This is a genomic window from Salmonella sp. SJTUF15591, assembly GCF_043356435.1.
GTDB lineage: Bacteria > Pseudomonadota > Gammaproteobacteria > Enterobacterales > Enterobacteriaceae > Salmonella > Salmonella enterica.
In genome coordinates this window covers 461,372-519,026 of record NZ_JBEUJO010000004.1, presented here as the reverse complement: position 1 = coordinate 519,026, position 57,655 = coordinate 461,372, and the positions used below count along the sequence as shown (strand labels likewise).

At 52.6% G+C, this 57,655-nt stretch carries 52 protein-coding genes, 5 tRNA genes and 1 pseudogene (1 of these 58 only partly in view); 18 read left to right on the top strand and 40 right to left on the bottom strand.

Annotation, left to right across the window (positions count from 1 at the left end):
- The 3 genes and pseudogenes from ABVM99_RS12600 to ABVM99_RS12590 all read right to left on the bottom strand — a co-directional run.
- Positions 1–619, bottom strand: a pseudogene (locus tag ABVM99_RS12600) (oxaloacetate decarboxylase); the annotation flags it as partial.
- Positions 620–634: 15 nt separating this feature from the next.
- A complete protein-coding gene (locus ABVM99_RS12595; RefSeq protein WP_001089087.1) occupies positions 635–883 on the bottom strand; it encodes an oxaloacetate decarboxylase subunit gamma in 249 nt (82 codons plus the stop codon).
- 49 nt (positions 884–932) lie between these two features.
- A complete protein-coding gene (locus tag ABVM99_RS12590; RefSeq protein ID WP_023195908.1) occupies positions 933–2,201 on the bottom strand; it encodes an SLC13 family permease in 1,269 nt (422 codons plus the stop codon).
- A 221-nt stretch (positions 2,202–2,422) separates the two neighbouring features.
- Between ABVM99_RS12590 and ABVM99_RS12585 the strand changes: the two genes are divergently transcribed.
- On the top strand, positions 2,423–3,406 hold the full coding sequence (locus ABVM99_RS12585; RefSeq protein WP_000282119.1) for a LysR family transcriptional regulator: 984 nt from the start codon (positions 2,423–2,425) through the stop codon (positions 3,404–3,406).
- Here ABVM99_RS12585 and ABVM99_RS12580 read toward each other — a convergent pair whose 3' ends face one another.
- On the bottom strand, positions 3,407–4,297 hold the full coding sequence (locus ABVM99_RS12580; protein WP_000405927.1) for a LysR family transcriptional regulator: 891 nt from the start codon (positions 4,295–4,297) through the stop codon (positions 3,407–3,409). It abuts the gene before it with no gap.
- A gap of 129 nt (positions 4,298–4,426) precedes the next feature.
- Between ABVM99_RS12580 and ABVM99_RS12575 the strand changes: the two genes are divergently transcribed.
- Both ABVM99_RS12575 and ABVM99_RS12570 read left to right on the top strand, forming a co-directional pair.
- Positions 4,427–5,272 (top strand): fumarate hydratase, encoded by an 846-nt coding sequence (locus ABVM99_RS12575; protein WP_000086831.1) that lies wholly within the window; start codon positions 4,427–4,429, stop codon positions 5,270–5,272.
- 14 nt (positions 5,273–5,286) lie between these two features.
- A complete protein-coding gene (locus ABVM99_RS12570) occupies positions 5,287–5,832 on the top strand; it encodes a FumA C-terminus/TtdB family hydratase beta subunit (protein WP_000970374.1) in 546 nt (181 codons plus the stop codon).
- A 93-nt stretch (positions 5,833–5,925) separates the two neighbouring features.
- On the opposite strand, the gene aroG is transcribed toward ABVM99_RS12570, so the two are convergent.
- Positions 5,926–6,978, bottom strand: coding sequence for a 3-deoxy-7-phosphoheptulonate synthase AroG (aroG, locus tag ABVM99_RS12565; protein ID WP_023195909.1), 1,053 nt, complete (start codon positions 6,976–6,978; stop codon positions 5,926–5,928).
- 319 nt (positions 6,979–7,297) lie between these two features.
- Here aroG and ABVM99_RS12560 point away from each other — a divergent pair, with 319 nt between their 5' ends.
- Both ABVM99_RS12560 and zitB read left to right on the top strand, forming a co-directional pair.
- Positions 7,298–7,684 (top strand): YbgS-like family protein, encoded by a 387-nt coding sequence (locus tag ABVM99_RS12560; RefSeq protein ID WP_000784380.1) that lies wholly within the window; start codon positions 7,298–7,300, stop codon positions 7,682–7,684.
- Between the two features lie 110 nt (positions 7,685–7,794).
- Positions 7,795–8,733: a CDF family zinc transporter ZitB gene (zitB, locus tag ABVM99_RS12555; protein ID WP_000951251.1), complete on the top strand. Its 939-nt coding sequence runs from the start codon at positions 7,795–7,797 to the stop codon at positions 8,731–8,733.
- Here zitB and pnuC read toward each other — a convergent pair.
- The 27 genes from pnuC to ABVM99_RS12420 form a co-directional block, all read right to left on the bottom strand.
- Complete coding sequence (pnuC, locus tag ABVM99_RS12550) at positions 8,730–9,449, bottom strand: nicotinamide riboside transporter PnuC (protein ID WP_000345367.1); 720 nt, start codon at positions 9,447–9,449, stop codon at positions 8,730–8,732. The two genes, zitB and pnuC, sit on opposite strands and share 4 nt — an antisense overlap.
- 24 nt (positions 9,450–9,473) lie before the next feature.
- A complete protein-coding gene (nadA, locus tag ABVM99_RS12545; RefSeq protein WP_017442253.1) occupies positions 9,474–10,517 on the bottom strand; it encodes a quinolinate synthase NadA in 1,044 nt (347 codons plus the stop codon).
- A gap of 620 nt (positions 10,518–11,137) precedes the next feature.
- Positions 11,138–11,213, bottom strand: a tRNA-Lys gene (locus ABVM99_RS12540).
- A gap of 134 nt (positions 11,214–11,347) precedes the next feature.
- A tRNA-Lys gene (locus tag ABVM99_RS12535) sits at positions 11,348–11,423 on the bottom strand.
- Between the two features lie 142 nt (positions 11,424–11,565).
- A tRNA-Lys gene (locus ABVM99_RS12530) sits at positions 11,566–11,641 on the bottom strand.
- A gap of 3 nt (positions 11,642–11,644) precedes the next feature.
- A tRNA-Val gene (locus ABVM99_RS12525) sits at positions 11,645–11,720 on the bottom strand.
- 136 nt (positions 11,721–11,856) lie between these two features.
- Positions 11,857–11,932 (bottom strand) — tRNA-Lys (locus tag ABVM99_RS12520).
- 164 nt (positions 11,933–12,096) lie between these two features.
- Positions 12,097–12,885, bottom strand: a complete 789-nt coding sequence (gene cpoB, locus ABVM99_RS12515) for a cell division protein CpoB (protein ID WP_000097552.1) — start codon at positions 12,883–12,885, stop codon at positions 12,097–12,099.
- 9 nt (positions 12,886–12,894) lie between these two features.
- Positions 12,895–13,419 carry a peptidoglycan-associated lipoprotein Pal gene (pal, locus tag ABVM99_RS12510; RefSeq protein ID WP_001176621.1) on the bottom strand — a complete coding sequence of 175 codons (525 nt, stop codon included), beginning with the start codon at positions 13,417–13,419 and terminating at the stop codon, positions 12,895–12,897.
- A gap of 34 nt (positions 13,420–13,453) precedes the next feature.
- Positions 13,454–14,746: a Tol-Pal system beta propeller repeat protein TolB gene (gene tolB / locus ABVM99_RS12505; RefSeq protein WP_001562341.1), complete on the bottom strand. Its 1,293-nt coding sequence runs from the start codon at positions 14,744–14,746 to the stop codon at positions 13,454–13,456.
- A gap of 123 nt (positions 14,747–14,869) precedes the next feature.
- Positions 14,870–16,048 carry a cell envelope integrity protein TolA gene (gene tolA / locus ABVM99_RS12500; RefSeq protein WP_052938244.1) on the bottom strand — a complete coding sequence of 393 codons (1,179 nt, stop codon included), beginning with the start codon at positions 16,046–16,048 and terminating at the stop codon, positions 14,870–14,872.
- Between the two features lie 64 nt (positions 16,049–16,112).
- A complete protein-coding gene (gene tolR / locus ABVM99_RS12495) occupies positions 16,113–16,541 on the bottom strand; it encodes a colicin uptake protein TolR (protein ID WP_000124676.1) in 429 nt (142 codons plus the stop codon).
- Between the two features lie 3 nt (positions 16,542–16,544).
- On the bottom strand, positions 16,545–17,237 hold the full coding sequence (gene tolQ / locus ABVM99_RS12490) for a Tol-Pal system protein TolQ (protein ID WP_000131318.1): 693 nt from the start codon (positions 17,235–17,237) through the stop codon (positions 16,545–16,547).
- A complete protein-coding gene (gene ybgC, locus ABVM99_RS12485) occupies positions 17,234–17,638 on the bottom strand; it encodes a tol-pal system-associated acyl-CoA thioesterase (RefSeq protein ID WP_001046240.1) in 405 nt (134 codons plus the stop codon). The genes tolQ and ybgC overlap by 4 nt, the downstream gene beginning before the upstream one ends.
- 228 nt (positions 17,639–17,866) lie before the next feature.
- Positions 17,867–18,160, bottom strand: a complete 294-nt coding sequence (gene ybgE, locus ABVM99_RS12480; RefSeq protein ID WP_000148790.1) for a cyd operon protein YbgE — start codon at positions 18,158–18,160, stop codon at positions 17,867–17,869.
- Positions 18,160–18,273: a cytochrome bd-I oxidase subunit CydX gene (cydX, locus tag ABVM99_RS12475; protein WP_000270278.1), complete on the bottom strand. Its 114-nt coding sequence runs from the start codon at positions 18,271–18,273 to the stop codon at positions 18,160–18,162. Before cydX ends, ybgE begins: the two co-directional genes overlap by 1 nt.
- A 14-nt stretch (positions 18,274–18,287) precedes the next feature.
- Positions 18,288–19,427, bottom strand: coding sequence for a cytochrome d ubiquinol oxidase subunit II (cydB, locus tag ABVM99_RS12470; RefSeq protein WP_000568258.1), 1,140 nt, complete (start codon positions 19,425–19,427; stop codon positions 18,288–18,290).
- Between the two features lie 15 nt (positions 19,428–19,442).
- A complete protein-coding gene (gene cydA, locus ABVM99_RS12465; RefSeq protein WP_000884369.1) occupies positions 19,443–21,011 on the bottom strand; it encodes a cytochrome ubiquinol oxidase subunit I in 1,569 nt (522 codons plus the stop codon).
- 1,582 nt (positions 21,012–22,593) lie between these two features.
- A complete protein-coding gene (gene sucD / locus ABVM99_RS12460) occupies positions 22,594–23,463 on the bottom strand; it encodes a succinate--CoA ligase subunit alpha (protein ID WP_000114631.1) in 870 nt (289 codons plus the stop codon).
- Positions 23,463–24,629 (bottom strand): ADP-forming succinate--CoA ligase subunit beta, encoded by a 1,167-nt coding sequence (gene sucC, locus ABVM99_RS12455; RefSeq protein ID WP_001048590.1) that lies wholly within the window; start codon positions 24,627–24,629, stop codon positions 23,463–23,465. The genes sucD and sucC overlap by 1 nt, the downstream gene beginning before the upstream one ends.
- Before the next feature lie 141 nt (positions 24,630–24,770).
- A complete protein-coding gene (gene odhB, locus ABVM99_RS12450; protein WP_023194753.1) occupies positions 24,771–25,979 on the bottom strand; it encodes a 2-oxoglutarate dehydrogenase complex dihydrolipoyllysine-residue succinyltransferase in 1,209 nt (402 codons plus the stop codon).
- Positions 25,980–25,993: 14 nt separating this feature from the next.
- Positions 25,994–28,795 (bottom strand): 2-oxoglutarate dehydrogenase E1 component, encoded by a 2,802-nt coding sequence (sucA, locus tag ABVM99_RS12445; protein WP_023194754.1) that lies wholly within the window; start codon positions 28,793–28,795, stop codon positions 25,994–25,996.
- Between the two features lie 523 nt (positions 28,796–29,318).
- Positions 29,319–30,035 carry a succinate dehydrogenase iron-sulfur subunit SdhB gene (gene sdhB / locus ABVM99_RS12440; protein ID WP_001537859.1) on the bottom strand — a complete coding sequence of 239 codons (717 nt, stop codon included), beginning with the start codon at positions 30,033–30,035 and terminating at the stop codon, positions 29,319–29,321.
- A 16-nt stretch (positions 30,036–30,051) separates the two neighbouring features.
- Complete coding sequence (gene sdhA, locus ABVM99_RS12435; protein ID WP_000775561.1) at positions 30,052–31,818, bottom strand: succinate dehydrogenase flavoprotein subunit; 1,767 nt, start codon at positions 31,816–31,818, stop codon at positions 30,052–30,054.
- Entirely contained in the window at positions 31,818–32,165 is a 348-nt protein-coding gene (sdhD, locus tag ABVM99_RS12430; protein ID WP_000254356.1) for a succinate dehydrogenase membrane anchor subunit, read from the bottom strand. Before sdhD ends, sdhA begins: the two co-directional genes overlap by 1 nt.
- Positions 32,159–32,563: a succinate dehydrogenase cytochrome b556 subunit gene (gene sdhC / locus ABVM99_RS12425; protein ID WP_024145431.1), complete on the bottom strand. Its 405-nt coding sequence runs from the start codon at positions 32,561–32,563 to the stop codon at positions 32,159–32,161. Before sdhC ends, sdhD begins: the two co-directional genes overlap by 7 nt.
- Positions 32,564–32,956: 393 nt before the next feature.
- On the bottom strand, positions 32,957–33,202 hold the full coding sequence (locus ABVM99_RS12420) for a hypothetical protein (RefSeq protein ID WP_001539488.1): 246 nt from the start codon (positions 33,200–33,202) through the stop codon (positions 32,957–32,959).
- A 100-nt stretch (positions 33,203–33,302) separates the two neighbouring features.
- Here ABVM99_RS12420 and ABVM99_RS12415 point away from each other — a divergent pair, with 100 nt between their 5' ends.
- A complete protein-coding gene (locus ABVM99_RS12415) occupies positions 33,303–34,586 on the top strand; it encodes a citrate synthase (protein WP_000785811.1) in 1,284 nt (427 codons plus the stop codon).
- A gap of 136 nt (positions 34,587–34,722) precedes the next feature.
- Positions 34,723–35,769, top strand: coding sequence for an AbrB family transcriptional regulator (locus ABVM99_RS12410; RefSeq protein ID WP_023194756.1), 1,047 nt, complete (start codon positions 34,723–34,725; stop codon positions 35,767–35,769).
- 54 nt (positions 35,770–35,823) lie between these two features.
- On the opposite strand, the gene nei is transcribed toward ABVM99_RS12410, so the two are convergent.
- The 5 genes from nei to ybgI all read right to left on the bottom strand — a co-directional run bounded on the left by nei (position 35,824) and on the right by ybgI (position 39,802).
- On the bottom strand, positions 35,824–36,615 hold the full coding sequence (gene nei / locus ABVM99_RS12405) for an endonuclease VIII (protein ID WP_023194757.1): 792 nt from the start codon (positions 36,613–36,615) through the stop codon (positions 35,824–35,826).
- A gap of 121 nt (positions 36,616–36,736) precedes the next feature.
- Positions 36,737–37,471: a 5-oxoprolinase subunit PxpA gene (gene pxpA, locus ABVM99_RS12400; RefSeq protein WP_017441681.1), complete on the bottom strand. Its 735-nt coding sequence runs from the start codon at positions 37,469–37,471 to the stop codon at positions 36,737–36,739.
- Entirely contained in the window at positions 37,461–38,393 is a 933-nt protein-coding gene (gene pxpC / locus ABVM99_RS12395; RefSeq protein ID WP_000932044.1) for a 5-oxoprolinase subunit PxpC, read from the bottom strand. Before pxpC ends, pxpA begins: the two co-directional genes overlap by 11 nt.
- The gene (gene pxpB / locus ABVM99_RS12390; protein WP_001188371.1) at positions 38,387–39,043 is read right to left on the bottom strand and encodes a 5-oxoprolinase subunit PxpB; all 657 of its coding nucleotides are present in this window, start codon (positions 39,041–39,043) and stop codon (positions 38,387–38,389) included. Before pxpB ends, pxpC begins: the two co-directional genes overlap by 7 nt.
- A 15-nt stretch (positions 39,044–39,058) precedes the next feature.
- Positions 39,059–39,802 (bottom strand): radiation resistance protein YbgI, encoded by a 744-nt coding sequence (gene ybgI / locus ABVM99_RS12385; RefSeq protein ID WP_023195680.1) that lies wholly within the window; start codon positions 39,800–39,802, stop codon positions 39,059–39,061.
- 328 nt (positions 39,803–40,130) lie between these two features.
- Between ybgI and ABVM99_RS12380 the strand changes: the two genes are divergently transcribed.
- On the top strand, positions 40,131–41,612 hold the full coding sequence (locus ABVM99_RS12380; protein WP_001041123.1) for an MFS transporter: 1,482 nt from the start codon (positions 40,131–40,133) through the stop codon (positions 41,610–41,612).
- Between the two features lie 38 nt (positions 41,613–41,650).
- On the opposite strand, the gene phrB is transcribed toward ABVM99_RS12380, so the two are convergent.
- The gene (gene phrB / locus ABVM99_RS12375) at positions 41,651–43,072 is read right to left on the bottom strand and encodes a deoxyribodipyrimidine photo-lyase (protein ID WP_052938243.1); all 1,422 of its coding nucleotides are present in this window, start codon (positions 43,070–43,072) and stop codon (positions 41,651–41,653) included.
- A gap of 110 nt (positions 43,073–43,182) precedes the next feature.
- Entirely contained in the window at positions 43,183–43,389 is a 207-nt protein-coding gene (locus ABVM99_RS12370) for a YbfA family protein (RefSeq protein ID WP_000401433.1), read from the bottom strand.
- A 336-nt stretch (positions 43,390–43,725) separates the two neighbouring features.
- Here ABVM99_RS12370 and kdpF point away from each other — a divergent pair, with 336 nt between their 5' ends.
- From kdpF to ABVM99_RS12320, 10 genes are all read left to right on the top strand, one after another.
- The gene (kdpF, locus tag ABVM99_RS12365; protein ID WP_001670793.1) at positions 43,726–43,815 is read left to right on the top strand and encodes a K(+)-transporting ATPase subunit F; all 90 of its coding nucleotides are present in this window, start codon (positions 43,726–43,728) and stop codon (positions 43,813–43,815) included.
- Positions 43,815–45,494, top strand: a complete 1,680-nt coding sequence (gene kdpA, locus ABVM99_RS12360) for a potassium-transporting ATPase subunit KdpA (RefSeq protein WP_023194911.1) — start codon at positions 43,815–43,817, stop codon at positions 45,492–45,494. The genes kdpF and kdpA overlap by 1 nt, the downstream gene beginning before the upstream one ends.
- 20 nt (positions 45,495–45,514) lie before the next feature.
- The gene (gene kdpB / locus ABVM99_RS12355) at positions 45,515–47,563 is read left to right on the top strand and encodes a potassium-transporting ATPase subunit KdpB (protein WP_000088034.1); all 2,049 of its coding nucleotides are present in this window, start codon (positions 45,515–45,517) and stop codon (positions 47,561–47,563) included.
- Between the two features lie 8 nt (positions 47,564–47,571).
- Positions 47,572–48,156, top strand: coding sequence for a potassium-transporting ATPase subunit KdpC (kdpC, locus tag ABVM99_RS12350; RefSeq protein ID WP_000579804.1), 585 nt, complete (start codon positions 47,572–47,574; stop codon positions 48,154–48,156).
- Positions 48,153–50,837: a two-component system sensor histidine kinase KdpD gene (gene kdpD, locus ABVM99_RS12345; RefSeq protein WP_052938242.1), complete on the top strand. Its 2,685-nt coding sequence runs from the start codon at positions 48,153–48,155 to the stop codon at positions 50,835–50,837. Before kdpC ends, kdpD begins: the two co-directional genes overlap by 4 nt.
- Positions 50,834–51,511, top strand: coding sequence for a two-component system response regulator KdpE (gene kdpE / locus ABVM99_RS12340; RefSeq protein WP_000186053.1), 678 nt, complete (start codon positions 50,834–50,836; stop codon positions 51,509–51,511). The genes kdpD and kdpE overlap by 4 nt, the downstream gene beginning before the upstream one ends.
- A 277-nt stretch (positions 51,512–51,788) precedes the next feature.
- A complete protein-coding gene (gene speFL / locus ABVM99_RS12335; RefSeq protein WP_015632840.1) occupies positions 51,789–51,893 on the top strand; it encodes a leader peptide SpeFL in 105 nt (34 codons plus the stop codon).
- A 379-nt stretch (positions 51,894–52,272) separates the two neighbouring features.
- Entirely contained in the window at positions 52,273–54,471 is a 2,199-nt protein-coding gene (gene speF, locus ABVM99_RS12330) for an ornithine decarboxylase SpeF (RefSeq protein ID WP_023194547.1), read from the top strand.
- Positions 54,468–55,787 carry a putrescine-ornithine antiporter gene (gene potE, locus ABVM99_RS12325; protein ID WP_000042658.1) on the top strand — a complete coding sequence of 440 codons (1,320 nt, stop codon included), beginning with the start codon at positions 54,468–54,470 and terminating at the stop codon, positions 55,785–55,787. The genes speF and potE overlap by 4 nt, the downstream gene beginning before the upstream one ends.
- 64 nt (positions 55,788–55,851) lie before the next feature.
- A complete protein-coding gene (locus ABVM99_RS12320) occupies positions 55,852–56,337 on the top strand; it encodes a pyridoxamine 5'-phosphate oxidase family protein (RefSeq protein ID WP_000070056.1) in 486 nt (161 codons plus the stop codon).
- Between the two features lie 114 nt (positions 56,338–56,451).
- On the opposite strand, the gene pgm is transcribed toward ABVM99_RS12320, so the two are convergent.
- On the bottom strand, positions 56,452–57,655 hold the 3' portion of the coding sequence (gene pgm, locus ABVM99_RS12315; RefSeq protein WP_000974385.1) for a phosphoglucomutase (alpha-D-glucose-1,6-bisphosphate-dependent). It continues 437 nt past the right edge of the window; 1,204 of the gene's 1,641 nt are visible here — the last part of the coding sequence; the start codon falls outside the window, past its right edge; the stop codon is at positions 56,452–56,454.

The following is a 57,655-nucleotide window of genomic DNA, read 5'->3' as shown; positions in this document are numbered from 1 at the left end:
TGGTGGCGTGACAGTGCAGGTGCAGGCGCACCTCAAAACGTTTTTTGATTTCGCTCACCAGCTCATACGCCGCCATCGGAGTGAGAATGCCGGACATATCCTTGATGGCAATCGAGTCGACGCCGGTCTCTAACAGCTGTTCGGTTAAGTCCAGCCAGGTCTGCAGCGTGTGCGCCGGGCTGGTGGTGTAACTCAGGGTCCCCTGGGCGTGCGCGCCGTGGCTGCGCACCGCCTGCAGGGCGGCTTTCATATTGCGCGGGTCGTTCATGGCATCGAAGACGCGGAACACGTCCATGCCGTTTTTCACCGCGCGTTCGACGAAGCGTTCCACCACGTCGTCGGCGTAATGGCGGTAGCCGAGCAGGTTCTGGCCGCGCAGCAGCATCTGCAGCGGGGTTTTGGGCATGGCTTTTTTGAGTTCGCGCAGGCGCAGCCACGGGTCCTCGCCGAGGAAACGGATGCAGGCGTCAAAGGTGGCGCCGCCCCAGCATTCGAGGGAGCCGTAGCCCACGTCGTCGAGCTGAGCGGCAATCGGCAGCATGTCGTCAAGGCGCAGGCGGGTGGCGAACAGGGACTGGTGGGCGTCACGCAGGACGACGTCGGTAATGGCAATGGTCATGGATTCCTCCGTAAATTAAGGGTTAAGGCGGCGATGGTGGTGGATAGCGGCGGCAATCACCGGCTTGAGGCGGGCAAAGTCGTCAGCGGGCGCGGCGGCGGCAGGTGCCGCCTTCGGTACCGGGACCGGTTCAGGAAAGAAACGGTTGACGGCGGCGGACATGCCGCGGATGGCGAAAATCAGCAGGAACAGAAACGCCAGCACGAACCCCATGCCGAGGAACATCAGAGTGAAGCCTTCACCTAATAGCACCGAACTATTCATAATAAAGTCTCAAATTTAATAATCTAAAATAGAAAAGTAATATCAGGCATTAATAGAAGGGATAAAATACCGGTAGTAAAATCATACTAACGATAAAACAAACCAAACTAATCGCCAATCCGGGTTTTAAGAAATCTTTAAATTTAACATTCCCCGGGCCAATAATCATTGAGTTTGCTGGAATAGCCATTGGGGTACAAACAGCAACACTACTCGCAATAAAAACAGCAATAACAACTGCACGAGGGTCTGCGCCAATAGACTGTGCGATAGTCCACCCTACCGGGCATAACAACGTACATGCTGCAGTGTTACTCATAACTTGAGTCAAAGCCCATGTAAGTATCCACAATGATGCCATAATAATCATAACGCCAGAATCTCCGGTTACTGAAATAACGGCATTGGCAATCATTTCTCCAGCACCAGTAGAATTAAGCGCGGCTCCTAAAGGCATCATAAACGCAAGCATGAAAACAGTTAGCGTTTCAAAAGAATTAAAAGTTTCCTTTTGTGTCAAAACGCCAGCAAATACAAGAACAATAGCCGCACAACACGCAATAATATGCATTGGAGGCAGAAACTTAATATAATCAGTTGCCACCATTCCAGCGATAGCCAGGATAAAAACGGCTAAAGTTAAATTTCTATGCCAAGCCGGAATTTGGCTATAATCCATTTGAGAATCAGATTGTGTATTTCCCTCACGATCTGCGATGAGTTTTGAACCGAAGAAATAGAGAAATATAGAGCATGCAATCAGCAAAGGAATACCAATTTTAGCGTATTCGAAAAATGGCACCGACAGACTTCCCTTACTAAAAGTTTCAATAGTATTTTTAGCAATCAGATTTCCTGGCGAACCGATAATAGAAATATCAGCACCGATTGTTGCCCCAAAAACCAGAGGCATAAGAAGTTTAATAGGCTTAATCTGACTACTGGCGGCAATACCTAAAACAATAGGAATTAGCACAGCAACTGTTCCGCTATTAGAAACAAAGGCAGACATAACTCCACCAATAAGAAAAATCAATACACTAAGGCTTCTTTCTGTTTTAGCATATTTTAGTAAAATTTTACTTGATTGCCATGCCAAACCTGTTTTAAAAAATGCCGCACCGAGTACACACATGGCGACGATAAGAATAACATTCGCATTTACGATTGAAGCAAAAATATCCTTAGCATCGATAACACCGGTAAAATAAAGTGCCATTGGGACCATAAATGCAACTAATCCCATAGGAAGACGATCGCTAACAAAGATAATTATTGCAACCACTAAAACCAACAAAGTAATAATCGCTGGTGACATGTATAGTCCTTATATTATTAGGGTACAAAAACAACTCATTACAGTCATGAATACAACTGCAACAAGCATAAATCACATGTTATACTAAAATTACATCTAATTAATTTCTATTGAGAAAGAATACACTCACATAAATAACAACACTTACCCGACAAAGGCATAACATATTCTTACTGCTTTTGTTTCTGTTTAATCAAATAATTTCCTCTTAAAATCTGTCTGTGTATAATGCTACTTATATAAATGAAACTCATCCAATGCTAATAAGGTTGCAGCTTATGCAATATCGGCATCACCTCGAACTAACATGGCTCGAAGACTGTCTGGCTCTAAAAGAAACGTTGAATTTCTCAAAAGCGTCTGCCTCAAGATATGTGACTCAACCCGCATTTAGTCGTCGGATACAATCTCTCGAAGAATGGGTGGGTACGCCCCTTTTTGAAAGAAGTAAACGGGGAGTCACCCTTACCAAGGCCGGAGAAGTATTTACAGACCAGCTTCCCGAACTGATCCACTCCTTGTACACATTGAAAAGTGATACCCTTGAGGCCGCAGGTAATAAACAACCCAGTCTTGTTTTTTCAGCAACGCATGCTTTGTCTTTCTCTTTTGTCCCGCATTTGTTAAAACAGAGTGATAAAATTGCAAAATTTGGTTCATTTCGTCTTTTATCTGACTCATTGAATGCGTGCGAAAAAATGATGCGGCAGGGAGATTCACAATTTTTGCTGTGTCACCATCACCCACATATGCATCTAAATTTAAATAAAAATAACTTTATGAGCATTCGTCTTGGGTTTGATACATTAATTCCATTCAGTAAACCAGACTCAGAAACGTTAAAACCGTTGTGGAATATAAATAATAAGATTCAATTCCCTTACCTTTCTTTTTCATCACAATCAGGTCTGGGAAGAATAATAGCAAATACAGCGTCTATTAACAGAATTACCCATAATATAAATGTTGCCTTTGTGGCCGATCTGGCAGCAACACTATTGGCAATGGTCAGATCTGGCGATGGTGTTGCCTGGATACCTCAAAGCCTTGCCAGGCAAGATATAGAGGCTAAAACTATTGTTACTGCAGCGGAAAAAGAAAGCAATTTATGGGTACCCATAGAAATAAGACTTTATAGACCAGCCAAGAGAATGCCTCCAGATGCCGAAGAGCTATGGGAAATTTTTGTTGAAGAACAAATATAATTATTTAATTGTAAAATGTTCTTTAATATAATCCTCAATGAATTTAATTAACGCTCTGGTTGCATATGATAAATATTTATCTTTCTTCCAGGCCAAACCAATCGTAACATAAGTCGGCTCAGTCATGGCCTTGGTTATTACTTTTTCGGCTTTAAGATCGACAGCGTCCAAAATGAAAGAAATTCCTTCATTTTTAGCAACCAGATCTATGTTGGTTTGAACCCTGTTTGATGATAGAAAAATATGTGTATGAATTCCTCGCTTTGTACATTCTTCAATAATCGTTTTTCTATGCCAGGAATCTTTTTTCATTAGTATCAATGGCTCATATTGTAGATCTTCCCAATCGATACTATCCTTTTTTGCCAGAGGATGTTTATCTGACATACATACCACGTGCTGCTGAGTCATTAATGGTACCGTAACTAATTCTTTTGGACAGTCATTAATAATAACAATAGCAAGATCCAGCTCTCCAGCAGAAAGTTTATCATGTAAACCAAAAGTCCCCTCTTCAACAAGAGAGAGTTCCATCTCTGGATAAATCTCTCGGAAATGCTTGAAGAGCGGTGAAAAAAGAAACAAACTTATCATCGGTGGGATCCCCAAAGTTACTATGCCACCATTTTCATTACGATAATCTTTCATTTCCGCTACGCTATTTTTTAACGCAATAAGGATAGGTTCAATTTTTTGTAAGAAAAACATGCCCTCCTCAGTAAGGACAAGTTTATTTTTCTTTCTATCAAATAATGTCACCCCTAATTCAGTCTCTAACTTCTTAATAGCAATGGTGATATTAGGTTGAGAAACAAAATGCCGCTCAGCAACTCTGGTTAAGTTACCTAACAAAGAAGCGCTTACAAAATATTCTAATTGTCTAATTTCCATCTATTTTCCACTACTATAAATAAAATTTATCATTTAATAAAAATAACATATTTCCTTCCTACAATGAATACGAATATCATGAAAATGTGATCAATGGATAAAACAATGCAACATAGCACTGGAGGGAGTATGAGTCGTATATTAAATACAGAAATTATCATTCCGGTTATCGAAAAACTTGTAAAAAAAGCTTGTTATGAACTGGATGATAATCTCATGTGTTCTTTTCGTAAAGCATATGATAAAGAAGAGTCAAAGATCGGCAAGGAAACCATTAAGATATTAATTGATAATGGAGAGTATGCAAAAAAAGAACAACTTGCATGCTGCCATGATACCGGCACTTGTATCGTTATAATGGAAATTGGACAACATGTATGCTGGGAAGGTAAGCCGCTTAAAGATCAGGTGAACCAGGGTGTTCGCCAGGGCTATGAAAATGGATACTTAAGAAAATCCATGGTTGCAGATCCATTAGAACGTATTAATACTAATGATAATACTCCTGCAATTTTACATACTGAAATTGTTGATGGTGACCGAGTGACAATTACCGTTATGCCAAAGGGCGGCGGTAGCGAAAATATGGGAACTTTTAAAACATTGCTTCCCGGCGATGGTATTGATGGTATAAAAGATTTTGTTCTGGAAACTGTCCGTCGTGTAGGAGGCAATCCATGCCCTCCTTATATTATTGGTATCGGCGTTGGCGGTACAATGGATCACTGTTCGTGGATGGCGAAGAAAGCATTATTACGCCCTCTTGGTGAGTTCAATGCTAAGCCACTTTATGCCCAGCTCGAAGCTGAATTATTAGAGGCCGTGAATAATACAGGGATCGGCCCTTTAGGTATGGGCGGGCGTATTACGGCGTTAGGCGTGCATGTCGATTACTATCCTTGCCATATCACTGCACTGCCAGTCGCAATCAATTTCCAATGTAATGCAAGCCGCCACGCTAGTGAAATCATTTAATACCTGGAGAAGCTATGATGGAATTAACATTACCATTGACTAAAGAGAAAGCGAAAACTCTTAAGGTCGGCGATATATTATTTCTCACTGGATTTGCTTACACCTGCCGTGACGCCGCGCATAAAAAAATCGAAGTAGCGCTTAGTAACGGAGAAAAATCACCAGTCGATTTTCAAAACCAAACGATTTACTATGCTGGCCCCTGCCCTGCCAGACCTGGTTTACCTATTGGCTCCAACGGTCCTACAACGGCCGCGCGTATGGACCCATTTGTAGAAATGATGTTTCAACAAGGGGCAACTGCGTTTCTTGGCAAAGGCGATCGTGCTGATTATGTCGCTGAGCTTTGTAAAAAATACGGTGGGGTTTCGCTACTCGGGATTGGAGGAGCGTCTGCAATTAATACAAAACATGTTAAATCAGTAGAAATTGTTGCCTACGAAGAATTAGGAACAGAATCCATTAAGAAGTTATATTTTGACCGCTATAGAGTCATTGTAGGAATTGATTCGGAAGGAAATACCCTCCAGAAGCAGGAAGTACCTAAGTACGCCAAATAATAATACATTAATATTGGCAATATCGGTCCGGTAGGCTGTTACCGGACCGATATGTTTTCTATCCTGCACTTCACCACAGGATAGAAACTAAACTTAGCCGCGACGGGCTTTTACCGCTGCCGACAACTGACGAAGCAGCGCATCGGTATCTTCCCAGCCAATACAGGCGTCAGTAATGCTTTTACCGTAGGTCAGCGGCTGACCGCTTTCCAGACTCTGGTTTCCTTCTACCAGATGACTCTCTACCATCACGCCAATAATCGCTTTTTCACCGCCCGCTATCTGCTGGCAGACATCGGCGCAAACCTCCATCTGCTTTTGAAATTGCTTACAGGAGTTGGCATGGCTGAAATCGATCATGACCTGCGGCATCAGTCCCGCTTTGATGAGGCCTTCTTTCACCTCAGCAACATGTTGCGCGCTATAGTTTGGCGCTTTACCGCCGCGCAGAATGATATGGCAGTCGCCGTTGCCGCTGGTATTCACAATCGCCGAATGACCCCATTTAGTGACGGAGAGGAAGCAATGCGGCGCGCCGGCGGCGTTGATGGCGTCAATGGCGACTTTAATCGTGCCATCAGTACCATTTTTAAAACCGACCGGACAAGAGAGGCCAGACGCCAGTTCGCGATGAACCTGGGATTCAGTAGTCCGCGCGCCAATGGCGCCCCAGCTCATCAGATCGGCCAGATATTGCGGCGTGATCATATCGAGGAATTCGCCGGCGGCAGGCAGGCCGCTGTCGTTAATATCCAGCAGCAGTTTGCGCGCAATACGCAGACCGTCGTTAATCTGGAAGCTGTTATCCATATGCGGATCGTTAATCAGCCCTTTCCAGCCGACGGTGGTACGCGGTTTCTCAAAATAGACACGCATGACAATTTCAAGCTCGCCTTGAAGCTCATCACGTAGCGCCAGCAAACGGGCGGCATACTCTTTCGCCGCTGCCGGATCATGAATTGAACAAGGACCGATCACCACCAGCAGACGATCGTCATTGCCTTTGAGAATTTTATGGATAGCTTTGCGCGCGTGAGCAACGGTATTTGCTGCATTTTCCGTGGCGGGAAACTTTTCCAGCAGCGCGACCGGAGGTAATAACTCGTTGATTTCTTTAATGCGTAAATCGTCGTTCTGATAATTCATGTTTATTCCAGTGTTGCCGTACTTATCCCAATGAATGCAATCCCTCCAATCTATCTCTTCAATTAAATAGTGTAAACGGGCTTTTACACTTTGAACGGAATAATCCTGGAATTCAGGAAAAAAACGCACAAATGTAGCGAAAAATGGGATCTAACCTACACTTTTTAACTGTAACCACTCTGTTTATGAATTATTGCAAGATTCTCTGCTGCGTTAACCCGCGGCGGCGAACGCTTTTTATCCCTTATTTGAGGATTTGACTGACACGTGCACTGTTGGAAGAGGTTATCCGACATATCCACCATAACAGGAGCATCTTATGAAAATGACAAAACTGACTACGCTTTTACTCACCGCTACCCTCGGCCTTGCCAGCGGCGCAGCGTTAGCTGCTGAATCTAACGCGCAATCCAGTAATGGCCAGGCGAACTCGGCGGCAAATGCCGGTCAGGTTGCCCCGGACGCCCGCCAGAATGTGGCGCCGAATGATGTGAATAACAACGACATCAATACCAACGGCAACACTAACAGCACGATGCAGCATCCAGACGGTTCAACCATGAATCATGACGGAATGACCAAGGATGAAGAGCATAAAAATACCATGTGTAAAGATGGTCGCTGCCCGGATATTAATAAAAAAGTGGAAACCGGTAATGGCGTCAATAATGACGTGAATACCAAAACCGACGGTACCACACAGTAATGCAGAAAAAAGTCTGATAACGGGAGAGCTTTCGCTCTCCTTTTTATTTTGTCAGCGAAAAATCAGTATGATGTCTACAGTATTGATGAGAATAACAAAGGAATGACGTTATGGCGCACTCACACTCTCATGCCGATTCACACCTGCCGAAAGATAATAATGCTCGTCGCCTGCTTTTCGCCTTTATCGTCACTGCCGGATTTATGCTCCTTGAGGTGGTGGGCGGGATACTCTCCGGCTCTCTGGCGTTGTTGGCGGATGCGGGACATATGCTCACCGACGCGGCGGCCCTTCTCTTTGCGCTGCTGGCGGTTCAATTTTCCCGTCGTCCCCCGACTGTTCGCCACACTTTTGGCTGGCTAAGACTCACCACACTGGCGGCTTTTGTGAATGCCATTGCGTTGGTGGTCATTACCCTTCTCATTGTCTGGGAAGCGATAGAGCGCTTTTACACGCCACGTCCGGTGGCGGGCAATCTGATGATGGTGATTGCGGTTGCGGGTCTGCTGGCGAACCTGTTTGCGTTCTGGATTCTCCATCGGGGAAGCGATGAAAAAAACCTGAACGTGCGCGCTGCCGCGCTACATGTGATGGGCGATTTGCTGGGTTCCGTCGGCGCAATAGTCGCCGCGCTGATCATTATCTGGACGGGCTGGACGCCAGCGGACCCGATTCTCTCTATTCTGGTTTCGGTACTGGTGTTACGCAGCGCCTGGCGTTTGTTAAAAGATAGCGTCAACGAATTGCTGGAAGGCGCGCCGGTTTCGCTGGATATTAATGCCTTACAGCGCCATTTAAGCCGGGAAATCCCCGAAGTCCGTAACGTACACCATGTGCATGTCTGGATGGTCGGCGAAAAACCGGTCATGACATTGCACGCTCAGGTCATTCCGCCACACGACCATGATGCGCTGCTGGAACGTATCCAGGATTTCCTGATGCACGAATACCATATTGCGCACGCTACGATTCAGATGGAATATCAAGTGTGTCACGGCCCGGACTGTCATCTGAATCAGACGTCATCCGGGCATGTTCATCACCATTAACGGGAAAGCGCGCGCGATCCTCGCTCCCGCGCGCTGTTTATCCACAGGCGGCTACCGTTCACGGCGATAAATGTCAGGATCAGATATTCCAGCGACATCGCATAGACGCCCTGCAAAGCAAAAATCACCACGCTGATCACGTTGATTACCACCCACAGGAGCCAGTTTTCGACATATTTTCGTGTCATCAGAATCATCGCCGCGATAGACAGCACCATCATGCAAGAGTCCCAGAACGGGAAAGCGTCCGGTTGCAGTACAGGCATTGTCACCTGTAACCCCAGCATCTGCATAATGGCGACGGCCACGCGCGTCAGGACGGCGAATACGGGATCGATATATCGCGTCATCAAACCGATAGCTATCACACATATCGCCAGCCATGCCATTGCTTTTGGCAACGGCAGCCAGCGGATTTTAAGCTCGGCTTGATTATCCTTTGTTTGCCGCGACCACGCATACCAGCCATAAATATTGGCGGCAAAGAAAAAGAGTTGCAGCAACAGGCTGGCATAAAGCTGGATCTGAAAGAAAATAATCGCAAACAGAGTGACGTTAACCAGTCCAAAAAAGTAGTTGCTGATCTTCTCCAGACTGGCAAGCCAAATACAGAGCAGGCCGGCGATGGTTCCTACCGCTTCGATCCACGAGAGATCGTACCCGCCAGCGCCAATCGGAATATGAATCAGTATGTTGTGCGTACTAAAAAAATCCATTCTCTCCCCCAAAGATTTCCGTCTTTACGCCCGAAGTGTAGTCGCAAAATCCAGCATCCGGTTGAGGGGCAGTAATGCGCCCTCGCGTAGCGCCGCATCAACCTGTATTTCATGCGCCGCGCCTCCCTGCCCCAGCCCTTCAGCAATAGCTTTCAGGCCATTCATCGCCATCCACGGACAGTGCGCGCAGCTACGGCAGGTCGCCCCCTCGCCAGCCGTGGGCGCTTCAAGCAGCTCTTTTTCAGGCACCGCCTGCTGCATTTTGTAGAAGATGCCGCGATCGGTCGCCACGATAAGCTGTCTGTGCGGCAGCGTTTTTGCCGCCTTAATAAGCTGACTGGTGGAGCCCACCGCATCGGCCATTTCGACAATGGACTGCGGCGATTCAGGGTGAACCAGAATAGCGGCATCGGGATAGATTTTTTTTAAACGGGTCAACGCCTGGGTTTTAAACTCGTCATGCACGATACACGCCCCTTGCCAACACAGTACATCGGCCCCGGTCTGTTTTTGCACGTAATTCCCCAGGTGTCTGTCCGGCGCCCAGATAATTTTTTCCCCCAAACTATCCAGATGCTCAATCAGTTCTACGGCGATACTGGAGGTCACAACCCAGTCCGCACGCGCTTTAACAGCAGCCGAGGTGTTAGCATAGACCACTACGGTTCTGTCAGGATGCGCATCACAAAAAGCGCTAAATTCGTCTATTGGGCAGCCTAAATCCAGCGAACATTCCGCCGCCAGGGTAGGCATAAGAATGGTTTTTTCCGGGCTGAGGATTTTGGCGGTTTCCCCCATAAACCGTACGCCCGCTACCAGTAGCGTGGATGCGGCGTGCTTCGCGCCGAAACGGGCCATTTCCAGTGAGTCGGAAATACAGCCGCCGGTTTCTTCTGCCAACTGTTGAATTTCCGGATCGGTGTAGTAGTGCGCCACCATGACGGCATTGCGCTCTTTGAGCAAGCGCTTGATTTTCTCACGATAAAATTGCTTTTCATCGTCGTTCAACGGCGTTGGTTTCGGCGGGAACGGGTAGATTGCGGCTTGTGGGTCAAACATTACGCTCATCGTGGCTTCTCGTTTTACTGACTTAACGAAACAACCGAATGAAAGCGTAATAAACGCCACAATCGGTTAATTTGTTTTATATGCTAAACAAGATAGCTGATTCAATAAGGAAAGTCACAATAATTACGTAGCCCCGTATCTGATGGCGGCGTAACGTCTTATCAGGCCTACATGAGCGGTGCCGTCTGTAGGCCTGATAAGCGCAGCGCATCAGGCAAGACCCGAACCTGCGACAGGTTCGAATCATCCATATTGCAGATAGCAAAAAGGCGCCGCCAGCGCCCTCTTTTACATTGGTGGGTCGTGCAGGATGACTCGCTTCGCTCGCCCTTCGGGCCGTCGCCGTAAACGGCTCCGTTGTCTCACTGCGCTACTCGTCTCATCCTGAGACTCGCCCTTCGGGCAACGCTACGCATTGTGCAAAATTGTTCCCGACAATTTTGTCGACCCGAACCTGCGGCAGGTTCGAATCTTCCATATCGCAGATAGCAAAAAAGCGCCTTTAGGGCGCTTTTTTACATTGGTGGGTCGTGCAGGATGACTCGGCTTCGCCTCGCCCTACGGGCCGTTGCTGACGCAACGTTATCCTTCACGTTCAACATCTGAGTTTGATGTTAAATTGGTGGGTCGTGCAGGATTCGAACCTGCGACCAATTGATTAAAAGTCAACTGCTCTACCAACTGAGCTAACGACCCCTTGGATAAGGGTTACTGCTTCAATCATTCAGGATGGTGGGTCGTGCAGGATGACTCGGCTTCGCCTCGCCCTTCGGGCCGTTGCTAAAGCAACGTTATCCTTCACGTTCTCTACCAGTTACCACCTTGTATATTGGTGGGTCGTGCAGGATTCGAACCTGCGACCAATTGATTAAAAGTCAACTGCTCTACCAACTGAGCTAACGACCCATACGGGTGCTGCCTGAAAGATTTTACTCGGACCATCTAAAGATGGTGGGTCGTGCAGGATGACTCGGCTTCGCCTTGCCCTACAGGCCGTTGCTGACGCAACGTTATCCTTCACGTTCAACATCTGAGTTTGATGTTAAATTGGTGGGTCGTGCAGGATTCGAACCTGCGACCAATTGATTAAAAGTCAACTGCTCTACCAACTGAGCTAACGACCCGAGTGGTGGGTGATGACGGGATCGAACCGCCGACCCCCTCCTTGTAAGGGAGGTGCTCTCCCAGCTGAGCTAATCACCCGATACTACGCTGGATATTACTGACTAACCGAAGTTAGTGGTGGGTTGTGCAGGATGACTCGGCTTTGCCTCGCCCTACGGGCCGTTGCTGACGCAACGTTATCCTTCACGCTTTATTCTCGTTTCCACCGAACGATTGGTGGGTCGTGCAGGATTCGAACCTGCGACCAATTGATTAAAAGTCAACTGCTCTACCAACTGAGCTAACGACCCACTTTTACGTTGCTTTCGAGTTGTTTAATATCCCGTGGCAACGGCGGCATATATTACTGATTTCAGATTTGAGCGCAACAAAAATTTCGACGCAGAGGGCTCAACTGCTTAGGAATCGCACGACGCGACCAGAAAAAAGGCGTTTTCTGGTCGCATGGTACGCATTACATCGCGTTAAGACGCTTCTGCGCCTGTTTCGCGCCATCAGTGCCTGGATATTTGTTAATCACCTGCTGATAAACCGCTTTCGCTTTTGCCGTATCACCTTTGTCCTGCATGATAACGCCAACTTTGTACATCGCGTCCGCAGCCTTCGGCGACTTAGGATAGTTTTTTACTACCGAGGCGAAATAATAGGCGGCATCATCTTTTTTACCCTTGTTGTAATTCAACTGGCCCAGCCAATAATTGGCGTTCGGCTGATAAGTAGAATCAGGGTATTTCTTGATGAAGTTCTGAAACGCCACAATCGCATCATCCTGGCGAGACTTATCCTGCACCAGCGCAATTGCCGCATTGTAATCGGTATTCGCATCGCCACTTTGTACCGGCGCCCCTGAGGTTGCCGTACCGGCATCCGGGGCGGGGGTCGCAGTGGTTGCCGCCCCGCTCTGGTCACCAGCTGCTGGCTGCGCTGCGCCGCCATTATTTAAGCTCCCCAGCTGCAGCATAATTTGCTTCTGGCGCTCCATCACCTGATTCAGTTGATACTGATTTTCCTGGATTTGGCCGCGCAAAGAATCGATATCGGACTGATTATCGGAGAGCTGCTGCTGAAGTTGGGTTAAAAGCTGGCTGTGAGCGTTAGAGATACGCTCAAGTTGAGTGACGCGGTCTTCGACCGAGCCTGAGCCGACACTACTGATTGGCGCCTGAGCAAAAGCGGCCCAGGGGGCCGCTATGCCAACCAGTAACGACAGACTCAACAGGTGATGTCTGAAGTTACTGCTCATGCAATTCTCTTAGTAAACCAGTACAGCGCGACGGTTCTTAGCGTAAGCCGCTTCGTCGTGGCCCAGTACGGCAGGTTTTTCTTTACCGTAAGAAACGATGGAGATCTGGTCAGCGGAAACGCCTTTACCCTGCAGGTACATTTTAACGGCGTTAGCACGACGTTCGCCCAGGGAGATGTTGTACTCCGGAGTACCGCGTTCGTCCGCGTGACCTTCTACGGTGACTTTGTAAGACGGGTTGCTACGCAGGAAGTTAGCGTGCGCATCCAGCATTGCCGCGAAATCAGAACGGATATCGTACTTGTCGAGATCGAAGTAAACGATGTTGTTCTGCTGCAGCTGCTGCATCTGCAGACGCGCTTGCTCTTCAGATGACATGTTGCCGTTGCCGTTAGCGTCCATACCAGTGCCGGCGCCGTTCAGCATGCCGCCTTCGCTACCGTCATTGCTGGCGTTCTTGTTGGAAGAACATGCCGCGATTGCCATAACAGGCAGGGCAATCATCAGGCCCTTCAGCACTTTGTTCAGTTGCATTTCTTTAATTCCTTTAGTAATCAATTAATTATTATCACAGATACGGCGACCAGGCAGGCGATTTCACCTGACCATCAGTTGCCGGAAGACGCGCTTTGAAACGCCCATCTGTAGAAACCAAATTCAGCACAGATCCCATCCCCTGAGAAGAGCTGTAGATTACCATCGTGCCGTTAGGTGCCAGACTTGGCGTTTCATCCAGGAACGTTGACGACAGAACCTGTACGCCACCCGTCACCAGATCTTGTTTGGCAATGTGCTGCTGCCCGTTATTTGAGCTTACCATTACCATAAATTTACCGTCGCTGCTGACATCCGCATCCTGGTTTTGCGAACCTTCCCAGGTAATACGCTGCGCCGCACCGCCGTTAATGTTCATTTTATACACTTGCGGACGTCCAGCCTGGTCAGAAGTAAAGGCCAGAGTCTGGCTGTCCGGGAACCAGGTCGGCTCCGTATTGTTGCTACGGCCGTCCGTTATCTGACGAATCTGACCGGAGGCGAGATCCATAACGTACAGGTTCAGACTTCCGGTTTTCGATAACGCGAACGCCAGTTTCGTCCCATCCGGCGAGAAGGCCGGCGCGCCGTTGTGACGCGGGAAGGACGCAACCTGACGCACTGCGCCGTTTGCCAGCGTCTGGATAACCAGCGCGGAGCGACCGCTTTCAAATGTCACGTAAGCCAGTTTTGAGCCGTCCGGAGACCACGCCGGAGACATCAACGGCTGCGGAGAACGGTGCACCACGAACTGATTGTAGCCATCGTAATCCGACACACGCAGTTCATACGGGAACTGACCGCCGTTAGTCTGTACCACATAGGCGATACGAGTACGGAACGCGCCCTTAATGCCCGTCAGTTTTTCAAAGACTTCGTCACTGGCGGTATGGCCTGCATAACGCAGCCACTGCTTGTTCACTTTATAAGAGTTTTGCGCCAGTACAGTTCCCGGCGCGCCGCCAGTGTCAACCAGCTGATAAGCAACATTGTAGGAACCGTCCGGATTCGGCGTTACCTGCCCAACGACGACGGCATCAATACCCAGCGCAGACCATGCGGTAGGCTGAACTTCCTGAGCGGTGGCTGGCTGCTGCGGCAGTCGGGACCGGTCTAACGGATTAAATTTACCGCTGTTGCGTAAATCTGCCGCCACGATGCCGCCGATATCTTCAGGCGCAGCGCCCGGCCCGGCCCATTTAAAAGGCACAACGCCAATCGGTCGCGCCGAGTCCACCCCCTGGGTGATCTCGATACGGACTTCTGCGTGCAGCACTGCCGCCCACAGCATCAGAAAACCAAATGCTACTCGTAATGCCTGCTTCATCATATCTCCCATACCTGGGCCTGCGACCCACGATAATTTAGCAGAATGTTAACAAACTCAAATACACAAAACCACCAGGACCAGTAACAACTCAACCGCTCCAACTTCCATAAAGAAAAGTATCTACAGTTTAAAGTCTAGTTTGGCATCCTTTATTTTCTCATAAACAGCCTGGCTTGGCGGTTTAGGAATTTTCGCGGTTTTTGCCGCCATTAACGCTGCCTGACAAAGCGCCGGATCGCCGCCCTCAGACGTAATGCTTTTTAATGAGCCATCCGGCGCCAGGCTAATATGCAAGACACATTGTTTGCCCTGATACAGGCTCGCATCATACAGACGGCTCTGAATGGCGACCTGAATCTGTTTCGCGTAGGCGCTGATATCAGCGCCTGTCGCCCCACCGTTAGCGCCCGATGTACCGCTATCTTTCGATGGCTGGCCATTCCCTTTCGCGCCGCCGCCGGTTTTCGGCGCATTCTTACCCGAGCTGAGATCGCCAAGCAGATCGTCGACGCCTTCTGCGGCGGCCGCTTTTTCGGCAGCCGCTTTCTTCTTAGCGTCCGCCGCTGCTTTCGCCGCCGCGGCATCCGCTTTCTTCTTCGCCTCCGCCGCCGCTTTCGCCGCCTCGGCATCCGCTTTCTTCTTCGCCTCCGCCGCTGCTTTCGCCGCTTCGGCTTCCGCTTTCTTCTTCGCCTCCGCCGTTGCTTTCGCCGCTTCGGCCTCTGCTTTCTTCTTCGCCTCCGCCGCTGCTTTCGCCGCTTCGGCTTCCGCTTTCTTCTTCGCGTCCGCTGCCGCTTTTACCGCCTCGGCCTCTGCTTTCTTCTTCGCGTCCGCCGCCGCTTTCGCCGCTTCGGCCTCCGCTTTTTTCTTCGCGTCCGCCGCCGCTTTCGCCGCTTCTTCGGCCTGTTGCTGCTGCTGTTGCGCCAGTTTTGCCGCTTCTTCAGCCTGCTTTTGCTGCTCCTGAGCCGCTAAACGTTCTTTCTCAAGTTGTTTCAACCGCTCCTGTTCGGCAGCCTGCTTCTGCTGCAGCTCCTCTGCTTGCTGCTGTTGCAGCTTTTTACGCTCTTCTTCCGCGCGTCTGGCGCTGGCCTGTTGATCCTGCTGACGGTTGTACTGTTGCACAACGGCGCCAGGATCGACCATCACCGCGTCGATAGCGGAACCGCCGCCGCCGCCGGCAGAAGCCTCTATATGCTCATCAAACGAACTCCAGATCAGCACTGCAAATAAGATGATATGCAGCACGGCTGAAATAATTATCGCCCGTTTGAGCTTGTCGTTTTGTTCGGTTGCCTTTGACACTCTCGGTTCCCAAAAAACTGTTCGCCTGTTACTCGCCGTCTTTCAAGCCAACGGGACGCAGACTTCAGATTGGCTGCGTCATTAAGCCAACCGATTTTACGCCCGCGCTGTGTAACAAGTTCAGCGCTTTAATTATTTCATCGTACGGCACCTCTTTCGCGCCGCCGATTAAAAAGACTGTTTTCGGATTAGCCTGCAGATGACGCTTTACTTCTGCGATCACCTGTTCAGACGGCAGTTGATCCATTCGATCTTTATCAACCACTACGCTGTATTGCCCTACTCCGGAAACCTCAATAATGACCGGTGGATCGTCGTTACTACTGACCGCCTGCGACTGATTCGCCTCCGGCAAGTCGACTTCCACGCTCTGGGTAATGATCGGCGCGGTTGCCATAAAGATCAGCAGCAGCACCAACAGTACGTCGAGCAGCGGTACAATATTGATTTCGGACTTAAGTTCGCGACGACCTCGTCCACGCGTTCTGGCCATGGCTTACCCCTTGTTGCTTTCGCTTACGGTAAACGCCTGGCGGTGCAGAATCGCGGTGAACTCTTCCATAAAGTTGTCGTAATTCAGTTCCAGCTTGTTCACGCGCTGATTCAGTCGGTTGTAAGCCATAACCGCAGGGATGGCGGCAAACAGACCAATCGCCGTGGCAATCAATGCTTCGGCAATACCCGGCGCAACCATTTGCAGAGTCGCCTGTTTCACCGCGCCCAGGGCGATAAACGCATGCATAATCCCCCAGACGGTGCCAAACAGACCGATATAAGGACTGATAGAGCCTACCGTGCCAAGAAACGGGATATGCGTTTCCAGCGTTTCCAGCTCTCGGTTCATGGAGATGCGCATCGCACGCGACGCCCCCTCTACCACTGCCTCCGGCGCATGGCTGTTGGCGCGATGGAGCCGGACAAACTCTTTGAACCCGCTATAAAAGATTTGTTCCGAGCCCGACAGACTATCGCGTCTCCCCTGGCTTTCCTGGTACAGACGCGATAGTTCGATTCCGGACCAGAATTTATCTTCAAACGCTTCCGCCTCACGCGCAGCGGCGTTCAGGATACGCGTTCGCTGGATAATGATGGCCCAGGATGCTATTGAAAAACCAATCAAAATCAACATGATAAGTTTAACCAGAAGGCTTGCCTTCAGGAACAAATCAAGGATATTCATGTCAGTCACTGCTTAAACTCCGCGACAATAGACTTAGGAAGCGCACGAGGCTTCATTTTGAGTGGATCAACGCAAACAATCAGAACCTCTGCTTCATTTAGCAGCGTGTTCTCTGCGTTGACAATGCGTTGCGTGAAAACCAAAGCGGTGCCACGCATTGACGTAATTTCTGTTTGAACTTCAAGCATATCGTCGAGCCGCGCAGGCGCATAGTATTCCAGCGTCATCTTGCGCACCACAAAGGCGACCCGCTCCGCCAGCAGCACCTGTTGGCTGAAGTGATGGTGACGCAGCATCTCCGTGCGCGCTCTTTCATAAAAAGCGACATAGCTGGCGTGATAAACCACACCGCCGGCGTCCGTGTCTTCGTAATAAACTCGAATTGGCCATCGAAACATATACTTATTCATCCCTGCAGCCTCTTTGTTGGCGTCATCCGCTTGCCGCCGTAATGCCTCAAGAATGCCGTTGTATATCGCCTTGTATTCACTTTACATCCCGGTAATGCAACAAAAGTAGAGCTTTTAAACGTTGCTACTATACGCGCGGGAATGAGGCTTGGGAATGGGGGGAAGTTAAGGGAGAGTAAAAATATATGGGCTTATGCAAGCCCCTATATTTTTAAGGAGGTTTCTTATTCACAAGAAGAAGAAAATCAGGCCAACGATAAGGACGATATCCGCAAGGAGCGGACAAAAAATCCCTTGCCAGTGTACGGATTCAGGGCGAAAACCCACGCCGTGGATTATGCCTGCGCAAACCGCCCACATCAGCAGTAATCCGTGCCAGATTTCAAGCGTGCTGGTCCTGGCGGCAAACCGTGACGGGTCCCAGAACATACATCCTGCCAGCACTATCGCCATCACGAAGGAAAGCGCCCTTAACGGGCGCTTGTCCATTACCGCATACAGTTTTGCGATAATATGGGTCATTAGCTTTCTTCTTGACCGGTTTTACCCGCTTCAACGTGCTCAAGCGCCAGGGCGGTAATGATCCCGAATGCACAGGCAAGAAGCGTTCCCAGAATCCATGCGAAATACCACATTTTAAGCTCCTTACTTAGTACAGAGAGTGGGTGTTGCTTTCAATATGTTCTTTAGTGATACGACCGAACATTTTCCAGTAACACCAGCTGGTGTAGATCAGAATGATCGGTACGAACACCGCCGCAACCCAGGTCATCAGGTTCAGCGTCATCTGGCTGGATGTCGCATCCCACATGGTCAGGCTGGCATTCATCATCGTGCTGGACGGCATCACAAACGGGAACATAGCGATACCCGCCGTCAGAATAATGCAGGCCAGGGTCAGCGAAGAGAACAGGAATGCCCACGCGCCTTTCTCCATACGGGAAGTCAGGATAGTCAGCAGCGGCAGAACCACGCCCAGAGCCGGAACCAACCACAGGATCGGAGCATTATTAAAGTTCACCAGCCAGGCGCCAGCTTCACGCGCCACTTCTTTAGTCAGCGGGTTAGAGGCGGCATGATGATCAATCGCGGATGTCACGACATAACCATCAATACCATACATTACCCAAACGCCCGCCAGCGCAAAGCACACTAATGTCACCAACGCCGCAATCTGCGAAGTGGCGCGCGCGCGCAGGTGCAGTTCGCCAACGGTACGCATTTGCAGGTAAGTCGCCCCCTGCGTGATGATCATCCCTACGCTTACGATACCCGCCAGCAGACCAAACGGGTTCAACAACTGGAAGAAGTTACCGGTGTAGTACAGACGCAGATACTCATCTACATGGAACGGTACGCCCTGCAACAGGTTGCCAAAGGCCACGCCAATCACCAGCGGCGGCACAAAGCTACCGATGAACACGCCCCAGTCCCACATGTTGCGCCAGCGCGGGTCTTCAATCTTGGAACGGTAATCAAAACCGACCGGACGGAAGAACAAAGACGCCAGCACCAGGATCATCGCCACATAGAAACCGGAGAACGCCGCAGCGTAAACCATCGGCCAGGCAGCAAACAACGCGCCGCCCGCGGTGATCAACCACACCTGGTTACCGTCCCAGTGCGGGGCGATAGAGTTAATCATAATTCGACGTTCGGTGTCGTTACGACCGAGGAAACGGGTGAGCATCCCCACCCCCATGTCGAACCCATCGGTGACAGCGAAACCAATTAGCAAAATGCCAACCAGCAGCCACCAGATAAAACGTAGTACTTCATAATCGATCATTTGACGACTCCTGTCTTAGCGTGCCGGCTGAGAAGTCACGGTGGACTGCTCAAAGTGATAGCGACCGGTTTTCAGGCTGCTTGGGCCAAGGCGTGCAAATTTGAACATCAGGAACAATTCTGCCACCAGGAACAGGGTATACAGGCCGCAAATCAGGAACATGGAGAACAGCAGATCGCCCACGGTCAGCGATGAGTTCGCCACGGCTGTCGGCAACACTTCGCCGATCGCCCACGGCTGACGACCATATTCGGCGACGAACCAACCTGCTTCAACCGCAATCCACGGCAGTGGAATACCGTACAGCGCCGCGCGCAACAGCCATTTTTTCTCACCGATGCGGTTACGAATCACGCTCCAGAAGGAAAGTGCGATGATCGCCAGCAGCAGGAAGCCGCACGCCACCATGATACGGAAAGCGAAGTACAGCGGCGCAACGCGAGGAATGGAATCTTTCGTCGCTTGCTGGATCTGCGCTTCGGTCGCGTCAGTCACATTAGGCGTATAGCGTTTCAGCAGCAGGCCGTAACCGAGATCTTTCTTCATGCTGTTAAACTGGTCGCGAACGGCCTGGTCGGTAGAACCGGCGCGCAGCTGCTCCAGCAGTTCATAGGCTTTCATCCCGTTACGGATACGCTCTTCATGCTGAACCATGAGATCTTTCAGGCCAATAACCGGCGTGTCCACGGAACGCGTAGCGATAATGCCGAGCGCATAAGGGATCTGAATCGCCAGATGGTTTTCCTGTTTGTCCTGGTCAGGAATGCCGAACAGGGTAAAGGAGGCCGGAGCAGGTTGCGTTTCCCATTCAGCTTCAATCGCAGCGAGCTTGGTTTTCTGCACATCGCCCATTTCGTAACCGGATTCGTCACCGAGTACGATAACGGACAGTACGGCAGCCATACCGAAACTGGCGGCAATAGCAAAGGAGCGTTTAGCAAAGGCGAAGTCACGACCTTTCAGCATGTAGTAAGCGCTGATACCGAGGATGAACATCGCGCCGGTGACATAGCCGGACGCTACAGTGTGAACAAATTTCACCTGTGCTACCGGGTTCAGCACCAGTTCAGAGAAGCTCACCATTTCCATACGCATGGTTTCGAAATTGAAATCCGCAGCGATTGGGTTTTGCATCCAGCCGTTCGCTACCAGAATCCACAACGCGGAGAGGTTGGACCCCAGAGCCACCAGCCAGGTGACGCACATATGCTGAACTTTACTCAGACGATCCCAGCCGAAGAAGAACAGACCTACAAAGGTGGATTCGAGGAAGAAGGCCATCAAACCTTCGATGGCCAGCGGCGCACCGAAGATGTCCCCAACATAGTGGGAGTAGTACGACCAGTTTGTCCCGAACTGGAACTCCATGGTCAAACCGGTAGCCACACCCAGAGCAAAGTTGATACCAAACAACTTGCCCCAGAACTTGGTCATATCTTTATAAATCTGTTTGCCGGAAAGGACGTATACCGTTTCCATAATGGCCAGCAGGAACGCCATACCGAGCGTTAGCGGCACAAACAGGAAGTGGTACATCGCGGTCAAGGCAAACTGTAAGCGCGACAGTTCGACTATATCTAACATCATGACTCCTTGCTCATCGCATGAAGACTCCGAGAGTGAACCCCGTTAGAAAGGGTCACACGCATGCCCCAATACAAATTTATTTGCGGCCTCTCATCGTACTATCCCCTCGGGAAGGAAACAGTAATGATGAAAAGTTACAAACATGTTAATAAAAAACCCAAATTGATCCCGCAAATATATTACGCCGTAAAACCCTTACAATAAACAGGTTTTTAGTGGGTCAGATTTGCTTTTTTCGACAGCGATCAATTTATGGCTAATCTATCGCTTTTCAGGGAATTTGATCACGGACAATTTAACCAGTTTTGATGCTCTTTTCCAACATTTAAATATTGATTAAAATCAATTTTTGAAGTTAATGTTAATAATGTTTATTCATTGAATGCATGGTGAATTTTTTGTTAACTTTTTGTTTTTGCAAAGAGTAATTTCAAACTCCCTGCAAAAAGAGGCTTATTCGGTAAGGCTAAACATTTTGTGCGTTTTTTACTGCCCCGCATCCCGTAAAAAACATTCCACATTGATGTTCAATTATTGCTAAATAGCTCACAGATTTTTTCTGCAGATTATCAACACTTATTATTTTATACATTTAGTCTATTTTTATTTTACTTATAATTAACACCGCAAAGAAACTATCTCATTGCACACGCGCCATCATCCCACCGGGATTACCCTGCCCGAACTTCCCTTTCCCGACGACTAACGGCCAGGATCATCTTGCCAGGTTATCGCCTTAATTATCGCTAATAAGCTTTCCAGATAGCCAGAAACAAACATTTTATTCGCTACTTTTTCTTTATTTCAATGACACCGTTTTTACCTCTCTATAATTATTATAGCGAAGATTCTGTTATCACCTTCACAGATTCACCCTCAATTTCTACGTCACTCATAGTGATAATTCTGTTTATTTGCAGCCATAAATACCCTTTAAACATGATTAATCACGAACGAATAGTGTCAATAAGTTCTTAATAATTTTTAAAGTTAACCTCTTTTAATCAGCAAAAGTTCATATAATTTATTAAACGATATCTTTAATACTTCAGGGAAATAATGCCGGTACTCTTATGATTAAAATAGCTGTTTTATTCTGCCATTAAACAAGCAGTCTGTGTAAGCGCGATACATCTGAGGAGACATGTAGTTCGCGCTCAGGCAAACATGCGCGGCCACAGAGTCAAGCGTCAATTTACTATAGAGGTTAGCGTCAACATAGTGTAATGCTGCGATGCGTTTTTTTCATGGCGGAAAGCGCATAATCCGTCTCCAGTGAGGTCGGCAGGTCTTTCACTAAGACAGCATCTGTATTTGCTGAAAAAGAGTTAACCGGCAAACAGAGTAAATTTACTGCCGCTGCCAGACGGTTATTATCAATTATTTTTAGACTCCACCATGTTTTTTTACTGAGGCATCATTTTCCTATAGCTCAATATTTACAAAGCCAATAATTTTATATCCCGGATGCTTCACCCGTACTTTGCCACAAACAATAAAGCCATAAAAAAGGCCACCGTAAAGGTGGCCAACCATGTCGAAAACGGACATTTATCTGTTCCCGCAGGAACAGCGAGTTTTATTTTATAATTGCTTTCAGCGCTTCGCCGATATCGGCCAGGCTGCGAACGGTTTTCACGCCCGCGGCTTCCAGCGCGGCGAATTTTTCATCCGCGGTGCCTTTACCACCGGCAATGATGGCGCCAGCGTGGCCCATACGCTTGCCTTTCGGCGCGGTAACACCCGCGATATAGCCAACAACCGGCTTGGTCACGTGGTCTTTAATGTAAGCCGCCGCTTCTTCTTCCGCGCTGCCGCCGATCTCGCCGATCATCACGATCGCTTCGGTCTGCGGATCTTCCTGGAACAGTTTCAGAATGTCGATGAAGTTAGAGCCCGGGATCGGGTCGCCGCCGATACCCACGCAGGTGGACTGGCCGAAACCGTAGTCGGTGGTCTGCTTAACCGCTTCATAGGTCAGCGTGCCGGAACGGGAAACGATACCCACTTTACCCGGCTTATGAATGTGACCCGGCATGATGCCGATTTTGCATTCGCCCGGGGTGATCACACCTGGGCAGTTCGGGCCGATCATGCGTACGCCTGCTTCGTCCAGCTTCACTTTCACGGTCAGCATATCCAGCGTCGGAATACCTTCGGTGATGGTGATAATCAGTTTGATGCCTGCGTCGATCGCTTCCAGAATGGAGTCTTTGCAGAACGGCGCCGGGACGTAGATAACGGATGCGGTCGCACCGGTAGCTTCTACCGCTTCGCGCACGGTGTTGAACACCGGCAGACCCAGATGCGTGGTGCCGCCTTTGCCCGGCGTTACGCCGCCGACCATTTGCGTACCGTAAGCAATCGCCTGTTCGGAGTGGAAAGTCCCCTGGCTACCGGTGAAGCCCTGGCAGATAACCTTGGTATCTTTATTAATTAAAACGGACATTATTTCCCCTCCACTGCGGCAACAACCTGCTGAGCTGCATCCGTCAGACTTTTCGCTGCAATAATATTCAGGCCACTGTCAGCCAGTTTCTTCGCGCCGAGTTCGGCGTTGTTGCCTTCCAGACGCACCACCACCGGAACGTTCACGCCCACTTCTTCCACCGCGCCGATGATACCGTCGGCAATCAGGTCACAACGGACGATACCGCCGAAGATGTTAACCAGAACCGCTTTCACGTTGTCATCCGAGAGGATGATTTTAAACGCTTCGGTGACGCGCTCTTTGGTTGCGCCGCCGCCCACGTCAAGGAAGTTAGCCGGTTCGCCGCCATGCAGCTTAACGATGTCCATGGTGCCCATCGCCAGGCCCGCGCCGTTCACCATGCAACCGATGTTGCCGTCCAGCGCGACGTAGTTCAGTTCCCACTGCGCCGCCTGCGCTTCACGCGGGTCTTCCTGAGACTGGTCACGCATTTCGCGCAGATCCGGCTGGCGGAACAGCGCGTTGCCGTCAGCGCCCAGCTTGCCGTCGAGGCAAATCAGATCGCCCTGCTTAGTGATCACCAGCGGGTTGATTTCGATCAGCGCCAGGTCGCGCTCAAGGAAAATGGTTGCCAGGCCCATAAAGATTTTGGTGAACTGCTGCACCAGTTTACCTTCCAGACCCAATTTGAACGCCAGCTCCCGTCCCTGATACGGCATCGGGCCGGTCAGCGGATCGAGCGCGACTTTATGGATCAGATGCGGGGTTTCCTCCGCGACTTTTTCGATCTCTACGCCGCCTTCGGTAGACGCCATAAAGACCACGCGACGAGAACTACGGTCAACTACCGCGCCGAGGTACAGTTCTTTGCCGATGTCGGTCGCCGCTTCAACCAGAATCTGGTTTACCGGTTGGCCATTAGCGTCTGTTTGATAGGTCACCAGACGTTTGCCCAGCCAGTTTTCCGCAAAGGCGCGAATCTCTTCCTTGCTTTTTACTACCTTCACACCGCCCGCTTTGCCGCGGCCGCCAGCGTGAACCTGACATTTCACTACCCACGGGCCGGCACCGATTTTAGACGCGGCTTCTTCGGCTTCACGCGGAGTAGTACAGGCATAACCCACCGGCGCCGGTAAGCCATAGCGGGCAAAAAGTTGTTTTGCCTGATATTCATGTAAGTTCATGTGTTCTGTCCATCCTTCAGGTAATCGTTATCTTTAGACCTGTAGGCCTGAAAGCTGCGCGCCATCAGGCATTACACCATCGCCGGATGGCGGCGTGAACGCCTTATCCAGCCTACAGGTAGCAGGTGATGCTCTTGCTGACTACACGTCCAACAGCAGACGGGTCGGATCTTCCAGCAACTCTTTGATGGTGACCAGGAAGCCCACGGATTCGCGACCATCGATCAGGCGATGATCGTAAGAGAGCGCCAGGTACATCATCGGCAGGATTTCCACCTTGCCATCCACCGCCATCGGCCTGTCTTTAATAGCATGCATTCCCAGAATCGCGCTCTGCGGCGGGTTGATGATCGGGGTAGACATCAGCGAACCGAATACGCCGCCGTTGGTAATGGTAAAGTTACCACCGGTCAGATCTTCTACGGTCAGCTTGCCGTCGCGGCCTTTGACAGCCAGTTCTTTAATTTTTTTCTCGATGTCAGCCATGCCCAGCGTATCCACGTCACGCAGGACCGGCGTGACCAGGCCGCGCGGCGTAGACACCGCCATGCTCACATCAAAGTAGTTGTGGTACACCACGTCATCGCCGTCGATAGAGGCGTTCACCTCCGGATAACGCTTCAGCGCTTCCACTACCGCTTTCACGTAGAAGGACATAAAGCCCAGGCGGATACCATGACGTTTTTCAAACACTTCGCCATACTGCTTACGCAAATCCATAATCGGCTTCATGTTGACTTCATTGAAGGTCGTCAGCATGGCGGTAGAATTTTTCGCTTCCAGCAGACGCTCGGCCACGCGCTTACGCAGGCGGGTCATTGGCACGCGTTTTTCGCCGCGCGCGCTCAGAGCGGGTTGTGCTGCAGGTTCAACAGCGGGTGCTTTAGACTCGCCTTTCGCCAGATGTTTTTCCACATCTTCACGGGTCAGACGCCCACCCACACCAGTGCCTTTAATGGCGCTGGCTTCCAGATTGTGTTCAGCCAGCAGGCGACGGATCGCCGGGCTGAGCGCATCGTTGTTTTGTTCTTCCAGCGACGCCTGCTGGCGCTGTGCCGGCGTAGACGCTTTCTCTTCAGATTTGGCGCTGGTCTCTTTACCCGCGCTGTTGCCTTCACGCAGGCGACCCAGGATCTGGCGAGAGGTGACAGTCGTCCCCTCCTCTTCCAGAACCGCATCCAGAATGCCGTCCGCTGATGCCGGTACTTCCAGTACCACTTTGTCAGTTTCGATTTCTACCAGCACTTCGTCACGAACAACCGCATCACCCGGTTTTTTATGCCAGGTGGCGACGGTCGCGTCCGCTACGGACTCAGGCAGGTCGGGAACAAGAATATCTACGCTACTCATTATTTATCCTTTATTTAATCGACGTTCAGCGCGTCATTAACCAGATCTTGTTGCTGTTTCTGGTGAACGGACATATACCCTACCGCCGGAGAGGCGGAGGCCGGGCGACCTGCATAACGCAGAGCGGCCCCAAACGGAATCACTTCACGGAAATGATGCTGACTGCAGTACCATGCGCCCTGGTTGAGCGGCTCTTCCTGGCACCAGACAAAATCATGGACGTGAGCGTATGGTTGCAGCGCTTCCTGCACCGCTTTATGCGGGAACGGATAGAGCTGTTCGATGCGCACGATAGCGACATCTTTCTGGTCGTTTTTGCGACGTTGTTCCAGCAGGTCGTAATAAACCTTACCAGAACACATTACCACGCGTTTTACGGCTTTAGGGTCCAGCTCGTCAATTTCGCCAATGGCCGGCTGGAAGGAACCGTTCGCCAGTTCATCAAGCGTGGAAACCGCCAGCGGGTGACGCAGCAGCGATTTCGGCGACATCACCACCAGCGGACGACGCATCCCGCGCAGCGCCTGACGGCGCAGCATATGGTAGACCTGCGCCGGGGTGGACGGCACGCAAACCTGCATATTCTGCTCGGCGCAAAGTTGCAGATAACGTTCCAGACGCGCGGAAGAGTGCTCCGGCCCCTGCCCTTCATAGCCGTGCGGCAACAGCATCACCAGACCGCACATCCGGCCCCATTTCTGCTCGCCGGAGGAGATGAACTGGTCAATCACTACCTGCGCGCCGTTGGCAAAATCGCCAAACTGCGCTTCCCAGATAGTCAGGGTACGTGGTTCCGCCGTGGCATAACCGTATTCAAAAGCCAGTACCGCTTCTTCAGACAGCACGGAGTCCCAGACTTTAAACTGTCCCTGACCGCTGTGAATATGCTGCAACGGCGTATACGTTGAGCCGTTCGTCTGGTTGTGGATCACCGCATGACGATGGAAGAAGGTGCCGCGACCGGAGTCTTCCCCGGACAGGCGCACCGAAATGCCTTCATCGACCAGCGTGGCGTAAGCCAGATTTTCCGCGCCGCCCCAGTCAAACAATTTCTCGCCTGCCGCCATTGCCTGACGGTCGCCATAAATTTTCGCCACGCGAGACTGCATTTCAATGGCTTCCGGCACGGTGCTGATACGTTTTGCCAGCTCCTGCAGACGCTTCATTTCTACCTTGTTCGGGTATGCTTCATCCCATTCGTGGTTTAGATACGGCGACCAGGTGAACGAGTGCATATTCATCGGACGCCACTCTTTCACCACGCATTCGCCTGCATCCAGCGCATCGCGATAGAGGTTGACCATTTCGGTGGCATCTTCCAGCGTTGCGACCTTATCAGCTTCCAGTTTGTCGGCGTAGATTTTACGCGGCGTCGGATGCTTTTTGATTTTCTGGTACATCAGCGGCTGGGTTGCGCTTGGCTCGTCGGCTTCGTTGTGGCCGTGACGGCGGTAGCACACCAGATCGATGAACACATCGCGTTTAAAGGTGTTACGGAAGTCCAGCGCCAGACGGGTCACAAAAGCGACGGCTTCCGGATCGTCCGCATTGACGTGGAAAATCGGCGCCTGGACCATTTTACCGATATCGGTGCAGTAAGGCGTTGAACGCGCATCCAGTGGGTTAGAGGTGGTGAAACCCACCTGGTTGTTGATAACGATACGTACCGTACCGCCCACTTCGTAACCGCGCGCTTTCGACATGTTCAGGGTTTCCTGAACCACGCCCTGGCCGGTCACCGCGGCGTCGCCGTGAATAGTGATCGGCAACACTTTGTTGCTGCTCGGTTCGTCCAGTCTGTCCAGACGGGCGCGCACGGAGCCCATCACCACCGGGCTCACAATTTCCAGATGCGATGGGTTAAACGCCAGCGCCAGGTGAACCAGACCGCCTTCGGTTTCGATATCTGACGAGAAGCCCATGTGATACTTCACGTCGCCGGTACCCAGATGTTCTTTATGCTTACCGGCAAATTCGTCGAACAGATCCTGCGGTTTTTTACCCAGTACGTTGATCAGCACGTTCAGGCGACCGCGGTGCGCCATCCCCAGCACCACTTCGCGAGTGCCGCTGTTACCCGCATGGCGAACCATCTCTTTCAGCATGGGTATCAGCGCATCTCCCCCCTCGAGCGAGAAACGTTTCGCACCCGGGAATTTGGCGCCCAGATAACGTTCCAGCCCTTCAGCGGCGGTCAGTTCGTTCAGGAAGCGTTTTTTCTCGTCAGCGCTAAAGGCCGCACGACCGGATTCGATGCGCTGTTGGATCCAGCGTTTCTCTTCGGTGCTGGTGATGTGCATATACTCAGCGCCAATCGGGCCGCAGTAGGTCTGTTTGAGCGCGTCGAGCAGCTCGCCCAGCTTCATCGTCTCTTTGCCGCTGGCAAAGGAGCCGACATTGAAGGTTTCCTGGAAATCGGCCTCGGTCAAATCATGGAAAGAAGGGTCCAGATCCGCCACGCGTTCTTGTTTCCACAGTCCCAGCGGATCGAGGTTTGCATGCTGATGGCCACGGAAACGATAAGCGTTGATAAGCTGCAGGACTTTAACCTGCTTCACATTGGTGTCAGGGTCGGAAATCGTAGAAGAGTGACGTGAGCCAGCCAACGCCTGCCGCCGGAAATATTCACGTGTTTTTGAATGGAGTTGATCCGGTTTGACTCCGGTACCAGGTAACTGCTGGAACGTCAAACGCCAGTTAGCGTCTACCGAGTCAGGATCGGTTAAGAAGTCTTCATAGAGCTGTTCTATCCAGCTCTGATTCGAACCAGAGAGGTAAGAAGAGTCCAACCAGGCTTTCAAAGCGCTGTTCTGCATCGTGATCCCTTAAGCATCTTTTCTGCTTATTTAATACTCTAAATAGGTCACGTTTCAGGAAGGCGGCAAGCTTGCGAATCCCAGGGAGCTTACATCCAGTAAGTGACCGGGGTGAGCAAGTGCAGCCAACGCACATGCAACGTGAACTATGACGAGTATTTCGCCGTGGATACTAACCACGCATACGCCGTATGCGTGCCGGGGTTCACTTGTTGCGGACTGTCGTGTCATCTGCGTCCGCTAAGGAACCTTTAAAAACTGTCTAATAATCTTCGCTGTTCAGGCTACGACTGCGTTGCGGCCTTCGCTCACTCCGGTCACATAGTTAACTATGCTCCCGAAGATTCGTTCAGACCGCGCCTTGTCTCGCTCTGAACATCTCGATTATTACTAATCATATGGCAGTTTTTAGAGGTTTCCTGCACTTCTATTGCCTGATGGCGCTGCGCTTATCAGGCCTACGGGATTGCGCCTGTAGGCCGGATAAGACGGTACGTCGCCATCCGGCAACCACTACAACTACTTACGCGCTACGCTGCAACAGCATCGACTTAATATGGCCGATAGCGCGCGTCGGGTTCAGTCCCTTAGGACATACACTGACGCAGTTCATAATGCTGTGACAGCGGAATACGCTGAATGCATCGCTCATCCCTTCCAGACGACTGTCGGTCTCGGTATCACGACTATCGATCAGGAATCGATACGCCGCGAGCAGCCCCGCCGGACCGATAAACTTATCCGGGTTCCACCAGAATGACGGACAGGATGTTGAGCAACAGGCGCAAAGAATACATTCATACAACCCATCGAGTTTTTCACGCTGCTCCGGCATCTGCAGATGCTCACGAGCCGGTGGATTTTGCCCATTATTCAATAAGTAAGGCTTAATCTTCTCATATTGTGCGTAGAATTGCCCCATGTCTACCACCAAATCGCGGATCACCGGCAAACCGGGCAGCGGGCGAATCACAATCTTCTTACCCGGCTGAGTCAGCGCCGAAATAGGGGTAATACAGGCCAGACCATTCTTACCGTTCATATTCAAACCATCAGAACCACACACGCCTTCGCGGCAGGAACGGCGGAAAGAAAGGCTGGGATCTTTTTCTTTAAGCTGGATTAACGCATCCAGCAGCATCATGTCGCGCCCTTCTTCGCCTTCCAGGGTGTAATCCTGCATACGCGGAGCGTTATCGACATCCGGGTTATAACGATAAATCGAAAATTCGAGTTTCATCATCCTGTCTCCGCAATTAATAAGTACGAATCTTCGGCGGGAACGCCGGACGCAGTTTCGGTTCCATATTGACGCTTCGGCGCGTCATGGATTCCGTTTGCGGTTGATACAGGGTATGACACAACCAGTTGGCATCATCACGCTCCGGGAAATCGAAGCGGCTATGCGCGCCGCGGCTTTCCGTTCGGAAGTTGGCTGATACGGCAGTGGCGTAGGCAGTTTCCATCAGGTTATCCAGCTCCAGACACTCAACACGCTGGGTATTAAACTCGCTGGACGTGTCATCCAGACGGGCGTTTTTCAGACGCTCGCGGATCACTTTCAACTGCTCAAGCCCTTTCGCCATCGCGTCGCCTTCACGGAATACGGAGAAGTTATGCTGCATACACTCCTGCAACGCTTTGCGGATAGCCACCGGATCTTCGCCATTGCGGTTATTGTTCCAGCGATTCAGGCGCTCCAGAGAACCTTCAACGTCAGACTCGCTGGCGTCGCGCAGCACGCCCTGTTCGGCGATGGATTCCTGTAAATGCAGCCCCGCCGCGCGGCCAAAGACCACCAGATCCAGCAGTGAGTTACCGCCCAGACGGTTGGCGCCGTGAACCGATACACAGGCGATTTCGCCTACCGCAAACAGCCCCGGAATCACCACATCTTCGCCCTGCTCGTTCACGGTCAGCGCCTGACCGGTCACTTTAGTCGGAATACCGCCCATCATGTAGTGGCAGGTCGGGATAACCGGAATCGGCTCTTTCACCGGATCGACGTGAGCGAAAGTGCGGGACAGCTCCAGGATACCCGGCAGGCGAGATTCCAGCACCTCTTTACCCAGATGATCCAGTTTCAGTTTAGCGTGCGGCCCCCACGGACCATCGCAGCCGCGGCCTTCACGGATTTCGATCATGATGGAACGCGCCACCACGTCACGACCCGCCAGGTCTTTGGCGTTCGGCGCATAACGCTCCATAAAGCGCTCGCCGTGTTTGTTCAGCAGGTAACCGCCTTCGCCGCGGCAGCCTTCTGTCACCAGCACGCCCGCCCCGGCGATGCCGGTTGGGTGGAACTGCCACATTTCCATGTCCTGCACCGGGACACCGGCACGCAGCGCCATACCGACACCGTCACCGGTGTTGATGTGAGCGTTGGTGGTGGACTGGTAGATACGGCCTGCGCCGCCGGTCGCCAGCACCGTCGCGCGGGCTTTGAAGTACACCACTTCACCGGTTTCGATGCACAGTGCGGTACACCCCACCACCGCGCCATCCTGGTTTTTCACCAGATCCAGCGCATACCATTCGGAGAAAATCGTGGTGTGGTTTTTCAAATTCTGTTGATACAGCGTGTGCAGCAAGGCGTGACCGGTACGGTCAGCCGCTGCCGCGGTACGTGCCGCCTGCTCGCCGCCAAAGTTTTTCGACTGGCCGCCGAACGGGCGCTGATAGATACGTCCATCATCAAGACGGGAGAACGGTAGCCCCATGTGCTCCAGTTCCAGAATCGCTTCCGGTCCGGTCTTACACATATATTCGATGGCATCCTGGTCACCAATGTAGTCCGACCCCTTAACGGTGTCGTACATGTGCCATTCCCAGTTATCTTCATGGGTATTGCCGAGCGCCACGGTGATACCGCCCTGCGCGGAAACGGTATGGGAACGGGTCGGGAAGACTTTCGAGAGCAGCGCACAGGTTTGGCCGCTCTGGGAAATTTGCAGCGCCGCGCGCATACCTGCGCCACCGGCACCAATCACAACAGCATCAAATTCTCTGACTGGCAGTTTCATTACACACCCCACACCACAACAAATCCATAGATGACGTAAACCACCAGCGCAACAACAATAACGAGTTGCAGTATCAGACGCACTGCCAGTGGTTTAACGTAGTCGGTTAACACCTGCCACATGCCGATCCAGGCATGAATCAAGATGGAAAAAAGCGCCAGCAGGGTGAAGACTTTGGTGAAGGCCGATGAGAAGAAACCGGTCCAGGCTTCAAAGGTCAGTTCGCCGCTCGTGGCGAAAAAACCCACCATGTAGATGATGTATAACGTCAGAACGATAGCGGTAGCACGGACCAGGATGAAGTCATGTACGCCATTGCGTCCTAATGCGGAGGCGTTGCTTACCATACGAGGACTCCTGCGAGAAGTGAAAGCACGACAGTGATAACAAAAGAGATTTTGGCAGAGCGTTGACCCGCTTCGAATGTTTCTTCCAGATAGCCAAAATCCATTAACATGTGACGAACTCCCACGATGACGTGATACGCCAGCGCGGTAAGGATGCCCCACATGATAAATTTAACGATGAAGCCGTCCATGATGTCGGCAGCCTGCTGGAATCCTTCCGGAGAAGAGAGGCTGGTGCCCAGTAGCCACAGTAGTATGCCGACGGCGATGAAAGTAATCACACCTGATACGCGATGGAGAATGGACGCTATCGCTGTGATGGGGAACCGAATCGTTTGTAGATCCAGATTGACAGGTCTTTGTTTTTTCACATTTCTTATCATGAATAACGCCCACATGCTGTTCTTATTATTCCCTTAAGACTTCGGTTACAGAGGTGAATCTACCTGTAGCCAGAAAGACGACGGGATTTCCTTCCTCCGGTCTGCGTGCGGGTCAGACAGCGTCCTTTCTATAACTGCGCGTCATGTAAAACACTGCTTCCAGTAGCTAAAACGACACGTTACAACGCTGGGTGGCTCGGGATTGCAGGGTATTCCGGAGACCTGGCGGCAGTATAGGACGTTCACAAAATCATTACAATTAACCTACATATAGTTTGTCGGGTTTTATCCTGAACAGTGACACAGGTCACGATAACAACATTTTTTTAATTTTCAATCATCTGATTTGACAAACATTAAACAAAATTGTTACAAACGACACCAGAAAAAGCATATAATGCGTAAAAGTTATGGGGTCACTCTTTCACCTGTTAATAAGTTATGCAACAGTACAATGATATTGACCCATTCTTTCAGGACAGTTATTAGTGATAGACAGGTTACATTACTCGGATTGCTACGTTCCTGATTTGCTGCTAATTCGAAATTAATCAAGCCGTTACCTGCAAGCGCCCATTGCTCTGTACCCAGGTCATCCCCTCTTTCACAGAGCGGCGAGCCAAATAACAAACTGGTAACGGTTGATTGATGCATACACAGAATTTTCCCTGCACTAACGACGAGGAAGATGACGTGGAGAAGGCAAGTCTGAGTTCCGGCAGTCTTAAGCAATAAGGCGCTAAGGAGACCGTAAATGGCTGATACAAAGGCAAAAATCACCCTTACTGGTGACACTGCTATTGAACTGGATGTGCTAAAAGGCACACTCGGTCAAGATGTTATTGATATTCGTAGTCTCGGTTCAAAAGGAGTTTTTACTTTTGACCCTGGTTTCACCTCTACCGCATCCTGCGAATCTAAAATCACCTTCATCGACGGCGACGAAGGCATTTTGTTGCATCGCGGTTTCCCGATTGACCAGCTTGCTACCGATTCCAACTATCTGGAAGTCTGTTACATCCTGCTGTACGGCGAAAAACCGACGCAGGAAGAGTATGACGAGTTCAGAACGACAGTCACCCGCCATACGATGATCCATGAGCAAATCACTCGCCTGTTCCATGCTTTCCGTCGCGACTCACATCCGATGGCGGTAATGTGCGGGATCACTGGCGCGCTGGCAGCGTTCTACCACGACTCGCTGGATGTGAACAATCCGCGCCACCGTGAAATCGCGGCGTTCCGCCTGCTGTCCAAAATGCCGACCATGGCGGCGATGTGTTACAAATATTCCATCGGTCAGCCGTTTGTTTATCCGCGCAACGACCTTTCCTACGCCGGTAACTTCCTGAACATGATGTTCTCCACGCCGTGTGAAACCTATGAAGTGAATCCGGTACTGGAGCGCGCGATGGACCGTATTCTGATCCTGCACGCTGACCATGAGCAGAACGCCTCTACGTCAACGGTACGTACCGCAGGTTCAAGCGGCGCTAACCCATTCGCCTGCATTGCCGCCGGGATCGCCTCCCTGTGGGGACCCGCGCACGGCGGCGCCAACGAAGCCGCGCTGAAAATGCTGGAAGAAATCAGCTCTGTTAAACACATTCCGGAATTTGTTCGCCGTGCGAAAGACAAGAATGATTCTTTCCGCCTGATGGGCTTCGGTCACCGTGTTTACAAAAACTACGATCCGCGCGCCACCGTGATGCGTGAAACCTGCCATGAAGTGCTGAAAGAGCTGGGCACCAAAGATGATCTGCTGGAAGTGGCGATGGAGCTTGAGCACATTGCGCTCAACGACCCGTACTTCATCGAGAAGAAACTGTACCCGAACGTAGACTTCTACTCCGGCATCATTCTGAAAGCGATGGGCATTCCGTCCTCCATGTTCACCGTGATCTTCGCCATGGCGCGTACCGTTGGCTGGATTGCACACTGGAATGAAATGCACACTGACGGCATGAAAATCGCCCGTCCTCGTCAGCTGTATACCGGCTACGATAAACGCGATTTTAAATCGGCGCTGAAGCGTTAATTGACAACCGGATGGCGACGCAACCCTCGCCATCCGGTACATTTTCCCTTTTTTCTTATCCTCATTATTTTATTCTTACCCCGTTACTCTCTATGATTAATTAAGGTTTCGCTAAATATCATTCAGGGAGCATGGAATGCCGATTCTGCAGTGGTTTTTGTTGTTCCTGTTATCGCTGCTCATTTCCCTTATTTTTCTCTATCTGCACCTTCCGGCGGCAATGCTGCTCGGTCCAATGATTGCGGGTATCGTGTTGAGTTTGCGAGGTAGTACGCTACAACTTCCGCGCGGTATTTTTCTCGCCGCGCAGGCAATTCTCGGCTGTATGATCGCCCAAAATCTAACCGGTTCGATATTGACCACCCTCGCCCTCTACTGGCCGGTCGTGCTTTTAGTGTTGCTGGTGACGCTGCTTTCCAGCGCGGTAGTCGGCTGGCTGCTGGTACGTTACAGCTCGCTGCCCGGCAATACCGGCGCATGGGGGTCTTCGCCGGGCGGTGCGGCGGCAATGGTAGCGATGGCGCAAGATTACGGGGCGGATATCCGCCTGGTGGCGTTTATGCAGTATCTGCGGGTACTGTTTGTGGCTGGCGCGGCGGTGCTGGTGACACGCCTGATACTCGGCGACAGCGCGGCAACGGTCAGCCAACAGGTGGTCTGGTTTCCGCCGCTTAGCGGTAATTTATTGACGACGCTGTTATTAGCGATCGTGGCGGGCATTGCCGGTCGCCTGTTGCGTATCCCTTCCGGCACGATGCTGCTCCCCATGTTGGCAGGCGCGCTTCTCCATTCGCAAGGCATCATTGAAATTGAATTACCCGAATGGCTGCTGGCCGTGGCGTATATGGCGATAGGCTGGCGTATTGGGCTGGGCTTTGACAGACAGGTGTTTTTTATGGCGCTGCGGCCATTGCCGCAAATCTTATTGTCAATTTTCGCGCTGATGGCGATTTGCGCCGCGATGGCGTGGGGAATGGCTTACTACATGCAGATTGATTTTATGACGGCTTATCTCGCCACCAGTCCCGGTGGTCTGGATACGGTTGCCGCGATCGCGGCAGGAAGCAGTGCCGATATGGCGCTCATCATGGCAATGCAAACCCTACGGCTGTTCAGCATTCTGTTAACTGGGCCAGCAGTGGCCCGTTTTATATCAACCTATGCGCCCAGACAACCTTTGTAGGACTGATAAGCGTCGCGCCATCAGGCAATAGCCGCTCGCCGATGGCGGTTCCGGCTATTTCTGGCAATGCGAGCACCAGTAAAACGGGCGTGAGGACAGTGTTGTCTTTTCAATAATGCCGCCGCACCGCTCGCACGCTTCGCCGTCACGGTGGAAAACCTTAAAGCGAAACAGTGCGCCATGATGCTTGTTTTCATCCGCCTGACCGCGAGTCGTGTAGGACAGGCGCGGAATATCCAACAGCGCGTGAGAAAGCGCATTCAGTTGCGCCTCGTTGAGATCTTTCGCTTTATGCTGTCCGGTTAACCCTACCTGCCAGAGGATTTCAACGCGCAGATAATTCCCCAATCCCGCCAGAAAGGCCTGATCCAGCAACAGCCCGGAAAATTGTCGGTTGCGAAAACGCGGCGACAGCAATCGAGCTTTAACCTCTTCCGGAGTGAGACGCGCGTCCAGCACATCCGGACCGACCCGCTGTAAAAAAGGGTGCGTCGTGAGCTGCTCTGCTGTCAGCATTTCGATATCAGACGCGCTATAAAGCAGAATAGTTTTATCCGCCGTTTGTAGCCTGACGCGCAATATACGCGTGGTCTGCGGTATTTCACCAGTATCGATCACCCGCCATACGCCATAGAGTTGGTTGTGGCTGTAGAGCGTCAGGCCATTTGAAAAGTGGGTCAATAACGCTTTTCCCCGCGTCTCTATCCGGGTAACAATTTGACCGGTAAGTTGCGATTCATACGGTTTTAACTGTGCAAAGGCAAACCAGACATCGGTTAAGGGTTTGCCTTTGATTGCCGCCTCCAGGTTATCCGCCGCACGACGAATTTCCGGGCCTTCAGGCATGATAATATCCTTTGTTAACAGTTGATTAATGGACTACACCGCCTCTGACTATCTGGAATGCACATCGAACGCCATAATGAACATCCACAGCCGTAATATAATAGCTTCAATCGTCCGGCTCTCAGGCAATAACGTGTATATTACGCGCATTGAACGCGGCGCGTAGCCTGCGTGCGAATGCAAGCGCATACTCGCCGTCGCCATGAATGCACACCGTTTGCGCCGTGACAGTCGTCCACACACCAGTAACGCTTTTCACTCTCCCGGCTTGCACCATATCCAGCGTTTGCGCCAGCGCCTGCTCTTCGTCGTGAATCAGCGCGCCAGGTTGCGTGCGCGGCACCAGGCTACCGTCGGCCTGATAGCCGCGATCGGCAAACACCTCCTGCCGCGTCACCAGGCGATGGCGTTCACCGGCCCGGATCAGCTCACTTCCCGCCAGTCCAACCAGTATCAGTGACGGATCATAGTCGTGTACCGCTTTCGCAATCGCCTGTGCCAGATGAGGATCTTTCGCCGCCTGGTTATAGAGCATACCGTGCGGTTTGACATGGCGCATCACGCCGCCTTGCGCCTGGACAATCGCCCCCAGCGCGCCGATTTGGTACAGCGTCTGGGCGTATACCGTTTCCGGCGGCAAAACCATCGCCGTCCGCCCAAAATTATCCCGATCCGGAAAGCTGGGATGCGCGCCGATCGCCACGCCGTTTTTCAGCGCCTCGCGCACACAGGTCAGCATGGTTTGCGCATCACCGGCGTGAAAACCACAGGCGATATTGGCGGAGGAGACCAGCGTTAATAATTCGCTGTCGCTGGCGCAACCTTCGCCCACATCCGCATTTAAATCAATGTTCATGCTGAAGTCGCCAGGTAAGCTGTTCCAGATAGCGCTGACGCTCGCGGCGCGCGTTGAGCGCCTCTTCCAGCGAACATTGCACAAAATGGATCGGTTGCCCTAGCGGGATCTGCGCCAGATGGTACATATCTGCCTCGATGATGCAGGCAATGCGCGGATAGCCGCCAGTTGTCTGGGCATCATTCATTAGCACAATAGGTTGACCGTTGTAAGGCACCTGTACGACACCGGGCAGCAAACCGTGCGACAGCAGTTCGCGATCCGTTGTCCGCGTTAACGATTGTCCCTGCAAACGATAGCCCATGCGATTACTTTGCGGACTGAGCTGCCACGGCGAACGCCAGAACGCTTCTTGCGATGCGCGATCGAACTCACGGTATTCCGGCCCCGGCAGCGCACGAATGCGATTCCCCCACAGTAACTGCTTCACGCCCTGCGGCCCGCTAAACTGTCGCGATGGTTTACCCGTCGCCAGCCGATCGCCATCTTTTAGCAGCCGTCCTTCCAGCCCACCGATGCCGGACTTCAGATCGGTACTACACGATCCCATCACCTCCGGCACAGCAATACCGCCCGCTACCGCCAGATAGCTACGCATCCCGTGAAGCGGTCGATGCAACGTGAGGCGCTGACCCGCTTTTACCGGCAATCGCCAGCCGGTCCAGACCGGTTGATCATCCAACTGCGCTTCGCAGCCCGCGCCGGTAAGAGCGAACCAGGTCTCATTTTCAAATTCGACAACCAGTTGACCGAGAGTGATTTCCAGCGCCGGGGCATTCGCATCGTTCCCGACCAGGAGATTAGCGGTCTGAAAGGCGGGTTTATCCAGCGCACCGCAGTGACTCAGCCCCGACTGACGAAAGCCGTGACGCCCGCTATCCTGCACGGAGGTGTAAATCCCCGCGCGAATAATATTCAGCATATTCCCTCCTTTTGCGGCACAAAGCGTACGCTATCGCCAGGGCGTAGCAGAACCGGGGGCTCCCGCATCGGATCGAATAACTTCAACGGCGTGAGGCCGATCAGCTGCCAGCCGCCCGGCGTGGATAATGGGTAAATCCCCGTCTGCGCGCCGCCGATGCCGACAGAACCGGCCGGAACCTGCAGGCGCGGCTCCGCGCGTCTGGGCATATGGAGCGGTTCTGGTAAATTCCCAAGATAGGGAAAGCCAGGCTGAAAGCCTAAAAACCAGACGACATATTCAACGGAGGCATGTAGCTCCACGACCTGCTTTTCACTCAAACCGCTGTGCCGTGCCACCGCCGCCAGATCCGGCCCGCCTGCGCCGCCATAGATCACCGGGATCTCAACCGAACGCGAGTCCGGCTCCAGCGCCTCGCTCTCTTCCCACCAGCGCTGCAGACGCTCAATCGCATCCAGCGCCAGGGTTTGCGGTTCCCGCAAGATCACGGTGATATTGTTCATCCCGGGAATGGCTTCCACCACGTTCGGCATATCGACCAGACGCTGCGTCAGACGCCAGATGCGTTTCTGGCTCGCCAGCGTAATCGGCGGTTCAAGTTCCAGGACGACCGCCGTTTCGCCTAACAGATAACAACGCGCTCGCTGCACTTTATTACCTCTCAGTTATGCCGGGTTAGGGATATCAATAAACGTCACATCCAACGCCATGTTTTCGTTCAACCATTCGCTCAGGGCGCGAATACCGCCGCGTTCAGTGGCATGGTGCCCGGCGGCATAAAAATGCAGCCCCTGTTCGCGCGCGGAATGAATGGTCTGTTCAGACACCTCGCCGGTAATAAAAGCATCCACGCCGAAGCGGGCGGCGCTATCAATAAAACTTTGCCCGCCGCCGGTACACCAGGCGACACGCTGCACATTCTCTGGCCCGGTATCGCCGCACCATAGCGGTTTACGCCCCAGACGCGCTTCAATCCATGAGGCCAGTTCCAGCCCCGGCACCGGCATTGAGAGCTCTCCCCACGGCACCAGCGGCTCAATTTCTCCTTTCACGGTAATGCCCAATAGCGCCGCCAACTGCGCATTGTTGCCCAGCTCAGGATGCGCATCCAGCGGCAGATGCCAACCGTAAAGGTTAATATCATTTGCCAGTAACGTTTTTAAGCGACGGCGTTTCATCCCGCGAATAACCGGAGACTCGCCTTTCCAGAAGTAACCATGATGAACAATGACCGCATCGGCCTGCAAACGCACCGCCTCATCGAGCAGCGCCTGACTTGCGGTCACGCCGGTAACGATTTTCTGTACCGTCTCTTTTCCTTCGACCTGTAAACCATTCGGCGCATAATCGCTTATTGCCGCACTGTTCAGCTTGTCGTTAATCAGTTGTTCCAGCTCGGTGTTTTTCATCATCGCTCCCTTTAACCCACGTTCTACTTTCCCGTTACGGGTTCAGTCTCCGTTAACATAGCCTCCCGTTAGCCGTTCGTCGATAAACATTTGTTTGACACATCAAGAAACAATCACCCCCGGGTTTGGCGCAAATTACTTAGCAAAACACGATCGGTTTCATGTATATTTATGCAATCAGAACGCATATTGCAGAAAAAATCAGTTCTGTATCATGTTGGTAACTTTAAGGAAACACGGCGATACGGCAGGCTTAATAAGCCCACAAAGAAAGGCATTATCTGAGAATGCCGCTTTCTTGCCGCAGCGTCTCTATCCCGGAAATACGATGAATAAACAAGCATCTCAACCCCGCGCTATTTACTACGTTGTCGCCCTGCAAATTTGGGAGTACTTCAGCTTTTATGGTATGCGCGCCCTACTGATTCTTTATCTCACCAATCAGCTAAAATACGACGATAACCACGCCTATGAGTTATTCAGCGCTTATTGTTCGCTGGTCTACGTAACGCCGATTCTTGGCGGCTATCTGGCGGATAAGGTGCTTGGCAACCGAATGGCAGTCATGCTGGGCGCATTTTTAATGGCTATAGGTCATTTAGTGCTGGGCGCCAGTGAGATCGCGCCGACATTCCTTTATCTGTCGCTGGCGATCATTGTCTGCGGCTACGGCCTGTTTAAATCGAATATTAGCTGCCTGCTGGGCGAACTGTACCAGCCGGAAGATCCGCGCCGCGACGGCGGGTTCTCGCTGCTTTACGCAGCGGGCAATATTGGTTCGATCGTGGCGCCTATCGCCTGCGGCTATGTGCAAGAGGAGTACAGTTGGGCGATGGGCTTTGCGCTCGCCGCCATTGGTATGCTGGCGGGGTTAGTGATCTTCCTGTGTGGAAATCGTCATTTCACCCACACCACCGGCGTGAATAAAGCCGTGTTGTGCGCCAGAAACTACCTGCTGCCGAACTGGGGCTGGCTGTTAATTCTGCTGGTAGCGGCGCCGTTGCTGATTACCGTTCTGTTCTGGAAAGAATGGTCTGTCTATGCCTTAATCGTGGCGACCGCGATCGGCTTGGTCGTGCTGGCAAAAATTTATCGCCAGGCGCAAACGGCCAAACAGCGCAAAGAACTGGGGCTGATTGTCACCCTGACCCTGTTCAGTATGCTGTTCTGGGCGTTTGCCCAGCAGGGCGGCAGTTCTATCAGCCTGTATATCGACCGCTTTGTGAACCGCGATATTCTGGGCTATTCCGTTCCTACCGCCATGTTCCAGTCGGTGAACGCCTTTGCCGTGATGCTGTGTGGGGTCGTCCTGGCCTGGCTGGTTAAAGAGAGCGTAAGCGGTAATCGCACCGTGCGTATCTGGGGCAAATTCGCGCTGGGTCTCGGTCTGATGAGCGCCGGATTCTGTATTCTGACCCTGAGCGCACGCTGGTCCGCCGCTTACGGACACTCTTCAATGCCGCTAATGGTGCTGGGACTGGCGGTGATGGGCTTTGCCGAGCTATTTATCGACCCGGTCGCCATGTCGCAAATTACGCGCATTGATATCCCCGGCGTCACCGGCGTATTAACCGGAATTTATATGCTGCTGTCCGGCGCGATAGCTAACTATCTGGCAGGCGTCATCGCTGACCAGACCTCGCAAAGCGCCTTCGACGCCAGCGGCGCGGTTAATTACGCCATCAACGCCTATGTGGATGTTTTTGAACAGATCACCTGGGGCGCGTTAGCCTGCGTAGGGGTTGTCCTGCTGATTTGGCTGTATCAGTCCTTCAAATTCAAAAGCCGCGCGCTGGCCGTCGAATCCTGATAGCAGAATGCCCGGTAGTTTGCGCTACCGGGCCTGTATCACGCCCCTTTTCTCGCCGCCTCATAGGCGGAAAGCGTTGCGATTCTCGCCTGTTTGTGCTCCACAATAGGCCGAGGATAATCAAGCACGACTCCCGCTTTTTCCGCCCACCGCCACGGCTCGTGAATCGCTTTTCCAGGGATATCGCGTAATGCCGGTAGCCACTGGCGGATAAATTCGCCGTCGCGATCGAACCTCTCTCCCTGAGTCGTGGGATTAAAAATACGAAAATAAGGCGCGGCGTCAGTACCGGTTGAGGCGGCCCACTGCCAGCCGCCATTATTGGCGGCAAGATCGCCGTCAATAAGCTGCGACATGAAATAGCGCTCCCCCAACCGCCAGTCAATCAACAGATCTTTTACCAGAAAGCTGGCGGTAATCATGCGTAAACGGTTATGCATCCAGCCCGTCGCATTAAGCTGGCGCATCGCCGCATCGACAATGGGATAACCGGTTTCGCCTTTCTGCCATGCCTGAAAATAGTGCGGGTTTTCCTGCCACGCGACGCGTTTTGTCCAGCGGATAAACGGCTGGTGTTTGCATAATGCCGGATACCAGGTCATTAAATGACGGTAAAATTCCCGCCAGATGAGCTCATTCAACCAGACGCTTCCCGGCCCGCCGTCCAGCGCCTGCGGCTGCTCCGCCAGTAATCGGTGCAGGCACTGTCGCGGCGACAGGCCGCCCGTCGCCAGGCTGGCGGAAAGCCGACTGGTGCCGTCGACCGCAGGGAAATCCCGCTGTGACTCATACTCGTCTGCGCCCTGCGCGCAAAACTGACGTAGCTGCGCGATAACCGCGTTTTCTTCCACCGGGAAAAGCGCGGCGTCAAACGCCTGTTGCGGGTAGTTAAGCGAGACTGGCGTTAAGGGTGTAGAAAGCGCGCCGCTCACCCGGATCTTCGGGGCCGGAACGCACGGCGGGATATCCTCTTTTAGCCGTTTCAACCAGGCGTTTTTAAACGGCGTAAAAACTTTATACATTTCATGATTGCCGGTCATCACCGCGCCGGGCGCCAGAATCACGCTATCGTCAAAGCCTTCGCAGATGACAGAGGGCAGCGTTTTTTCCACCGCCGCATCACGCTGACGCTCGTTAAACTCATACTGATAGTTATAAAACAGATGGCTGACGTCATGCTGTCGGCAAACGTTTTTGACCGTTTCAATACTGGCGTTAAAATCCGCCACTTCATGAAACAGCAGCGGAATGCCTTTCTCTGCAAGGGCCGCCTGTAGCGCATTGAGCTGCGCGCTGATGAATGCCGCCTGCCGCGGCGCCATATCATGGGCCTGCCACTGCGCGGGGGTGGAAATATAAAGCGCCAGCACCCGCGCGGATGCATCGCGGCAGGCGGCGGCCAGCGCAAGGTTATCCTGTAAACGCAGATCGCGCCTGAACCAGACTAAATGGGTGGGCATACAACTCCTGAAAGATGAAACGTCACGGCGAATAGCGTTAAACAGTGTAGACCCTGGCGCATAAAAAAACCGCCAGCGTGGCGGCTGACGGTTTTTCAGGCTGGTCGCGATTAATAAAAGTCGCAGGTGGCTTTTTCAGCCTGCGCCATCCATACCGGTTTATCACTGGTTTTCGACCAGACACGGTGCAGATAACTATAAAAACGCGCGCGGTCTTTCCAGAAGAGCATCACTGGCAGCGCCAGCACGCCTGCGATCACCGCGAAAGCACGACGGGCAAAAATGACATGCGCCGGATAGTCTTTATAGTGTTCCATACGTTTCCCCCCTTTATACCGACGCTACCCGCCCCGGTATAGATTGAATCGGTGAATAGCACCGAAAAATTGAACCTCGTTACCTGATTAAAATAGTACCGCTTTCGGTGTAATTTTACTACTCATCCGACCACTTATTTTCACGCTTTTCCAGCAGATTTACATTCAAAGCGTAAATTAGTTACAAAAAGGTTAAATTAATACTAATCATTAGTTAAATAATGGTCTTTGCCATTTTTATACTTTTTTTACACTCCGCCCGCCAATTTTTGCGAAATCTTTGCAGCCAAAAAATTACCTTTCTCAGGAGTAAAACAATGCCACTGGAGGTGCTCTGTGAGTGCAGGCGTGATAACCGGCATCGTGCTGGTTTTCTTACTTTTAGGTTATCTGGTCTATGCCCTGATTAATGCGGAGGCGTTCTGATGGCCGCGCAAGGATTTTTACTGATCGCCAGTTTTTTACTGATTTTATTAGTACTGGCGAAACCGTTGGGTTCGGGCCTGGCAAGGCTCATCGCCGCCGTTCCGTTGCCGGGCGTGGCTGGCGTTGAGCGTATCCTCTGGCGGACTCTTGGCATTACCGACCACGAAATGAACTGGCGTCAGTATTTACTGGCGCTACTGACGCTCAATCTGCTGGGACTGGGCATCCTGTTTTGCCTGCTATTCTGGCAGGAGTGGCTGCCCTTAAATCCGCAGCGGCTACCGGGGCTGTCCTGGGATCTGGCGCTGAATACCGCCGTCAGCTTCGTCACCAATACCAACTGGCAAGCTTACAGCGGCGAAAGCACGCTGAGCTACTTTAGCCAGATGGCCGGGCTGACGGTGCAAAATTTCCTGTCGGCGGCGACCGGGATTGCGGTGGTTTTTGCGCTTATCCGCGCCTTTACGCGCCAGAATGTGCACACGCTGGGTAATGCCTGGCAGGATCTGGTACGCATTACGCTATGGATATTATTTCCTGTCGCGTTAATTATCGCGCTGTTTTTTATCCAACAAGGCGTACCGCAAAACCTGTCGGCTTATCAGCCCATCACCACTCTTGAAGGCGCTAAACAACTCTTGCCGATGGGTCCGGTTGCTTCGCAGGAGGCGATCAAAATGCTTGGCACCAACGGCGGCGGTTTCTTTAACGCCAACTCTTCGCATCCGTTCGAAAACCCCACCGCGCTCACTAATCTGGTGCAGATGCTGGCGATATTTTTGATTCCAGCCGCGCTCTGTTTCGCCTTTGGCGAAGCGGCGGGCGATCGCCGTCAGGGACGCGCGCTACTGTGGGCAATGTCATTCATTTTTGTGGTCTGCGTAGCGGTAGTGATGTGGGCGGAAGTTCAGGGAAATCCACATCTGTTGGCGGCAGGCGCGGACAGTAGCGTCAACATGGAGGGTAAAGAAACACGCTTTGGCGTGCTGGCCAGCAGCCTGTTTGCCGTCGTCACGACCGCGGCGTCCTGCGGGGCGGTAAATGCCATGCACGACTCGTTTACCGCGCTGGGCGGTATGGTGCCGATGTGGCTGATGCAAATTGGCGAAGTGGTCTTTGGCGGCGTCGGTTCAGGCCTGTACGGCATGTTGCTGTTTGTCCTGCTGGCGGTGTTCATCGCGGGGCTGATGATCGGTCGCACGCCGGAGTACTTGGGGAAAAAAATCGACGTGCGCGAAATGAAAATGACCGCGCTGGCGATTCTGGTCACGCCGATGCTGGTCTTGTTGGGTTCGGCGCTGGCGATGATGACGGATGCCGGACGCAGCGCAATGCTGAACCCTGGCCCGCACGGTTTTAGCGAAGTGCTATATGCCGTCTCCTCTGCCGCCAACAACAACGGTAGCGCCTTTGCGGGTCTGAGCGCTAACTCGCCTTTCTGGAACTGTTTGCTGGCGTTCTGCATGTTCGTCGGACGTTTCGGCGTGATTATTCCTGTCATGGCCATCGCCGGATCGCTGGTCAGTAAAAAAGTACAGCCGGCCAGTCAGGGAACGCTGGCGACCCACGGCGCGCTATTTATTGGACTGCTCATCGGCACGGTACTGCTGGTCGGCGCGCTGACGTTTATTCCTGCCCTGGCGCTTGGCCCGGTAGCGGAACATTTCTCTTTACCTTGAGCGATGTGGAGTACATTGATATGAGTCGCAAGCAACTGGCGCTGTTTGAACCTGTTTTACTCGTACAGGCGCTAACGGATGCCGTAAAAAAATTAAGCCCACGCGCCCAGTGGCGTAACCCAGTGATGTTTGTGGTCTGGGCCGGCAGCGTGCTAACCACTCTGTTAACGCTCGCTATGGTAACAGGACAAATAGCGGGAAGCGCCTTGTTTACAGGGGTGATCAGCCTGTGGTTATGGTTCACCGTACTGTTCGCCAATTTTGCCGAAGCGCTGGCGGAAGGCCGCAGCAAAGCCCAAGCAAACAGTCTGAAAGGGGTGAAAAAGACCGCGTTCGCTCGCCGCCTGCGCGCCCCGCGCCATGATGCGCAGGCCGATAACGTGCCCGCCGCTGAACTGCGGAAAGGCGACATTGTCCTGGTCAAAGCGGGCGATATTATTCCCTGCGACGGCGAGGTCATCGAAGGCGGCGCCTCGGTGGATGAAAGTGCGATTACCGGCGAATCCGCGCCCGTGATCCGCGAGTCCGGCGGCGATTTCGCTTCTGTCACCGGCGGCACGCGAATTCTTTCCGACTGGCTGGTGATTGCCTGTAGCGTCAATCCTGGCGAAACCTTTCTTGATCGGATGATCGCGATGGTGGAAGGCGCACAGCGGCGGAAAACGCCTAACGAGATTGCCCTGACGATTTTGCTCATCGCCCTGACCATTGTCTTTTTACTGGCGACCGCCACCCTGTGGCCCTTCTCCGCCTGGGGCGGTAACGCGGTCAGCGTCACCGTGTTGGTGGCGTTGCTGGTGTGCCTGATCCCCACCACCATCGGCGGGCTACTCTCCGCCATTGGCGTAGCCGGAATGAGCCGAATGTTGGGCGCGAACGTCATCGCCACCAGCGGCCGCGCCGTAGAAGCCGCGGGCGATGTCGACGTGCTGCTGCTGGATAAAACCGGCACTATCACGCTCGGCAACCGCCAGGCGTCCGATTTTATTCCCGCCCGAGGGGTAGACGAACGCACGCTGGCTGACGCCGCGCAGCTCGCTTCGCTGGCCGACGAAACGCCGGAAGGCCGCAGCATTGTGATCCTCGCCAAACAGCGCTTTAACCTGCGTGAACGCGATGTGCAGTCGCTTCATGCCACCTTTGTTCCGTTTACCGCGCAAAGCCGCATGAGCGGGATTAATATCGATAACCGGATGATCCGTAAAGGCTCGGTGGACGCGATTCGGCGTCATGTCGAGAGCAATGGCGGCCATTTTCCCGCCGATGTCGAGCAAAACGTCGAGAACGTGGCGCGTCTGGGCGCGACGCCGCTGGTGGTCGTGGAAGGCGCGCGCGTACTGGGTGTTATCGCCCTCAAGGATATCGTTAAAGGCGGCATTAAAGAACGTTTCGCCCAGCTACGAAAGATGGGCATTAAAACGGTGATGATCACTGGCGATAACCGCCTGACGGCGGCAGCGATTGCCGCCGAAGCCGGTGTGGACGATTTTCTTGCCGAAGCCACGCCGGAAGCCAAGCTGGCGCTGATCCGTCAATATCAGGCGGAAGGACGGCTGGTCGCCATGACCGGCGACGGCACTAACGATGCCCCGGCGCTGGCGCAGGCTGACGTCGCGGTGGCGATGAACTCCGGCACCCAGGCGGCGAAAGAAGCCGGTAATATGGTGGATCTGGACTCTAACCCGACCAAGTTGATTGAAGTGGTGCATATCGGTAAGCAGATGCTGATGACGCGCGGCTCGCTCACCACCTTCAGTATCGCGAATGATGTAGCGAAATATTTCGCCATTATTCCCGCCGCGTTTGCCGCTACCTATCCGCAGCTAAACGCGCTCAACGTGATGGGGCTGCATTCGCCGAACTCCGCCATTCTGAGCGCGGTGATCTTTAACGCCCTGATTATCATTTTTCTGATCCCGCTGGCATTAAAAGGCGTGAGTTATAAGCCGCTTTCCGCATCGGCCATGCTGCGCCGTAATTTATGGATCTATGGTCTGGGTGGTCTGGTGGTGCCGTTTATTGGCATCAAAGTGATTGATGTGCTGCTGACCCTGCTGGGTCTGGCGTGAGGTGTATGATGATCGGTTTACGTCCTGCTTTTTCGACAATGTTATTTCTGCTGTTATTGACCGGCGGCGTGTATCCGCTTCTGACCACGGCGCTGGGGCAGTGGTGGTTTCCCTGGCAGGCTAATGGCTCGCTGATTCATAAAGACAATGTGATACGCGGCTCAGCGCTTATCGGACAATCGTTTACCGCCGCGGGCTATTTTCATGGCCGGCCCTCCGCCACCGCCGATACGCCTTATAATCCACTGGCGTCGGGCGGAAGCAACCTGGCCGCCAGCAATCCCGAACTGGATGCGCAAATACAGGCCCGCGTCGCCGCGCTACGCGCCGCTAACCCCCAGGCGAGTTCCGCGGTTCCGGTTGAGCTGGCGACGGCGTCGGCAAGCGGGCTGGATAATAATCTGACGCCCGGCGCCGCGGCATGGCAAATCCCCCGCGTGGCGGCGGCTCGCCAGCTTCCCGTTGAACAGGTCGCGCAACTGGTTGCAGAATATACGCACAGGCCGCTGGCGCGCTTTCTTGGGCAACCGGTGGTGAATATTGTTGAGCTTAATCTGGCGCTGGATGCGCTACAGGGACACAGAGCGAAATGAACGACGAACCCTTGCGTCCTGATCCGGATCGCTTGTTGGAACAAACGCCCCCGCCCCACCGGGGGAAGTTGAAAATTTTCTTCGGCGCCTGCGCAGGCGTCGGAAAAACCTGGGCGATGCTGGCGCAAGCGCAGCGGCTGCGAGCGCAGGGGCTGGATGTGGTGATCGGCGTGGTAGAGACGCATGGCCGTAAAGAGACCGCCGCGCTACTTGACGGGCTGACCATTCTGCCGCCAAAACGTCACTCGCACCGGGGGCGGCAAATCCGCGAATTTGACCTGGATGCCGCCCTCGCCCGACGTCCGGCGCTGATTTTAATGGATGAGCTGGCGCACAGTAACGCGCCTGGCTCACGCCATCCTAAGCGCTGGCAGGATATTGAAGAGCTGCTGGAAGCGGGAATCGACGTTTTCACCACCGTGAACGTACAACATCTGGAAAGTCTGAACGATGTGGTGAGCGGCGTCACGGGGATTCAGGTGCGCGAAACCGTCCCCGATCCCTTTTTTGATGCCGCCGATGAAGTCGTACTGGTCGATCTGCCGCCCGACGATCTGCGCCAACGGCTCAACGAAGGTAAAGTGTATATCGCCGGTCAGGCGGAACGCGCTATTGAACATTTTTTCCGCAAGGGCAATCTGATCGCCCTCCGCGAGCTGGCGCTACGCCGGACAGCCGATCGCGTCGACGATCAGATGCGCGCCTGGCGCGCGCATCCGGGCGAAGAAAAAGTATGGCATACCCGCGATGCGATTTTACTGTGTATCGGGCATAACACCGGCAGCGAAAAACTGGTGCGTACCGCGGCGCGTCTGGCCTCCCGGCTCGGCAGCGTCTGGCACGCCGTCTATGTCGAAACGCCAACGTTACACCGCTTACCGGAAAAACAACGGCGGGCCATTTTAAGCGCGCTGCGCCTGGCGCAGGAGCTTGGCGCGGAAACCGCCACCCTGTCCGATCCCGCCGAAGAGAAAGCGGTCGTGCGCTATGCCCGCGAACATAATCTGGGGAAAATCGTCATGGGCCGCCCGGCGTCGCGACGCTGGTGGCGACGTGACGCTTTCGCCGATCGTCTTGCCAGACGCGCGCCGGATCTCGATCAGGTGATCGTCGCGCTGGAAGAACCGCCTGCCCGCGCGTTGGCGCAAACGCCTGATAACCGACCTTTTAAAGAGAAATGGCGTGGGCAGATTCAGGGCTGTCTGGTCGCCGCGGCGCTTTGCGCCATCACCACGCTTATCGCTATGCAGTGGCTTGTCACCTTCGACGCCGCCAATCTGGTGATGCTCTATTTGCTGGGCGTAGTGGTGATTGCGCTGCTTTACGGACGCTGGCCGTCGGTGGTGGCGACGGTGATTAACGTGGCGAGTTTCGATCTCTTTTTTATCGCGCCACGCGGTACGCTCGCCGTTTCGGACGTGCAATATTTGCTGACCTTTGCCGTGATGCTGACGGTAGGTCTGGTGATTGGCAATCTTACTGCCGGGGTGCGCTATCAGGCGCGCGTCGCCCGTTATCGGGAACAGCGTACCCGTCATTTATATGAAATGTCTAAAGCGCTGGCCGTCGGGCGTAGCGAACATGATATCGCCGCGACCAGCGAGCGGTTTATCGCCTCGACGTTCCAGGCGCGCAGCCAAATTTTATTACCTGATGCTAACGGTAAGTTGCTGCCTCTCACCCACCAGCAAGGCATGACGCCGTGGGACGACGCAATTGCGCGCTGGAGTTTTGATAAAGGCCAGCCTGCCGGCGCAGGCACCGATACCCTCCCTGGCGTGCCTTATCAAATCCTGCCGCTGAAAAGCGCCGATAAAACGTACGGTCTGGCTATCGTCGAACCGGGTAATTTGCGTCAGTTAATGGTGCCGGAGCAGCAACGCCTGCTGGAAACATTCACTCTGCTTGTCGCCAACGCGTTGGAACGACTGACGCTGACCGCCAGCGAAGAACAGGCGCGTCTCGCCAGTGAGCGCGAAAGTATTCGCAACGCTCTGCTGGCGGCGCTGTCGCATGATTTACGCACGCCGCTGACGGTATTGTTCGGCCAGGCGGAAATTTTGACGCTGGATTTAGCCAGCGCAGGATCGCCCCACGCGCGTCAGGCCAGTGAAATCCGCCAGCATATTCTCAACACCACCCGGCTGGTGAATAATTTGCTGGATATGGCGCGTATTCAGTCCGGCGGGTTTAATCTTAAAAAAGAGTGGCTGACGCTGGAAGAGGTCGTCGGTAGCGCGTTACAGATGTTAGAGCCGGGTTTATTGCATCCGATTACATTGTCGCTGCCGCAACAGTTAACGCTTATCCATGTCGATGGCCCCTTATTTGAGCGTGTCCTGATCAACTTGCTGGAAAACGCCGTTAAGTACGCCGGGCCGCAGGCCAGTATCGGCATTGATGCTGCGGTTAAGGACGATCGTTTACAACTGGATGTCTGGGATAACGGGCCGGGTATTCCTGCGGGGCAAGAACAGAAGATTTTCGATAAGTTCGCCCGCGGCAACAAAGAGTCCTCCGTCCCCGGCGTGGGGCTGGGGCTGGCGATTTGCCATGCTATCGTAGAGGTACACGGCGGCACGCTTACCGCCTATAATCGACCGCAGGGCGGCGCCTGTTTCCGTGTGACGCTGCCGCAAGGAAAGCCACCTGAACTTGATGATTTTCATGAGGATATGTGACAAACGTTCTGATTGTTGAAGATGAACAGGCCATCCGCCGCTTTCTGCGCGCCGCGCTGGAAGGCGACGGCCTGCGCGTGTATGAAGCTGAAACATTACAACGTGGTTTACTGGAAGCCGCCACGCGAAAGCCCGATCTGATTATTCTCGATCTCGGCCTGCCGGACGGCGACGGAATCGATTTTATTCGCGACCTGCGTCAGTGGAGCGCAATACCGGTGATTGTCCTTTCCGCCCGCAGCGAAGAAAGCGATAAGATTGCCGCGCTTGACGCCGGAGCTGATGATTACCTGAGCAAGCCATTCGGCATTGGCGAGTTGCAGGCGCGTTTGCGTGTCGCGCTGCGACGGCACGCCGCCAGCCCTTGCGCCGATCCGATCGTCCGCTTTTCCGGCGTGACGGTCGATCTCGCCGCACGGTTGATCCACCGTGGCGACGAAGAAATCCATCTGACGCCGATTGAGTTCCGCCTGCTGGCGGTATTACTCAATAATGCCGGCAAGGTATTAACCCAACGGCAGTTATTAAACCAGGTCTGGGGCCCTAACGCCGTGGAGCATAGCCACTATTTGCGCATCTATATGGGACATTTACGCCAGAAACTGGAACAAGATCCCACCCGCCCACGCCATTTTATTACCGAAACCGGAATTGGCTATCGCTTTATGCCGTGAATAGCTATTCATTATTTTTAAATAACTTCTAATTTTTATGTCATTTATTTTCGGCGTCGCGAATAATTATTTTCGCGGCGATATTATATTTTATGGAGAATATAAAAAACATATAATTAACATTTAAGAAACAATCCGTTATTTCACAGCACGATATGCATAATCGCCGACTAATTATTTTTCAAATGATCGTTTTTTGTTGATCTGGTTCACAGATTGCTGGCGCTTCCTGGATAAAATATCCATGCTTTCAATAAATCAATGAAAGGACCTCAAAATGGAAAATAATAATCGTTTTATGCCCCATATAAGGCGGACAACGCATATTATGATGTTTGCCCACCGTAATAGTTTCGACTTTCATTTCTTTAATGCCCGGTAGTTTTTCTGCTACGGGTACTTCAGCATACAGGTCTTTCCGACCCTTATGTCATTCAGGTCTATTGCCTAAATAACTCGAATTGTTAAAAGCGACAGTACGGTAATTCCTTTACGCCCAGCCAGCTAACTATGTGGTTTGACAGAAGAAATTCCGACTCAGCGCAATTTTAGTTATCGCGGTTTCTGCCTGTATATCGTAGTACTCAACTCCTTAAATCCTGAATTTCCTGCAACCGGACGGGTTGGGATTTATTACATCTAAAATAAAGCTAATTTACTGATTTTTTTATCAGCGGGATAGCTTTGATTTTTTCCGGAAGAATCAGTTTCTCATGCGAGAAATTGAGGGCCTGCTATTACCTGAAATAAAGAGATGAAAAATGTCAGAATTAAAAATTGCCGTTAGCCGTCATTGCCCGGATTGTTTTTCTACACACCGTAATATTGTAAATGTTGATGAGAGTCGTTTCATCGACGTGGCTGCCATCGTGTTATCCATCGACGACATTGAACACGGAAAACTCGATGAAATCGACGCAACGGGTTACGGTATTCCCGTGTTTGTCGCGACTCATGACGAAGGGCGCGTACCGCCTGAGTATTTGCCGCGTATCTCTGGTGTATTCGAATATAATGAATCCCGTACTGCCTTCTATGGTCGCCAGTTGGAAACCGCGGCAAGCCACTACGAAACGCAGTTACGTCCGCCGTTTTTCCGCGCGCTGGTGGATTATGTCAACCAGGGCAACAGCGCATTTGACTGCCCGGGGCATCAGGGCGGCGAATTCTTCCGCCGTCATCCTGCCGGTAATCAGTTCGTGGAATACTTTGGCGAAACGCTCTTCCGCTCCGACCTATGCAACGCGGATGTGGCGATGGGCGATCTGCTGATTCACGAAGGCGCGCCTTGCATTGCGCAGCAACATGCGGCGAAAGTCTTTAACGCCGATAAGACCTACTTTGTGCTGAACGGGACCTCCTCCTCTAACAAAGTCGTACTCAACGCGCTGTTAACGCCGGGCGATCTGGTTCTGTTTGACCGTAACAACCACAAATCTAACCACCACGGCGCATTATTGCAGGCGGGCGCAACGCCAGTTTATCTGGAAACCGCGCGTAACCCGTATGGTTTTATCGGCGGGATCGACGCTCACTGCTTCGAAGAAGATTACCTGCGCGAGCTGATTAGCGAAGTCGCGCCGCAGCGTGCCCGCGAAGCACGTCCATTCCGTCTGGCCGTCATCCAGTTAGGCACCTACGACGGTACCATTTATAACGCCCGTCAGGTCGTCGATAAAATTGGTCATCTGTGCGACTACATCCTGTTTGACTCCGCCTGGGTCGGCTATGAACAATTTATTCCGATGATGGCCGATTGTTCGCCGCTGCTGCTGGAACTGAACGAAAACGATCCGGGTATTCTGGTGACGCAGTCCGTTCACAAACAACAAGCCGGTTTCTCCCAGACCTCGCAGATCCATAAAAAAGATAGCCATATCAAAGGGCAATCGCGCTACGTTCCGCATAAGCGCATGAACAACGCCTTTATGATGCACGCCTCCACCAGCCCGTTCTATCCGCTGTTCGCCGCGCTGGACGTTAACGCCAAAATGCACGAAGGCGTCAGCGGTCGCAATATGTGGATGGATTGCGTGGTTAACGGCATCGATGCCCGTAAATTGATCCTCGAAAACTGTCATCACATCCGTCCGTTCGTACCGGAACTGATTGATGGTAAGCCGTGGCAGTCATACCCGACGTCAGAGATCGCCAGCGATCTACGCTTCTTCCACTTCGTTCCGGGAGAACACTGGCATGCGTTTGAAGGCTATGCCGAACATCAGTACTTTGTCGACCCTTGCAAACTGCTGCTCACCACACCGGGCATTAATGCAGCGAGCGGCGAATATGATGACTTTGGCGTTCCTGCCACGATCCTCGCCAACTTCCTGCGCGAGAACGGCGTTGTGCCGGAAAAATGCGACCTCAACTCCATTCTGTTCCTGCTGACGCCGGCAGAAGACATGGCGAAGTTACAACAGCTTGTCGCCCTGCTGGCTCGTTTCGAAAAACTGCTGGAAGCTGATGCGCCGTTAGCGGAAGTATTACCGTCCATCTACAAACAGCATGAAGCGCGTTATGCCGGCTACACCCTGCGTCAGCTTTGCCAGGAGATGCACGATCTCTATGCGCGGCACAACGTGAAACAGCTGCAAAAAGAGATGTTCCGTAAATCGCATTTCCCGAAAGTCAGTATGAATCCGCAAGAGGCCAACTATGCCTATCTGCGCGGCGAGGTTGAACTGGTTCGCCTGCCGGAAGCGGAAGGTCGTATCGCGGCTGAAGGCGCTCTGCCTTACCCGCCGGGAGTGCTGTGTGTAGTTCCGGGTGAAATCTGGGGCGGTTCTGTCCTGCGTTACTTCAGCGCCCTGGAAGAAGGGATCAACCTGCTGCCGGGCTTTGCGCCTGAACTGCAGGGCGTTTATATCGAAGAACACGACGGCCGTAAGCAGGTCTGGTGCTACGTCATTAAACCTCGTGACACGCAGCGCTCCCTGCTGAAGGAGGAAAAATTATGAGTAAACCTAAATCCAATAAAATGGGTGTCGTGCAGCTCACAATTCTGACTATGGTCAACATGATGGGCTCCGGGATCATCATGCTACCGACCAAACTGTCTGAAGTCGGCACGATATCCATTATCTCCTGGCTGGTCACCGCCGTCGGCTCGATGGCGCTGGCCTGGGCGTTTGCGAAATGCGGTATGTTTAGCCGTAAATCCGGCGGCATGGGCGGTTACGCCGAATATGCCTTCGGTAAATCCGGCAACTTTATGGCGAACTATACCTACGGCGTCTCGCTGCTGATCGCCAACGTGGCTATCGCCATCTCTGCTGTCGGCTATGGCACCGAACTGTTCGGCGCCGCGCTGACGCCGCTCCAGATCGGTCTGGCGACTATCGCCGTATTGTGGGTTTGTACCATCGCAAACTTTGGCGGCGCGCGTATTACCGGACAGATCAGTAGCGTTACCGTCTGGGGCGTCATCATTCCGGTTGTCGGCCTGTGCATCATTGGCTGGTTCTGGTTTAGCCCCAGCATGTACGTAGCGTCATGGAACCCGCACCATGTTCCGTTCTTTAGCGCGGTCGGTTCTTCCATCGCCATGACGTTGTGGGCATTTCTTGGACTGGAATCCGCCTGCGCCAACGCAGACGTGGTCGAGAATCCGGAAAAGAACGTCCCCATTGCGGTACTGGGCGGTACGCTGGGCGCGGCGGTCATCTATATCGTTTCGACTAACGTGATTGCCGGGATTGTGCCGAACATGGATCTGGCGAACTCCACGGCGCCGTTTGGTCTGGCGTTTGCACAGATGTTCACGCCTGCGGTAGGTAAAGTGATCATGGCGCTGATGGTAATGTCCTGCTGCGGCTCGCTGCTGGGCTGGCAGTTCACTATCGCTCAGGTCTTTAAATCCTCCGCTGACGAAGGCTATTTCCCGAAAGTCTTCTCTCGTGTAACGAAAGTCGACGCACCGGTACAGGGGATGCTGATTATTGTGATTATTCAGACTGGCCTGTCGCTGATGACCATTAGCCCGTCGCTGAATAGTCAGTTTAACGTCCTGGTTAACCTGGCGGTGGTGACGAACATTATTCCGTATATTCTGTCGATGGCCGCGCTGGTTATCATTCAGAAAATGGCGAATGTGCCGTCATCAAAAGCGAAAGTCGCTAACTTCGTGGCCTTCGTTGGCGCCATGTATAGCTTCTACGCGCTATATTCCTCCGGTGAAGAAGCCATGCTGTACGGCTCAATTGTGACCTTCCTCGGCTGGACGTTATACGGCCTGGTCTCACCGCGTTTTGAATTGAAAAATAAACACGGCTGATGGCGCGCCCGGGCTGCGGTAACGGTAGTCCGGGCATTTTCACTCTTTGAATAAGATAATAGAAATGAGTAATCCAGAACGGGAAGTCACTGATATAGCAGAAATACTGGCTATTCTCAGTAAACACGAAGTGTGTCGGATAGGGTTTAACGACAATCTCTGCCCGTATGTTGTCCCCGTAAATTTTGGCTACGAGTATCAGAACGGACGCTGGATATTTTATTTTCACGGCGCACGCACCGGGAAAAAGATGCGTCTGTTACGTAAGAACCCGGCAGTATGCATTGAAATGGACGGCGACCATGCATTACTACGTGCCGATGATCCCTGTGATTATAGCTACGCCTACACCAGCGTTTTCGCCACCGGACTGGCATCGATATTGCAAACACGCGAGGAGATGCGCTACGGCCTGGACGTCATTATGCGCCAGACCGATCCGGGAAAAACCTTCAGTTATCGGGAAGATATGATGAAAGCGGTTTGCGTGGTGCGTATCGAATGCGACGCCCTCACCTGCCGCCGACATCTGGCGACTCAGAGCGAATAAGTCAGATATCACAAGCGCCTTATCCGGCCTGGAGGCGGTTTACAGGCCTGATAAGCACAGCGCCGTTAATATAAAAAAGGAGCCGTAAGGCTCCTTTTTCTTCCATATCGCCCATCAGGCGTTTTTCAATACTTCGCTAACGATTTCAACGGCTTCTTTCTCAATCTGCTTGCGATGTTCTTCCCCCAGGAAGCTTTCGCAATAGATCTTGTAAGCGTCTTCCGTACCGGATGGACGCGCGGCGAACCAGCCGTTATCGGTCATTACCTTCAGGCCGCCAATCGATGCGCCATTACCCGGCGCTGCGGTAAGACGCGCGGTGATCGGGTCGCCTGCCAGCGTGCTGGCGCTGACCATTTCCGGAGACAGTTTAGACAATGCCGCTTTCTGGGCCGAGGTCGCTGCCGCCTGCAGACGGTTATAGCTCGGCGCGCCAAAACGCGCTGCCAGTTCATTGTAATGCTCTTGCGGGTTTTTCCCGGTAACGGCGGTGATTTCCGCCGCCAGCAGGCACATGATGATACCGTCTTTATCGGTAGACCACGGCGTACCGTCGAAACGCAGGAACGAAGCGCCCGCGCTCTCTTCCCCGCCGAAACCAAAGCTGCCGTCGAACAAACCGTCAACAAACCATTTGAAGCCAACCGGCACTTCTACCAGCTTGCGTCCCAAATCATTCACCACGCGGTCAATCATCGCGGAAGAGACCAGCGTCTTACCGACGGCAACATCTTTGCCCCACAGCGGACGATGCTGGAACAGGTAGTTAATAGCGACCGCCAGATAATGGTTCGGGTTCATCAGCCCTGCAGGCGTCACGATGCCATGACGGTCGTAGTCCGGGTCGTTAGCGAAGGCCAGGTCAAACTTGTCACGCAGCGCCAGCAAACCCGCCATCGCACATTCGGAGGAGCAATCCATACGGATCGCGCCATCTTTATCCAGATGCATAAAGCGGAATGTTTGATCAACCTGATCGTTGACTAACGTCAGGTTAAGCTTGTAATGCTCTGCGATACGTTTCCAGTATTCAATACCGGAGCCGCCCAGCGGATCGACACCCAGCGTCAGACCGGCTTTCTGAATCGCCGCCATATCAACGATATCCGCCAGCCCTTCGACAAATGGCTGTACCAGATCTACCGCTTTAACGTGGCCCGAGGCCATTGCCGCATCCAGAGAGATGCGCTTAACGCCTTGCAGGCCGCCCGCCAGCAGCGCATTGGCGCGATCTTCTACCACTTTAGTGACGTTGGTATCCGCCGGGCCGCCATTGGGCGGATTATATTTAATACCGCCATCTTCCGGCGGGTTGTGC

Coding starts and splice junctions, on each gene's coding strand:
- ABVM99_RS12370 (WP_000401433.1), bottom strand. CDS start 43,389: ATGGAACACTATAAAGACTATCCGGCGCATGTCATTTTTGCCCGTCGT.
- nei (WP_023194757.1), bottom strand. CDS start 36,615: ATGCCTGAAGGCCCGGAAATTCGTCGTGCGGCGGATAACCTGGAGGCG.
- sucC (WP_001048590.1), bottom strand. CDS start 24,629: ATGAACTTACATGAATATCAGGCAAAACAACTTTTTGCCCGCTATGGC.
- ABVM99_RS12570 (WP_000970374.1), top strand. CDS start 5,287: ATGATGGAATTAACATTACCATTGACTAAAGAGAAAGCGAAAACTCTT.
- speF (WP_023194547.1), top strand. CDS start 52,273: ATGTCAGAATTAAAAATTGCCGTTAGCCGTCATTGCCCGGATTGTTTT.
- kdpB (WP_000088034.1), top strand. CDS start 45,515: ATGAGTCGCAAGCAACTGGCGCTGTTTGAACCTGTTTTACTCGTACAG.
- sdhB (WP_001537859.1), bottom strand. CDS start 30,035: ATGAAACTCGAATTTTCGATTTATCGTTATAACCCGGATGTCGATAAC.
- pal (WP_001176621.1), bottom strand. CDS start 13,419: ATGCAACTGAACAAAGTGCTGAAGGGCCTGATGATTGCCCTGCCTGTT.
- cydA (WP_000884369.1), bottom strand. CDS start 21,011: ATGTTAGATATAGTCGAACTGTCGCGCTTACAGTTTGCCTTGACCGCG.
- sucA (WP_023194754.1), bottom strand. CDS start 28,795: ATGCAGAACAGCGCTTTGAAAGCCTGGTTGGACTCTTCTTACCTCTCT.
- kdpA (WP_023194911.1), top strand. CDS start 43,815: ATGGCCGCGCAAGGATTTTTACTGATCGCCAGTTTTTTACTGATTTTA.
- potE (WP_000042658.1), top strand. CDS start 54,468: ATGAGTAAACCTAAATCCAATAAAATGGGTGTCGTGCAGCTCACAATT.
- tolR (WP_000124676.1), bottom strand. CDS start 16,541: ATGGCCAGAACGCGTGGACGAGGTCGTCGCGAACTTAAGTCCGAAATC.
- ABVM99_RS12595 (WP_001089087.1), bottom strand. CDS start 883: ATGAATAGTTCGGTGCTATTAGGTGAAGGCTTCACTCTGATGTTCCTC.
- ABVM99_RS12590 (WP_023195908.1), bottom strand. CDS start 2,201: ATGTCACCAGCGATTATTACTTTGTTGGTTTTAGTGGTTGCAATAATT.
- sdhD (WP_000254356.1), bottom strand. CDS start 32,165: ATGGTAAGCAACGCCTCCGCATTAGGACGCAATGGCGTACATGACTTC.
- cpoB (WP_000097552.1), bottom strand. CDS start 12,885: ATGAGCAGTAACTTCAGACATCACCTGTTGAGTCTGTCGTTACTGGTT.
- phrB (WP_052938243.1), bottom strand. CDS start 43,072: ATGCCCACCCATTTAGTCTGGTTCAGGCGCGATCTGCGTTTACAGGAT.
- kdpC (WP_000579804.1), top strand. CDS start 47,572: ATGATCGGTTTACGTCCTGCTTTTTCGACAATGTTATTTCTGCTGTTA.
- sdhA (WP_000775561.1), bottom strand. CDS start 31,818: ATGAAACTGCCAGTCAGAGAATTTGATGCTGTTGTGATTGGTGCCGGT.
- ABVM99_RS12580 (WP_000405927.1), bottom strand. CDS start 4,297: ATGGAAATTAGACAATTAGAATATTTTGTAAGCGCTTCTTTGTTAGGT.
- ABVM99_RS12575 (WP_000086831.1), top strand. CDS start 4,427: ATGAGTCGTATATTAAATACAGAAATTATCATTCCGGTTATCGAAAAA.
- ABVM99_RS12380 (WP_001041123.1), top strand. CDS start 40,131: ATGAATAAACAAGCATCTCAACCCCGCGCTATTTACTACGTTGTCGCC.
- pnuC (WP_000345367.1), bottom strand. CDS start 9,449: ATGGATTTTTTTAGTACGCACAACATACTGATTCATATTCCGATTGGC.
- sdhC (WP_024145431.1), bottom strand. CDS start 32,563: ATGTGGGCGTTATTCATGATAAGAAATGTGAAAAAACAAAGACCTGTC.
- ABVM99_RS12320 (WP_000070056.1), top strand. CDS start 55,852: ATGAGTAATCCAGAACGGGAAGTCACTGATATAGCAGAAATACTGGCT.
- ybgE (WP_000148790.1), bottom strand. CDS start 18,160: ATGACCCATATTATCGCAAAACTGTATGCGGTAATGGACAAGCGCCCG.
- sucD (WP_000114631.1), bottom strand. CDS start 23,463: ATGTCCGTTTTAATTAATAAAGATACCAAGGTTATCTGCCAGGGCTTC.
- odhB (WP_023194753.1), bottom strand. CDS start 25,979: ATGAGTAGCGTAGATATTCTTGTTCCCGACCTGCCTGAGTCCGTAGCG.
- aroG (WP_023195909.1), bottom strand. CDS start 6,978: ATGAATTATCAGAACGACGATTTACGCATTAAAGAAATCAACGAGTTA.
- ABVM99_RS12420 (WP_001539488.1), bottom strand. CDS start 33,202: ATGCATCAATCAACCGTTACCAGTTTGTTATTTGGCTCGCCGCTCTGT.
- ABVM99_RS12560 (WP_000784380.1), top strand. CDS start 7,298: ATGAAAATGACAAAACTGACTACGCTTTTACTCACCGCTACCCTCGGC.
- cydB (WP_000568258.1), bottom strand. CDS start 19,427: ATGATCGATTATGAAGTACTACGTTTTATCTGGTGGCTGCTGGTTGGC.
- ABVM99_RS12410 (WP_023194756.1), top strand. CDS start 34,723: ATGCCGATTCTGCAGTGGTTTTTGTTGTTCCTGTTATCGCTGCTCATT.
- nadA (WP_017442253.1), bottom strand. CDS start 10,517: ATGAGCGTAATGTTTGACCCACAAGCCGCAATCTACCCGTTCCCGCCG.
- pxpA (WP_017441681.1), bottom strand. CDS start 37,471: ATGAACATTGATTTAAATGCGGATGTGGGCGAAGGTTGCGCCAGCGAC.
- pxpC (WP_000932044.1), bottom strand. CDS start 38,393: ATGCTGAATATTATTCGCGCGGGGATTTACACCTCCGTGCAGGATAGC.
- cydX (WP_000270278.1), bottom strand. CDS start 18,273: ATGTGGTATTTCGCATGGATTCTGGGAACGCTTCTTGCCTGTGCATTC.
- ybgI (WP_023195680.1), bottom strand. CDS start 39,802: ATGAAAAACACCGAGCTGGAACAACTGATTAACGACAAGCTGAACAGT.
- ABVM99_RS12415 (WP_000785811.1), top strand. CDS start 33,303: ATGGCTGATACAAAGGCAAAAATCACCCTTACTGGTGACACTGCTATT.
- tolB (WP_001562341.1), bottom strand. CDS start 14,746: ATGAAGCAGGCATTACGAGTAGCATTTGGTTTTCTGATGCTGTGGGCG.
- kdpD (WP_052938242.1), top strand. CDS start 48,153: ATGAACGACGAACCCTTGCGTCCTGATCCGGATCGCTTGTTGGAACAA.
- speFL (WP_015632840.1), top strand. CDS start 51,789: ATGGAAAATAATAATCGTTTTATGCCCCATATAAGGCGGACAACGCAT.
- zitB (WP_000951251.1), top strand. CDS start 7,795: ATGGCGCACTCACACTCTCATGCCGATTCACACCTGCCGAAAGATAAT.
- ybgC (WP_001046240.1), bottom strand. CDS start 17,638: ATGAATAAGTATATGTTTCGATGGCCAATTCGAGTTTATTACGAAGAC.